This is a genomic window from Octadecabacter ascidiaceicola (assembly GCF_900185015.1).
Taxonomy (GTDB): domain Bacteria; phylum Pseudomonadota; class Alphaproteobacteria; order Rhodobacterales; family Rhodobacteraceae; genus Octadecabacter; species Octadecabacter ascidiaceicola.
The window spans coordinates 55,518-113,188 of sequence record NZ_FXYD01000006.1 but is presented as its reverse complement, the minus strand read 5'-3'; the positions used below and the strand labels follow the sequence as shown (position 1 = coordinate 113,188).

General features: G+C 52.8%; 49 protein-coding genes, 1 tRNA gene and 1 pseudogene (2 of these 51 cut by a window edge). 32 read left to right on the top strand and 19 right to left on the bottom strand.

Features of this window, described 5'->3' with window-relative positions:
• The 3 genes from OCA8868_RS15730 to OCA8868_RS15720 all read right to left on the bottom strand — a co-directional run.
• On the bottom strand, positions 1-1,037 hold the 5' portion of the coding sequence (locus tag OCA8868_RS15730; RefSeq protein WP_093997541.1) for a tripartite tricarboxylate transporter permease. Its footprint begins 481 nt before the window's first position; the window shows 1,037 of its 1,518 coding nt (coding positions 1-1,037); it begins with the start codon at positions 1,035-1,037; its stop codon lies beyond the left edge, outside the window.
• Between the two features lie 13 nt (positions 1,038-1,050).
• Positions 1,051-1,590, bottom strand: a complete 540-nt coding sequence (locus OCA8868_RS15725; RefSeq protein ID WP_093997540.1) for a tripartite tricarboxylate transporter TctB family protein — start codon at positions 1,588-1,590, stop codon at positions 1,051-1,053.
• A 65-nt stretch (positions 1,591-1,655) separates the two neighbouring features.
• Complete coding sequence (locus OCA8868_RS15720) at positions 1,656-2,600, bottom strand: tripartite tricarboxylate transporter substrate-binding protein (protein ID WP_093997539.1); 945 nt, start codon at positions 2,598-2,600, stop codon at positions 1,656-1,658.
• Between the two features lie 115 nt (positions 2,601-2,715).
• Here OCA8868_RS15720 and OCA8868_RS15715 point away from each other — a divergent pair, with 115 nt between their 5' ends.
• The 8 genes from OCA8868_RS15715 (at position 2,716) to OCA8868_RS15680 (ending at position 11,763) form a co-directional block, all read left to right on the top strand.
• On the top strand, positions 2,716-3,525 hold the full coding sequence (locus tag OCA8868_RS15715; protein WP_093997538.1) for an IclR family transcriptional regulator: 810 nt from the start codon (positions 2,716-2,718) through the stop codon (positions 3,523-3,525).
• Positions 3,522-4,877 (top strand): aspartate aminotransferase family protein, encoded by a 1,356-nt coding sequence (locus OCA8868_RS15710; RefSeq protein WP_093997537.1) that lies wholly within the window; start codon positions 3,522-3,524, stop codon positions 4,875-4,877. The genes OCA8868_RS15715 and OCA8868_RS15710 overlap by 4 nt, the downstream gene beginning before the upstream one ends.
• Positions 4,878-4,880: 3 nt before the next feature.
• On the top strand, positions 4,881-5,738 hold the full coding sequence (locus OCA8868_RS15705; protein WP_093997536.1) for an MBL fold metallo-hydrolase: 858 nt from the start codon (positions 4,881-4,883) through the stop codon (positions 5,736-5,738).
• Positions 5,735-7,018: an aspartate aminotransferase family protein gene (locus OCA8868_RS15700; RefSeq protein ID WP_093997535.1), complete on the top strand. Its 1,284-nt coding sequence runs from the start codon at positions 5,735-5,737 to the stop codon at positions 7,016-7,018. The genes OCA8868_RS15705 and OCA8868_RS15700 overlap by 4 nt, the downstream gene beginning before the upstream one ends.
• Entirely contained in the window at positions 7,015-7,956 is a 942-nt protein-coding gene (locus tag OCA8868_RS15695; protein WP_093997534.1) for a phosphotransferase enzyme family protein, read from the top strand. The genes OCA8868_RS15700 and OCA8868_RS15695 overlap by 4 nt, the downstream gene beginning before the upstream one ends.
• A gap of 34 nt (positions 7,957-7,990) precedes the next feature.
• Positions 7,991-9,925 carry an FAD-dependent monooxygenase gene (locus tag OCA8868_RS15690; RefSeq protein WP_093997533.1) on the top strand — a complete coding sequence of 645 codons (1,935 nt, stop codon included), beginning with the start codon at positions 7,991-7,993 and terminating at the stop codon, positions 9,923-9,925.
• A gap of 262 nt (positions 9,926-10,187) precedes the next feature.
• Positions 10,188-10,601: a universal stress protein gene (locus tag OCA8868_RS15685; RefSeq protein WP_093997532.1), complete on the top strand. Its 414-nt coding sequence runs from the start codon at positions 10,188-10,190 to the stop codon at positions 10,599-10,601.
• Between the two features lie 334 nt (positions 10,602-10,935).
• Positions 10,936-11,763, top strand: a complete 828-nt coding sequence (locus OCA8868_RS15680; protein ID WP_093997531.1) for a bifunctional allantoicase/(S)-ureidoglycine aminohydrolase — start codon at positions 10,936-10,938, stop codon at positions 11,761-11,763.
• Here OCA8868_RS15680 and bhcR read toward each other — a convergent pair whose 3' ends face one another.
• On the bottom strand, positions 11,764-12,612 hold the full coding sequence (bhcR, locus tag OCA8868_RS15675; RefSeq protein WP_093997530.1) for an HTH-type transcriptional regulator BhcR: 849 nt from the start codon (positions 12,610-12,612) through the stop codon (positions 11,764-11,766).
• A 250-nt stretch (positions 12,613-12,862) separates the two neighbouring features.
• On the opposite strand from bhcR, the gene bhcB reads away from it, so the two are divergent.
• The 4 genes from bhcB (at position 12,863) to uraH (ending at position 16,466) form a co-directional block, all read left to right on the top strand.
• Positions 12,863-13,813 carry a beta-hydroxyaspartate dehydratase BhcB gene (gene bhcB / locus OCA8868_RS15670; protein WP_093997529.1) on the top strand — a complete coding sequence of 317 codons (951 nt, stop codon included), beginning with the start codon at positions 12,863-12,865 and terminating at the stop codon, positions 13,811-13,813.
• Between the two features lie 12 nt (positions 13,814-13,825).
• Positions 13,826-14,992, top strand: coding sequence for a 3-hydroxy-D-aspartate aldolase BhcC (bhcC, locus tag OCA8868_RS15665; protein WP_093997528.1), 1,167 nt, complete (start codon positions 13,826-13,828; stop codon positions 14,990-14,992).
• Between the two features lie 89 nt (positions 14,993-15,081).
• A complete protein-coding gene (gene bhcD, locus OCA8868_RS15660) occupies positions 15,082-16,050 on the top strand; it encodes an iminosuccinate reductase BhcD (protein ID WP_093997527.1) in 969 nt (322 codons plus the stop codon).
• A gap of 62 nt (positions 16,051-16,112) precedes the next feature.
• Complete coding sequence (gene uraH / locus OCA8868_RS15655) at positions 16,113-16,466, top strand: hydroxyisourate hydrolase (RefSeq protein WP_093997526.1); 354 nt, start codon at positions 16,113-16,115, stop codon at positions 16,464-16,466.
• On the opposite strand, the gene OCA8868_RS15650 is transcribed toward uraH, so the two are convergent.
• Positions 16,451-17,383, bottom strand: coding sequence for a LysR family transcriptional regulator (locus OCA8868_RS15650; RefSeq protein WP_093997525.1), 933 nt, complete (start codon positions 17,381-17,383; stop codon positions 16,451-16,453). The two genes, uraH and OCA8868_RS15650, sit on opposite strands and share 16 nt — an antisense overlap.
• Positions 17,384-17,481: 98 nt before the next feature.
• Here OCA8868_RS15650 and OCA8868_RS15645 point away from each other — a divergent pair, with 98 nt between their 5' ends.
• Positions 17,482-18,723 carry a urate hydroxylase PuuD gene (locus OCA8868_RS15645; protein ID WP_093997524.1) on the top strand — a complete coding sequence of 414 codons (1,242 nt, stop codon included), beginning with the start codon at positions 17,482-17,484 and terminating at the stop codon, positions 18,721-18,723.
• A gap of 38 nt (positions 18,724-18,761) precedes the next feature.
• Here the strand turns inward: OCA8868_RS15645 and OCA8868_RS15640 are convergent, their stop codons facing one another.
• Entirely contained in the window at positions 18,762-19,976 is a 1,215-nt protein-coding gene (locus tag OCA8868_RS15640) for a 3-deoxy-D-manno-octulosonic acid transferase (protein WP_093997595.1), read from the bottom strand.
• A gap of 344 nt (positions 19,977-20,320) precedes the next feature.
• Between OCA8868_RS15640 and OCA8868_RS15635 the strand changes: the two genes are divergently transcribed.
• The 7 genes from OCA8868_RS15635 (at position 20,321) to OCA8868_RS15605 (ending at position 26,528) form a co-directional block, all read left to right on the top strand.
• A complete protein-coding gene (locus OCA8868_RS15635) occupies positions 20,321-20,992 on the top strand; it encodes a Crp/Fnr family transcriptional regulator (protein ID WP_093997523.1) in 672 nt (223 codons plus the stop codon).
• Positions 20,993-21,078: 86 nt separating this feature from the next.
• Positions 21,079-21,291, top strand: coding sequence for a YgaP family membrane protein (locus tag OCA8868_RS15630; RefSeq protein WP_093997594.1), 213 nt, complete (start codon positions 21,079-21,081; stop codon positions 21,289-21,291).
• Complete coding sequence (locus tag OCA8868_RS15625) at positions 21,288-21,722, top strand: YeeE/YedE family protein (RefSeq protein WP_093997522.1); 435 nt, start codon at positions 21,288-21,290, stop codon at positions 21,720-21,722. The genes OCA8868_RS15630 and OCA8868_RS15625 overlap by 4 nt, the downstream gene beginning before the upstream one ends.
• A gap of 3 nt (positions 21,723-21,725) precedes the next feature.
• Positions 21,726-22,163, top strand: a complete 438-nt coding sequence (locus OCA8868_RS15620; protein ID WP_093997521.1) for a DUF6691 family protein — start codon at positions 21,726-21,728, stop codon at positions 22,161-22,163.
• A gap of 18 nt (positions 22,164-22,181) precedes the next feature.
• A complete protein-coding gene (locus OCA8868_RS15615) occupies positions 22,182-23,063 on the top strand; it encodes an MBL fold metallo-hydrolase (RefSeq protein WP_093997520.1) in 882 nt (293 codons plus the stop codon).
• A gap of 14 nt (positions 23,064-23,077) precedes the next feature.
• Positions 23,078-24,751 carry a bifunctional protein tyrosine phosphatase family protein/NAD(P)/FAD-dependent oxidoreductase gene (locus tag OCA8868_RS15610; RefSeq protein WP_093997519.1) on the top strand — a complete coding sequence of 558 codons (1,674 nt, stop codon included), beginning with the start codon at positions 23,078-23,080 and terminating at the stop codon, positions 24,749-24,751.
• Positions 24,752-24,806: 55 nt separating this feature from the next.
• Complete coding sequence (locus OCA8868_RS15605; protein ID WP_093997518.1) at positions 24,807-26,528, top strand: SulP family inorganic anion transporter; 1,722 nt, start codon at positions 24,807-24,809, stop codon at positions 26,526-26,528.
• Between the two features lie 2 nt (positions 26,529-26,530).
• Here OCA8868_RS15605 and OCA8868_RS15600 read toward each other — a convergent pair whose 3' ends face one another.
• On the bottom strand, positions 26,531-27,910 hold the full coding sequence (locus tag OCA8868_RS15600; RefSeq protein ID WP_093997517.1) for a phosphomannomutase: 1,380 nt from the start codon (positions 27,908-27,910) through the stop codon (positions 26,531-26,533).
• A gap of 857 nt (positions 27,911-28,767) precedes the next feature.
• On the opposite strand from OCA8868_RS15600, the pseudogene OCA8868_RS15590 reads away from it, so the two are divergent.
• The 3 genes and pseudogenes from OCA8868_RS15590 to OCA8868_RS15580 all read left to right on the top strand — a co-directional run.
• A pseudogene (locus OCA8868_RS15590) lies at positions 28,768-28,989 on the top strand (recombinase family protein); the annotation flags it as partial.
• Positions 28,990-29,671: 682 nt separating this feature from the next.
• On the top strand, positions 29,672-30,109 hold the full coding sequence (locus OCA8868_RS15585; protein ID WP_093997515.1) for a plasmid mobilization protein: 438 nt from the start codon (positions 29,672-29,674) through the stop codon (positions 30,107-30,109).
• Positions 30,106-32,880, top strand: a complete 2,775-nt coding sequence (locus tag OCA8868_RS15580) for an AAA family ATPase (protein WP_093997514.1) — start codon at positions 30,106-30,108, stop codon at positions 32,878-32,880. Before OCA8868_RS15585 ends, OCA8868_RS15580 begins: the two co-directional genes overlap by 4 nt.
• Positions 32,881-33,009: 129 nt before the next feature.
• Here OCA8868_RS15580 and OCA8868_RS15575 read toward each other — a convergent pair whose 3' ends face one another.
• From OCA8868_RS15575 to OCA8868_RS15555, 5 genes are all read right to left on the bottom strand, one after another.
• Entirely contained in the window at positions 33,010-40,383 is a 7,374-nt protein-coding gene (locus OCA8868_RS15575) for an Ig-like domain-containing protein (RefSeq protein WP_093997513.1), read from the bottom strand.
• A complete protein-coding gene (locus OCA8868_RS15570; RefSeq protein ID WP_093997512.1) occupies positions 40,380-40,925 on the bottom strand; it encodes a hypothetical protein in 546 nt (181 codons plus the stop codon). The genes OCA8868_RS15575 and OCA8868_RS15570 overlap by 4 nt, the downstream gene beginning before the upstream one ends.
• 57 nt (positions 40,926-40,982) lie before the next feature.
• Positions 40,983-41,864 (bottom strand): hypothetical protein, encoded by an 882-nt coding sequence (locus OCA8868_RS15565; protein WP_143849665.1) that lies wholly within the window; start codon positions 41,862-41,864, stop codon positions 40,983-40,985.
• A 515-nt stretch (positions 41,865-42,379) separates the two neighbouring features.
• Positions 42,380-43,120, bottom strand: a complete 741-nt coding sequence (locus tag OCA8868_RS15560) for a hypothetical protein (RefSeq protein ID WP_093997510.1) — start codon at positions 43,118-43,120, stop codon at positions 42,380-42,382.
• Complete coding sequence (locus OCA8868_RS15555; protein WP_143849663.1) at positions 43,121-43,411, bottom strand: hypothetical protein; 291 nt, start codon at positions 43,409-43,411, stop codon at positions 43,121-43,123.
• Between the two features lie 257 nt (positions 43,412-43,668).
• Here OCA8868_RS15555 and OCA8868_RS15550 point away from each other — a divergent pair, with 257 nt between their 5' ends.
• Positions 43,669-44,205, top strand: a complete 537-nt coding sequence (locus tag OCA8868_RS15550) for a recombinase family protein (protein WP_093997508.1) — start codon at positions 43,669-43,671, stop codon at positions 44,203-44,205.
• Here the strand turns inward: OCA8868_RS15550 and OCA8868_RS15545 are convergent, their stop codons facing one another.
• The gene (locus OCA8868_RS15545) at positions 44,206-44,517 is read right to left on the bottom strand and encodes a hypothetical protein (protein WP_093997507.1); all 312 of its coding nucleotides are present in this window, start codon (positions 44,515-44,517) and stop codon (positions 44,206-44,208) included.
• On the bottom strand, positions 44,504-44,755 hold the full coding sequence (locus OCA8868_RS15540) for an antirestriction protein ArdA (RefSeq protein ID WP_093997506.1): 252 nt from the start codon (positions 44,753-44,755) through the stop codon (positions 44,504-44,506). The genes OCA8868_RS15545 and OCA8868_RS15540 overlap by 14 nt, the downstream gene beginning before the upstream one ends.
• 779 nt (positions 44,756-45,534) lie before the next feature.
• Between OCA8868_RS15540 and OCA8868_RS15535 the strand changes: the two genes are divergently transcribed.
• From OCA8868_RS15535 to OCA8868_RS15525, 3 genes are all read left to right on the top strand, one after another.
• Positions 45,535-45,744, top strand: a complete 210-nt coding sequence (locus OCA8868_RS15535) for a helix-turn-helix domain-containing protein (protein WP_093997505.1) — start codon at positions 45,535-45,537, stop codon at positions 45,742-45,744.
• Positions 45,745-45,750: 6 nt separating this feature from the next.
• Positions 45,751-46,176, top strand: coding sequence for a hypothetical protein (locus OCA8868_RS15530; protein WP_093997504.1), 426 nt, complete (start codon positions 45,751-45,753; stop codon positions 46,174-46,176).
• 236 nt (positions 46,177-46,412) lie between these two features.
• Complete coding sequence (locus OCA8868_RS15525; RefSeq protein ID WP_093997503.1) at positions 46,413-47,444, top strand: tyrosine-type recombinase/integrase; 1,032 nt, start codon at positions 46,413-46,415, stop codon at positions 47,442-47,444.
• Positions 47,445-47,547: 103 nt separating this feature from the next.
• Here OCA8868_RS15525 and OCA8868_RS15520 read toward each other — a convergent pair.
• The 4 genes from OCA8868_RS15520 to ychF all read right to left on the bottom strand — a co-directional run bounded on the left by OCA8868_RS15520 (position 47,548) and on the right by ychF (position 51,451).
• A tRNA-Ser gene (locus OCA8868_RS15520) sits at positions 47,548-47,637 on the bottom strand.
• A gap of 824 nt (positions 47,638-48,461) precedes the next feature.
• The gene (locus tag OCA8868_RS15510; RefSeq protein ID WP_093997501.1) at positions 48,462-48,821 is read right to left on the bottom strand and encodes an STAS-like domain-containing protein; all 360 of its coding nucleotides are present in this window, start codon (positions 48,819-48,821) and stop codon (positions 48,462-48,464) included.
• A 3-nt stretch (positions 48,822-48,824) separates the two neighbouring features.
• The gene (locus OCA8868_RS15505; RefSeq protein WP_143849661.1) at positions 48,825-50,027 is read right to left on the bottom strand and encodes a hypothetical protein; all 1,203 of its coding nucleotides are present in this window, start codon (positions 50,025-50,027) and stop codon (positions 48,825-48,827) included.
• Between the two features lie 326 nt (positions 50,028-50,353).
• Entirely contained in the window at positions 50,354-51,451 is a 1,098-nt protein-coding gene (gene ychF / locus OCA8868_RS15500) for a redox-regulated ATPase YchF (RefSeq protein ID WP_093997499.1), read from the bottom strand.
• Positions 51,452-51,576: 125 nt separating this feature from the next.
• Here ychF and trpA point away from each other — a divergent pair, with 125 nt between their 5' ends.
• The 3 genes from trpA to OCA8868_RS15485 all read left to right on the top strand — a co-directional run bounded on the left by trpA (position 51,577) and on the right by OCA8868_RS15485 (position 54,462).
• Positions 51,577-52,368 (top strand): tryptophan synthase subunit alpha, encoded by a 792-nt coding sequence (gene trpA / locus OCA8868_RS15495; RefSeq protein WP_093997498.1) that lies wholly within the window; start codon positions 51,577-51,579, stop codon positions 52,366-52,368.
• 130 nt (positions 52,369-52,498) lie between these two features.
• Entirely contained in the window at positions 52,499-53,662 is a 1,164-nt protein-coding gene (locus OCA8868_RS15490) for an alpha-hydroxy acid oxidase (RefSeq protein ID WP_093997497.1), read from the top strand.
• A 143-nt stretch (positions 53,663-53,805) separates the two neighbouring features.
• Positions 53,806-54,462: a 50S ribosomal protein L25/general stress protein Ctc gene (locus tag OCA8868_RS15485; protein ID WP_093997496.1), complete on the top strand. Its 657-nt coding sequence runs from the start codon at positions 53,806-53,808 to the stop codon at positions 54,460-54,462.
• A gap of 77 nt (positions 54,463-54,539) precedes the next feature.
• Here OCA8868_RS15485 and OCA8868_RS15480 read toward each other — a convergent pair whose 3' ends face one another.
• A complete protein-coding gene (locus OCA8868_RS15480) occupies positions 54,540-55,766 on the bottom strand; it encodes a sensor domain-containing phosphodiesterase (protein WP_093997495.1) in 1,227 nt (408 codons plus the stop codon).
• Positions 55,767-55,899: 133 nt separating this feature from the next.
• Between OCA8868_RS15480 and pth the strand changes: the two genes are divergently transcribed.
• Together pth and OCA8868_RS15470 are read left to right on the top strand one after the other, a co-directional pair.
• Positions 55,900-56,586: an aminoacyl-tRNA hydrolase gene (gene pth / locus OCA8868_RS15475; protein ID WP_093997593.1), complete on the top strand. Its 687-nt coding sequence runs from the start codon at positions 55,900-55,902 to the stop codon at positions 56,584-56,586.
• 51 nt (positions 56,587-56,637) lie between these two features.
• On the top strand, positions 56,638-57,671 hold the 5' portion of the coding sequence (locus OCA8868_RS15470) for a serine hydrolase domain-containing protein (RefSeq protein WP_093997494.1). Its footprint extends 148 nt past the window's final position; only the first 1,034 of its 1,182 coding nucleotides appear in the window; the start codon lies at positions 56,638-56,640; its stop codon lies beyond the right edge, outside the window.

Below are 57,671 nucleotides of genomic sequence, written 5' to 3'. Positions count from 1 at the left end.
TGAAACAACTGCGGACCCGGGATAACATTGTGTACGTAAAACACAGACAACATCATCGCCGTCAACGCTTCACCCGGGATGCCAAGTGCCAATAGTGGGATCATGGCTGCGGCTGGCACGGCATTGTTTGCGGCCTCTGATGCGATCAATCCTTCCGGAGAACCCTTGCCGAACTTTTCAGGGTCTTTGGATGTTTTCTGCGCGTAGGTATAGCTCATGAATTGGGCTGTGAATTCGCCCGTTCCAGGGATCATGCCGAGTATAACACCGAAACCGGATGCGACAGTTGCCACGCGCTTATGCTTCATCAATTCGCGCATTCCGACCGACATTCGCCCCTTAACGGGCTTTGCATCAGGGCTGTTGTCAGGGGCTGTCAGCAGAAAGAACGCTTGACTGAGCGCGAATAGGCCAAGCACAACGACGATCAGGTTCACCCCAGAACTCAGGAACGAATACCCAAACGTATAGCGCTGCGTGTAGGTCACAGCGTCCAACCCAATGGTCTGCAAGAAGATGCCAAACATTGCGAGCATGCCAGCCGCAAAAATCTGGCCACGGTGGGCGAGGATCACAAGGATGATGCCAAGCATCGCGGCTAGAAAAATTTCACGCGAGCCAAACATTGGCGCAATCAAAGCAAGGACGGGTGACAAAAGGATCAAGCAAAGAATTCCGAAGATGCCACCCCAGAACGATGCCGAATAGGCCAGCGACAATGCACGATGCCCTTCTCCGTTTTCTGTCATCGGATAGCCGTCATATGACGTCAGCGCATTCACCGCCGTACCTGGTGTGTTGATCAAAATCGCTGGGATCGCGCCGCCATACATAGACGACCCGTAGATCCCCAAAAGCATGGTTAACCCGACAATCGGATCAAGCGAGAAAGTTGCCGGCAGCAGGATCGCAATAGCCACCGCAGGGCCGACACCTGGAATAGCCCCAATGATTACGCCGCCGATTGACCCAACGAACAACGCCAACATGACATCCCATCGAGCCAGCATCTCTAGTCCAAGAAAAATGTTCTCCATTGAGCCGTTCCGATCAGAAATAAGTCAGCATGATTTGGCGCAATCCATCCGGTAGCGCCTCATAGATTTGTCCGGCGGGTAGATTCACTTTTAGCAAAGTCTTGAACAAAACAACGATCACAATCGAGCAAACCACAGAGGCGCCTACCATTTTGCCGCTGCGGTATCCGGCGCGAATTGTAAGGAGCACAGCAAAGATTACGGTTGTGGGCAAATAGCCCGCATAAGGAACAGCCGCAGCATAGGCGACAAACCAACCCGCGTACTCAACAGATTTAATCCAGTGCCAGACCTCCGCCCAACGGCCCTCAATGCGATCAGACAAAGCAGAGCCCAGAAGGTGAAATCCGGCAAATCCGGTCATAGAAATCAGCGATATCGCAGGCCAAAACCGAGGCTGCGCCGCAAGCTTTCCACGCGACTGAAAGGTGGTCTGGTCAAACAGCTGAGACAACAGAAAGATTGAAAACACGAGAAAAACCCAAGCGAAAACAATGTCCCCGGGGCGTCGATAGCGTTTGAACAAGGATTGTAACGTTTTGACGCGCGACATTGTCAGCCCCCACTTGGTTCAATCTGAATGGAGTCGGGCAACCGGAGCCGCCCGACCCAGCGAACTTACTCGGCGAGCATCGCCTCGATACCAGCAAGGGTTTCGATATCTTTGGTGATCTGCGCTGCGACTTCGCCGGCAGGCTGCCAATAGACGCTCGCACCCGTGTCCGCTGCCAATTGCTGTGCGCGATCAGACATCATCGTTTCCGCGGCAACAGCTGCGATTTTGTCCTGAACGTCTTGTGGCGTATCAGCGTGCACGAACAGGCCATTCCAAAGAGCAACGTCCAGAGACGGTGCAAGTTCAGCAACAGTCGGGGCATCAGGAGTGAGAGGAATACGCTCGGAACCGATAGACGCGAGGACTTTCACATCATCCAAACAAGGCAGGATCAACTGCAACGTGGTATTGATGACATCAACATCACCGGATGCCAGTGTGTTGCAATCCAGCGCATCGAATGCGGCGTCTGCGGCAAATGCAAAATCCATCTCTGAAGCAAGGCCGAAAGTCACCTGAGTTGGCACAAGTGGTGCACCGAAGTGACCCAAAACAACGTCGTTGTCTTGCGCATGTGCTGCGAGTTCTTCGACGCTTGAATATGGCGCATCACCAGAAGTCGCGATCACGAACGGATAGGTCAAAAAGTTGCCAATCGGCACGAAAGGATCAGGGCTCAACTCTGGAATTCCGATTTGCGGGCCAACAACTGGGATCGCGATAATAAACGAACCGATCGTGTAGCCATCAGCAGGTGCGTTTGCGACTTCGATCGCGCCCGGGAATGGGCCTCCGCCGCCGCCTGGCTTGTTCACAACGGCCGTTGGCACGCCATACGTTTCAGAAAAATCTTCAGCAATCATGCGTGTCAGCACGTCCTCTAGATCACCGGGAGGCCATGGCACAACAAACTCGACTGGTTTCTCTGGATATTCCGCCTGCGCGGATCCTGCGACGGCTGCCAGCGCAAGCGCCATGGCTGTCACGGATTTTGTAAACTTAGACATTTCGTTCTCCCTTTTGGTGGTTCATATATTGAACCATTGTTTTGCAAAAAAGGTTGCCTTGTTAATTATCCTGTGTCAAACTTTTTTTATCCCAAACTCGAAGGGCCCACCTCAAATGTCGTCCGTGACCAAAGCACTTGACCTTCTCAGCCATTTCTCAGCCGCGCGGGCCGAGATTGGGTTGTCACAGCTATGTCGCATCGCAAAACGCGATAAAGCCACGACCTATCGCCACCTTCAGGCTCTTGAAGTTGCAGGCTTTGTTGAGCAAAACCCTACGAGCAAACAGTATCGCCTTGGACCCGCCGTGTTGCAGCTTGCCCAGACACGTGAGGCAACTGTCCCCCGCAAAGCCAGCACAGAACGCCCGCTTTTCGACCTTACTGAAACAACGGGTGAAACCGCGCATGTCACGGTGCTGTCAGGCACGAAGATGTTCGGCTTAGCAGTCTGCGATTCGCCCCGTCATGGTACGCGTGCGATCATTGATATTGATGTGTTTCCACTCCATGCCACTGCTTCCGGCCTATGCGCACTTGCGTTTGGTCCCAAGGGTTTGATGGATGTGGCATTAGCCGACCTCACGTCATTCACAACAGAAACCGCGACGACGCCGAGTGCGCTATCCAACACCGTCGACGCGATCCGCCAAACTGGATTTGGGCGTGCGATGCGCAGCTATGAGACGGAAATCGAGGGCGTCTCGGCACCTTTGTTTGATCAGACTGGTCAATTTGCTGGCGCCGTGTCTGTCGCCAGTGTCGCGACACGGTTTACGCCCGCGCTGGAGCACACCATCAAAGAACACCTGATGATCGCCAGTCGCGACATCACGCATAACTGGGGTGGCACCATCCCAAGTCATATCGAAGGCCTTTGGGCCAAATCACTCACAACGCCGCATGCATTGGATTCCACATCATGAAAGACTCAAACTTCCTAAAAGAAAACAACGGCCGCTTGATGTGGCACCCGATGACATCGCCAAAGGACAGCATTGATAACCCTCCGAAAATCATCACGGCTTCAGAAGGCGTGACGATCACAGACATCGACGGGCATTCTGTTGTCGATGGCGTAGGGGGGCTGTGGAATGTGAACCTCGGCTATTCATGCCAACCCGTTAAGGATGCGATTGCCGCACAGCTGGACAAGCTGCCCTACTATTCAACCTTTCGCGGTACGTCCAACGACGCCGCGATTGAGTTGTCCTATGAACTGTCCAACTTTTTCGGGCCTGACGGCATGTCGCGCGCGTTCTTTACGTCTGGCGGCTCGGATTCAGTTGAAACAGCCTTACGCCTCGCGCGCCAGTACCACAAACTGCGCGGAGAGGAAGGCCGCACCAAGTTCCTCAGCCTCAAAAAGGGCTATCACGGCACCCACATCGGCGGAGCATCGGTGAATGGCAACGCAAACTTCCGCACCGCTTATGAGCCACTTTTGCCAGGATGCTTTCATATCCCCGCGCCGTACACCTACCGGAACCCGTTTAACGAAACGGACCCCGAAAAGCTCGCTCAGCTTTGCTTGCAGGCACTTGAGGATGAAATCGCGTTCCAAGGCGCGGGTACAATTGCCGCGATGATCATGGAACCAATCCTTGGTGCGGGCGGTGTGATCCCACCCCATGAATCCTTCGCGCCGATGGTGCAGGAAATTTGTAATCGTAACGGCATCCTTTTGATCACTGACGAGGTCATCACGGCCTATGGGCGTACAGGCGCATGGTCCGGAGCACGACTTTGGGGCATCCAGCCTGATATGATGTGCACCGCCAAAGCGATCACCAACGGCTACTTCCCGTTCGGCGCTCTGATGCTTGGGCATCGCATGGCTGAAGTTTTTGAGGACAATCCATCTGCCAAAATCGGCCATGGCTACACTTATTCCGGCCACCCAGTCGGGGCCGCCGCCGCACTTGCCTGCCTCAAGGAAACCCGCAAGCTGAACGTGATCGACAATGCCGCGGCCCGTGGCACGCAGCTTTATGATGGCGTGCAGGCGTTGATGGCAAAATATGACATCATCGGTGATGTGCGGGGTGGTCATGGCCTGATGACAGCGCTGGAAATGGTCAGTGACCGTGCAACCAAAGCCCCTATCGACGCCGCCCGCGCGGCCGCCGTGCAAGAGGTCGCCTATCAAAACGGCGCCATGGTGCGGGTCTCTGGCCCCAACCTGATCCTGTCTCCCCCCCTCGTGCTGACCGAAGCAGACGCCGCCATTATCCTGTCCGCACTTGACGCAGGCTTCGCCGCGGCCAGCAAAGGATAGATCATGAGCGAGAACTTTGTCGCCCTATTGGGCACCAAAGGCGGGCCATCGATCCGCCCGGGATCGTCGATGCCGACCTCAAACCTGTTTGTGATGAACGACCAACACATCGTCGTAGATTGCGCCCTAGGCGTGACGCGCGGGCTCGTCGATCAGGGGTTTATCCTCAAAAACCTGTCCACGATCTTGATCAGCCACCTGCACTCCGATCACTATCTTGAACTCGGTCCACTAATCCACACGGCATGGTGTTCAGGTCTTACTACGATGGTCGATATCTATGGCCCCGAAGGCATCCAAGACTATTGGGACGGTTTCGTGGCTTCAATGAAGGCCGATATCGATTTGCGGATCGTCGATGACGGGCGCGATGATTTGCGTGATTTCGTGCGTGTTCATGTTGTAGATGAAGGCGTTGTTCTCGACCGCGACGGGCTTTTGGCGACCGCGATCCGCACCGAACACCCGCCGCTTGTCGACTGCTTCGCTTTTTCGTTCAAAACGGCGGATCATCACGCTGTCTTTTCTGGCGACACTGCCCCGATAAAAGCGCTCGAAGATTTCGCCCGCGGCGCTGATCTGCTGATCCATGAGGCCATGCTGGAGTCCGCCCTACCTTCGTTGCTGGAACGCATCGGCAACGGCAGTGATAAGCTGATGCAACACTGGCTGCGTTCGCACACATTTGCCCACGATGCCGCGATCACGGCGGCCAATGCGGGCGTCAAACGCTTGGCCTTGTCGCACCTGATCCCGTCAGACGACCCATCATATGGGCCAAAGGACTGGCAAGAAGCCTGTGCAAGCCATTTCGACGGCGAGTTGATTGTGGGTCACGACGGACTCCGTATCGACCTATGACACGTTCGACAGCCCAGCTTTTGGCAGATCGGGCCCGCCTTATGGGGCCAAATGTGTCGACGTTCTACAACGACCCCGTACATTTTGTGCGCGGCGAAGGTGTTTGGCTTTGGGATGCTGACGGGCGCAAGTATCTAGATTGCTACAACAATGTCCCCCATGTGGGTCACTGCAACCCGCGCGTTGTCGACGCTATTTGCAAGCAAGCCAGTACGTTGAATACGCACACGCGCTACCTTCATGATGGCGTTCTGGACTACATAGAAACGCTGACCAGCACGATGGATGCATCTCTGGATACCGCAATCCTGACGTGCACCGGCTCAGAAGCCAACGACATCGCATTGCGTATGGCCGAGGCCGTGACCGGCAAGCGCGGCATCATTGCGACGGACGCGACATATCACGGCAACACATCATTGGTCAGTCAGCTTTCCAAATCCAATATCCCGTCAGTTGGTTTTGGTCTTGGCCAATATTTTCGTTTTGTGGATGCTCCCGACAGCTATCGCCATCCTGACCCAGACGGCACGATCTTTGCTGCGCAAGTTGCCGCAAAGATCGACGGTTTGATCAAAGACGGTACGGGCTTCGCTGCTCTTGTGGTCTGCCCTTACTTCCTGAACGAAGGCTTCCCCGACAACCCTGACGGTTGGTTGAAGCCCGTGGCAGACGTCGTGCGTAATGCGGGTGGGGTGCTGATTTGTGATGAAGTTCAGTCGGGCTTCGGACGGACGGGAACCCACCTTTGGGCGCATGAAAAGATGGGCGTTGTTCCTGACATCATAGTGCTGGGCAAACCGATGGCGAATGGTCACCCAGTTGGCGGTGTTGTGGCGGGGTGCGATATTGTCGCCGCTTTCCGCAAAGGGTACCGCTACTTCAACACCTTCGGCGGCAATCCGGTTTCCTGTGCCGCAGCGATGGCAGTTTTAGAAGAAATGGATGCACAAGGCTTGCAGGCCAACGCCAAGACCGTCGGGGACCATGCCCGCGCTCGATTGAATGCGCTGGCGGCCAAACATGATGTCATTGGCGATGTGCGCGGCTCGGGCCTAATTTTTGGGGCTGAACTGGTCAACGACCATGCTACGAAATCCCCCGCCAGCGACCTGACCGACGGGATCATCAATGCTATGCGCGCGCGCGGGATCATCCTTTCCAAACTGGGCCGCCACAAAAACACGCTCAAAATTCGCCCGCCTATGCCGTTCTCAATTAAGAACGCAGACCTGTTGTTTGACACCCTCGACGATGTGTTGACCGAGGTATCAAGGTGACCGGGGTTGTTGAAAAAGCCCTTACGCTCTGGGGCCTAACGGGCGCGCGCTACACCCTTGTCACAGCACGCGAGAATGCCGTTTATAAAATCTCATCACCATCCGGTACGTTTGCCTTGCGTCTTCATCGGCAAGACTATCGAACAGACACGGAACTAGGTTCCGAACTTCACTGGATGAAAGCGGTTCGCGATGGCGGCCTCAGCGTCCCCTCTCCGATCCCGTCAGTATCTGGCACGGATATGCACGTAATTGATGACATTCAGGTGGATGTTTTACAGTGGCTGGATGGCGAAACCCTTGAAACCTCGCTGTTCAAACCAAAGACCGAAACCCGCAGGTCATTGATGCAGACCCTTGGCCAAGAAATGGCCCGCCTGCATGGTGTCTGCGACGCTTGGCAGCCGCCCGCAGACTTTATCCGCTGCGCTTGGGACATTGACGGTTTAATCGGAGAAGAACCTCTTTGGGACCGGTTCTGGGACAACCCCACGCTGACGTCTCAAGAGCGCGTTCTGTTTAATGCCTTCCGTGAAAAAGCGCGTACAGACCTGACGGACCAAGGCAGCTCCCTCGACTATGGCTTGGTCCATGCCGATCTTGTACCGGCGAATGTCATGGTGGACGGTTCCAATATGCATTTCATTGATTTCGACGATGGCGGATTCGGATATCGAATATTCGACCTTGCCACCGCCCTCCTCAAACATATCGACGCGCCTGATTATCCTGACCTAAAACAGGCACTTCTAGATGGTTACATATCAGAACGCATAATCGACTACAGATCGCTTGACCTATTCATGGCATTGCGCGCGACCACCTATGTTGGATGGAACATAACGCGCACACATGAGAATAACGGAACCGAGCGCAATGCGCGGTTTATTACTACGGCGTTGACCCTCGTGAACGCCTACTTGGAACAAAAAAAGTGAAACCTTCGGAAAAATCATCGGAAAGAGGCCTATAATGCAATTTCATCTGAACGGGTTCAAACCAGGCAACTATCAAGTTCCTGACGCTGCACGAAAAGCTTACCCAATTCCGCCAATTGAAGATCTCCCCCGCGAGGTTGACGTGCTGATCATCGGCACTGGTCCCGCAGGGCTCACAATGGCCCGTCAGATGTCCGAGTTTGAAGACATAAGCACGTGCATAGTGGACATGGCAGAAGGTCCTTTGCTGTTTGGTCGCGCAGACGGCATTTCTTGCCGAACCATTGAGATTATGGAAGCCTTCAACAGCAGCGAGATGGTTGAAAAAGAGACCTATAAACTCAAGCAAAACACGTTCTGGGAACCAGACACTGAAAGCCCCAGCAACATCAAACGCACGCACAAGATCGCGGATGCACGCGCCGGTCTTTCCGAATTCACGCATGGCATTGTTAACCAAGCACGCCTGCACGAGTTGTTGTTAGATGGCATGGCAAATTCAATAACCAATCTGCGTCCGCACTACAGTCGCGAATTGGTTGATTTGGATATCGACGAAAGCATGACGCAAGATCTAGGTGCTTACCCGATCACAGCGACGTTCAAGCGAACTGATGACGCAGGCGCTGGCAAAGTCGAAACTGTCAAAGCACGTTTCGCTGTAGGTTGCGACGGCGGCAGAAGCCGCGTTCGCAAAAGTCTCGATATCGCGTTGGAAGGGGATTCCGCGGACAAAGCGTGGGGCGTTATGGACATCTTGCTCAACACCGATTTTCCGGACATCCGCGTTAAAAGCTTCATTCAGTCCAAAGACCACGGCGCGGTGATGACTATCCCGCGCGAAGGCGGATACCTCATCCGTTTTTATGTAGAACTTGACCAGATCAAGAAGGACACGCGGGCAACTGACATCAAGTTAACGGAACAAGACCTTATCGCGAAGGCACAACAGATTTTCCATCCCTATACATTGGACGTCAAAGAAGTGGCTTGGTGGTCAATCTATTCGGTCGGCCAACGCCTTGCCGATCGTTTCGACAACCGCCCCTTGAACAGCACCGATGAAGTCATTCCACGTGCGTTCGTGGCCGGCGATGCGTGCCACACACACAGCCCTAAGGGCGGCTGGGGTTTGAACACCTCATTGCCGGACACGTTCAACCTCGGTTGGAAAATGGCGGCAGTTTTGCAAGGTAAGAGCGATCCAAAATTGCTTGCCACCTACGGTACAGAACGGCGTAAAGTTGCAAACCAACTGATTAACGCAGATCGGGAACTGTCAAAGTTGGTCGCCACACGGCCAACAGCGGGCGACGGATCAGAGAAGGCCCAAGTAGACACAGCAAAGATTGAAGCCTTTATGAAACGTCAAAGCGGCTTTGTGAGCGGCACGTCGATCGAATACTTCCCCTCCTACATTTGCACAGGCCAAGAAAACCAAGGCCTCGCAACTGGATTCAATATCGGCCAACGTTTCCATTCAGCAGAAGCCACACGCGTGGCCGATGGCGCGAGCCAGCATTTGGGCCATTTGGTCAAAGCAGACGGTCGCTGGCGCATCTTTTTGTTCGGTGGGGCACAAGACCCAATACAGACGACATCTGATGCGCATCAGTTCATTGACTTCCTCGCGAATGACGCGGCCTCACCGGTATTGAAATATACGCCGAAGAGATCCGATTTCGACTCCGTTATTGATACCTACGCCGTCTTTCAGCAGTCGGATTTGTCCATGCACGACCTGCACGGCGCTCTGTGGCCAGCGAAAGGAAAATACGGGCTGCGGGATTATGAAAAAGTGTTTCACGCGCAAGAAGACAATGATGTTTACGACCTCAGAGGAATTGATCGGGATACAGGATGCATTGTGATCGTCAGGCCAGATCAGCATATCGCTTCAATCTTGCCAGTGACGGCTCACGATGACCTTGCACAATTCTTTGATGTTTTCATGATTGGGCAGAGCTAATACTTTTCCGCAGCCTTGAGGCCGGTTTTGAAGGTTAGAACAGTCTTTAACTGCGCAAACACGTCTGCACGAGACGGCCAACGCAAGAGCAAATCTCTTCGTGGTCGTTTTCGACGGTCGTTTTTTGTCATTCGACTGAAACGGAAAAGCGCGCTTGCGAATAGTGGGAAACCCTTCCAAGGTTCGCAAGCGGACGCTGTGACCACCCCAAAGATCGTCTGAACCTTTGGCCATCACCCCACAGCGCAGATCGGAGACCAACATGTTATATCGCAAGATCCTCGTCCCTATGGCGCTAGACCACGGCGTCTCAGAACACACACTCGAAGTTGCAGGTGCTATTTGCGTTGATGGCGGAGAGATCATCGGCCTGCACGTTTACGAAGCACCACCAGGCGTAGCAGCCTCGTACATGGACAAATCCTTTGTCGAAGAAGCAGTGGCATCCGCTAAAATCCAACTGGCCGAAAAAACCGAAGGTCTGCAAAATGTCTCGACGGACCTAGTTGTCGGTCACACGTATCGCTCCATTGTTGATTACGCGGTGAAACACGGTGTTGATTGCATCGTGATGGGGTCGCATCGACCGGGCCTAAGCGACTTTTTCCTTGGCTCGACCGCGGCCCGTGTCGTGCGCCATGCCCCTTGCGCCGTTCACGTTTATCGCGGCACCTAATTCCATCTACCGAATAGAAACACGCCTATTTGGCACCCACCAAATACCGGACCCAAAATTCAATAGACTGCTTAGATCACTCGGTTCACCTGAGCCCTTCTGATCGTCTGAACTATTCGCCGCTGGTCACTTGTATGACCCATAGGCTGCGCACAATTCGCAGCCCAAACACTAATTCTCGCTTGATGACACGCTTAATCAATGTTGACCGTGCTCATTGGCTAAACCCGTATAGATTATCAAGAAATGCCTATAGGTGTGTCGTGACATTTCGAGTGGCACTACGTGGCTGTCCCACGCATACTTGGAATAACCAAACGGATCGGGGATGCATATGTCTAGGAAATACTACGCGCCAACCGGTGGACACCCTGGTCAAGACCAGCTCCTGACGGATCGTGCCGTTTTCACGGATGCTTATGCAGTCATTCCCAAGGGAACGATGCGGGATATCGTGACCAGTTTTCTCCCGTTCTGGGACAAGACCCGCCTTTGGGTGCTGTCACGTCCTTTAAGCGGGTTTGCGGAAACGTTCTCTCAATACATCATGGAGGTTTCCCCCGGTGGCGGGTCCGACCGCCCGGAAATCGACCCCAATGCGCAGGGCGTGCTGTTCGTGGTTGAAGGAACGGTCACTATTACGGTGAATGGCGAAGATCATGCGCTTGAACAGGGCGGTTACGCGTATCTTCCAGCAGGTCAGCAATGGACTTTGCACAACGCGTCCAAAGAAATCACCCGCTTCCATTGGATCCGTAAATCCTATGACGCTGTTGACGGGCTGGACCGCCCCGATGTGATCATCACCAATGAAAATGACATTGCCCCGACAGTTATGCCGGACACGGACGGCAAATGGGCGACGACGCGCTTTGTCGACCCAACGGATTTGCGCCATGACATGCACGTTACCATCGTCACATTCGAACCGGGCGCAGTTATTCCATTTCTGGAAACACATGTGATGGAACATGGGTTGTATGTTCTTGAAGGCAAAGCGGCCTACAGGCTCAATCAAGATTGGGTAGAGGTTGAGGCTGGCGACTACATGTGGCTGCGCGCGTTTTGCCCGCAGGCGTGTTATGCAGGTGGGCCGGGCAAATTCCGGTATCTTCTCTACAAAGACGTAAATCGGCACATGGCCCTTCGTCCTTCGACATAGTTACTCCGCTCGCTGACGATCATCGCCCCCGATAGCTGCGGTTAATTCACGCGCCGCGGCGACCACAGCTTTGCTGAGCTCATCGATCTGATCCTCTCCAATACGGGACGTTGGTCCCGAAACCGATATGCCGGCAATCGCTTCGCCATGAATATCGAAAACAGGGCCCGCGATACATCGCATGCCGAGATTGCGTTCTTCGCCATCAATCGCATAGCCGCGTTCCCGTGAACGCGCGAGATCATCGTGTAGCGCCGTGCGGTCCGTTAACGTGTGTTCCGTAAACCGCTCAATCGGTTTCGCTCCAAGGAGTTTATCAGCGCGAGGTTTACTCATCTGCGCAAGTAGAACTTTACCAATACCAGACGCATGCAGACGCGACATTGTGCCAGGCGGAAAAAATGCGCGGATGGCTGCATTGGTTTCGACCTGGCTGACAAACAATACGTGGCCATTCTTTTCAATACCAAGGTTCGCGGTTTCGCCTGTGGCTTCCATCAGTCGCCTCATGATTGGGCGCGCACGTTCCACAAGACTTGTGCGCCGTAAAAAGCGCGACCCAATAACAAAGGCACGTGGACCGATCTCCCAAACCTGATTGATCTTGTCGAACTCAACCAGCCCATGCACTTCGAGCGTAATGAGGATCCGGTATAATGTGGCGGGCGACTGCTTGAGGTCCCGAGCCAAATTGGTCAAAGAGCGTCCCTGCCCTTCACTTAGATGCTCAAAAACAGTCATCGCACGGTCCAACGACTTAATCGTGTTCTGATCCGTCTTGTCGTCCCAATCGCGTGGGCGACCACGTGCCTTTTTCGCACGTCCGTCGTCATTTTTCTGAAGATTCATGTGTTCAGTCCACTAAATGTGAAAGGTCAATTCATATTATGAAAAATTTAAACCGCTGACAACAATGATGTTTTTAGATCACCCCTGTTCATCGAGCCGGAATCGAAAAAATTTCATTCATCAAAGTTCCGTCTTAAAGTCGCGCAAAATTCACCGAGGGCGCATTCGTGAGCTTTCGCAACACAGCTAGCCCCCCTGCGCCAAAGAACACGCCCCTCATCGCCGCGACCCTGAAACGAAGGACTAACCGATGTATATCCCAACCTTCCAAGACATGCTGGATGCGCACGAACGAATTAAGCCACACACCAAACGCACCCCAGTGCTGCAATCCGCCTACCTAAATGAGCTGGTGGGTGCTGAGCTATTTTTCAAATGCGAGAACTTTCAAACGCCCGGGGCGTTCAAAGTACGTGGCGCAACCAACGCAGTGTTTGGTTTGGATGAGGAGCAGGCCAAAGCAGGCGTCGCAACCCATTCATCAGGAAACCACGCATCCTGCCTGTCCTACGCCGCAATGCTGCGCGGTATTCCGTGTAACGTAGTTATGCCTAAAACGGCGCCACAAGCCAAGAAAGACACTGTCGCGCGATATGGCGGCAAGATCACCGAGTGCGAACCAAGCACGACATCTCGCGAAGAAACCTTCGCGAAGGTTCAGGCCGCAACAGGTGGTGACTTTGTACATCCTTACAACGATCCGCGGGTCATCGCAGGTCAAGGCACCTGCGCACGTGAGTTCATGGAACAAACTGACGGGCTGGATATGGTCGTAGCGCCGATCGGTGGTGGCGGGATGATTTCCGGCACCTGCCTAACGCTGTCCGACCAAGCGCCGGAGGTGCAGATCATCGCTGCCGAGCCTGAGCAGGCCGATGACGCGATGCGTAGCTTCAAGGCCGGATACATCATCGCTGATGACGCGCCGCAAACGATTGCTGATGGGCTTTTAGTTCCGCTGAAAGACCTGACTTGGCACTTTGTATCCAACAACGTCACGGACATCTTGACCGCGTCCGAGGACGAGATTGTCGATGCGATGAAATTGACGTGGAAACACCTGCGTATCGTAATGGAAGCGAGCAGTTCTGTCCCGCTCGCCACCATTCTTAAAAACAAAGACCGGTTCGCAGGTAAGCGCATCGGCATCATCATCACAGGCGGCAATGTCGATCTCGACAAGCTGCCATGGCTCACCTGAAGGGGTTTCACCATGAACACACATACAAATCTTGACGAATTCGAAGTCGGCTATGACATCCCTGCCAAGCCCGGAATGGATGAAGCGGATATCCAGACGCCTTGCCTAGTTCTCGACCTCGACGCGCTTGAACGTAACGTGAAAAAGATGGGCGACTACTCGAAAGACCACGGGATGCGCCATCGCGCCCACGGCAAAATGCACAAATCTGTCGACGTTCTGAAACTGCAACAGGATATGGGCGCTGCGATTGGTGTGTGCTGCCAAAAAGTTTCCGAGGCCGAGGTGTTCGCACGTGGCGGCATCAAGGACGTCATGGTTTCCAACCAAGTGACTGACCCCGCAAAAATCAAACGCTTGGCAGACATGCCGAAATTGGGCGCACGTATCCTTGTCTGTGTTGATGATCCTGAAAACGTCAAAGCGCTGTCCGAGGCCGCTGTTGCCGCGGGAACCGAGCTTGAAGCACTTGTCGAAATTGACTGTGGCGCGGGCCGTTGCGGTGTGAGCACAACGCAGGATGTTGTGAACATCGCAAAGCTGATCGACGCAGCGCCGAACCTAAAATTTGCGGGCATTCAGGCTTACCAAGGCGCAATGCAGCACATGGACTTGTATACAGATCGTAAAGAAAAGCTCGACATCGCGATCGCGCAGGTAGCTGATGCAGTTCAGGGCCTGATGTCCAACGGGCTTGAGTGTGACATCGTCGGCGGTGGTGGCACAGGGTCCTATTATTTCGAAACCGCATCTGGCGTTTACAACGAACTGCAGTGCGGCTCTTACGCGTTTATGGATGCGGACTATGGTCGTATCCTTGACGAGAACGGCAAGCGCATCGATGACGGCGAATGGGAGAACGCGTTGTTCATTCTAACAACCGTCATGAGCCACGCCAAAGCGGACAAAGCCATCGTCGACGCCGGCCTCAAAGCCCAGTCCGTCGATAGTGGTTTGCCAACAATTTATGGCCGCGATGATAAGGTTGAATACCTCAAATGTTCTGACGAACACGGTGTGGTGGCAGACCCTGACAGCGTGTTGAAGGTCAACGACAAGCTGAAGCTAGTTCCTGGTCACTGTGACCCAACCTGCAACGTCCACGACTGGTATGTCGGCGTGCGCAATGGCAAGGTCGAAACCGTTTGGCCCGTATCTGCACGCGGCAGAGCTTACTAAACAGCTTGGCCTTTGGGCCGGCCCAAATCGTCCGTGCGCCGCCTACCCTAGGTGCGCACGGACGCACGAATTCCCCGAGGAGAGACCATATGTATATCGTCCCAGAATCCGCCATTGCCGACATCCTAACGCGCGACGACGCCTTTACCGCTGTCGAACAAGTCTTCGCCGCGATGGCAGCAGGCGATGCTTATAACTTCCCCGTCATCCGCGAAGCAATTGGCCATGAAGAGGCACTCTATGGCTTTAAGGGCGGGTTTGACGGCAATGGCATGTCACTGGGTTTGAAGGCAGGTGGCTACTGGCCCCACAACCTCGAAAAACGCGGACTGATTAACCATCAATCAACGGTGTTCTTATTTGACCCCGACACGGGAAAAGTTACGGCGATGGTTGGTGGCAACTTGTTGACCGCGCTTCGCACTGCAGCGGCCTCTTCGGTTTCTATCAAGCATCTTGCACGCAAAGACAGCAAGGTCATGGGTATGATCGGCGCGGGTCATCAGGCGAAATTCCAACTGCGCGCCGCCTTGGAAACCCATCAGTTCGAAAAAATAATTGGCTGGAACTACCACCCGGAAATGCTGCCTAGCATCGCTGAGGTCGCCGCCGACTTTAACTTGCCATTTCAAGCACTGGACTCACTTGATGGCATGACCGAAGCCGATGTCGTGATCTCGATGACATCCTCGTTCAGCCCTGTATTCACGTCAGCACATATCAGCGATGGCGCGCACGTTGCGTGCATGGGCACGGACACCATCGGCAAACAAGAATGTGACGCGGACTTAATCGTTCGCGCGACCGTATTCACCGACGAAGTCGCTCAGTCCGTGACCTTGGGCGAAGCTCAGCACGCCGTCGGTGCTGGCCTTAAGAACCGCGAAGACATCTTTGAAGTCGGCGCCGTGATCAACGGGACCCATGCAGGGCGCACGTCCGACTCCGAAGTCACCTTGTTTGACGGCACGGGTGTCGGTCTCCAAGACCTCGCGGTCTCGGCTTCAATCGTTGAAATCGCGAAAGCCAAAGGCATTGGTATGGAAGTAGATTTCTAATTCAGCGTTTGCATCTGCAGCACTCAGTTGAGACACTTACACGAACAAAAGGAGCATTCTCTATGACCGGCTATCTCACCACTCACGTTCTCGATACAGCCCGCGGATGCCCCGCCGAAGGGATGCAGATCGACCTGTTTCGGACTTCCGGACAGGATCGCACCCTTCTTAAGACTGTCACAACAAACGATGATGGCCGCACCGATGCGCAGATCCTGCCGAGCGACGAATTCGAAATCGGCACCTACGAGTTGGTCTTTCACGCAGGCGAATATCTTGATCGCACAGGAACACCGCCGGAATCCCCGCGTTTCCTCGATATCATTCCAATTCGCTTCGGCATGTCAGAGGCCCAGCACTACCACGTGCCCCTGCTCATTTCCCCGTTCAGCTATTCGACCTATCGCGGAAGCTGATCAGGTAACCTCGTATCCTCAATGACTTGGCTAATTCGTTTGGAAACAAATTCCATGAACAGCCGCATTTTTGGATCCTGAAGCCTGCGGTGCGTAAACAGGCATGCCATTTGGATCGGCTCCGGTGGCGTGTTTTCCCCGACAACAACCAGCGTACCGGACGCTAAATGTTCAGCAACCTCGAACACTGGCTTGAGCGCAATGCCGTGCCCACTAAGCGCCCAATCAATCAGCACATCCCCGTCATCGCATTCGGAACGGCCCGTCGTGTTAAACCGTTTGGGGCCATCTTTGGTAATGAGCGGCCATTGAAATTCCTTCGCGCCAGGAAACCTCAGGTTCAAACACTCGTGCTTGTCTTTTACGATTTCCGCGCCGGATTTCGGATGGCCGCGTTTCGCAATGTAATTCGGGGACGCGCACAACACGCGCTGAACATCCGCGAGCTTTTTAATGCGTAGATTGCTGTCTTCCGGCTGCCCCAAAAAGTACGCGAGGTCCAAGCCTTCTGTCGTCAAATCGACCTTTCTATCCGTCAGCCTTAGCCGCACGTTGACGTTTGGGTATTCCTCCAGAAATGCGGGCACTTGCGGCGCGATCAACCGTCGCCCCACCCCTAACGGAGCGGCAACATATAATGATCCTCGCGGATTGTCGGTTATCTCAACGACTTGCGCCTCGGCCGCGGCCACCGATTCCAGAACCTGAGAGGCACCGCCGTAGTACGCTTTTCCCTGCTCAGTTGGTGCCAGACTCCGTGTCGTACGCTGAAACAAGCGCACGCCCAAACGTTGTTCAAGCTGTGAAATCCGCGACGACGTTACAGCAGGCGAAATGCGCAAATCCCGCCCTGCCGCCGACATGCTGCCAAGTTCATAAACACGTACGAAAGTTCTAATATTTTCTAGGTATGACATTCTCTTGCTTTTTTTGACACAGCTTGGGTATTTGGGCAGATAGCATGATAATTGCCTTTCGCATAGGCTAACAACAAATTCGAATCTAGGAGAGCGGCATGTTCGACGTAGCAATTTTATGGGACTGGATCGCGTTTTCCGTGCGATGGCTTCATGTGATTACGGCAATGGCGTGGATCGGCGCGTCGTTCTACTTTATTGCGTTAGATCTTATGCTTAAGCCTAGCGACACCCTCCCTGAGGGTGCGTCTGGCGAAGAATGGGAAGTCCACGGCGGCGGCTTTTATCACACCATCAAGTACATGGTGGCCCCGTCGCAGATGCCCGAACATTTGACCTGGCATAAATGGCAAAGCTATTCGACATGGCTGTCAGGCGCCGCGCTGATGATGATCATCTACTGGGTCGGTGGAGAGATATTTCTCCTTGATCCGACGAAGGCCGACCTGTCGTTGTGGCAGGGCATTCTGATCTCGGGTGGGTCTTTGACAATCGGTTGGCTTGCCTATGACCAGATGTGCAAATCCAAACTGAGCGAGCATCCGACGCTTCTGATGCTGTTGCTATTCATCATCCTTGTCACAATGTCTTGGGGCTATAACCAGATCTTCACGGGCCGTGCCGCACTGCTTCATCTTGGGGCCTTTACGGCGACCATTATGACGGCGAACGTGTTTTTCCAGATCATGCCAAACCAACGCATCGTCGTTGCTGACCTAATGGCAGGCCGCACACCCGATGCGAAGTACGGCAAGATTGCCAAGGTGCGTTCGACGCATAACAACTACCTAACACTGCCTGTCGTGTTCCTGATGCTCAGCAATCACTACCCGCTATCGTTTGGGACCGAATACGCTTGGATCATTGCAAGCCTGATCTTCCTGACAGGCGTCACAATCCGTCACTATTTCAACACCATGCACAAGACGGGCAAAGGCCCACATTGGACATGGGCCGTGACGGTGCTGCTGATGATTCTCATCGCGTGGCTATCCACCGCAAACACATGGGATGGGGACTACGACGCCTTAGAAGCGCGGGAGCTTACCGAGCACGAACAACAGTTCGCATCCGCTGCGGGTTTTGAAGAAGCGTACAATGTCGTTCTGGGAAACTGTTCCATGTGCCACACCCGCGAACCGGCTTTTAGCGAGACGATGTTCTGGGCACCCAAAAGCATCTACCTCGAGACAGAAGCGGATATAGCACGCAACGCACAACAGATTTACCTTCAAGCTGGCGCAAGCCATGCAATGCCTCCGCCGAACGCTATCTCAACGATGACAGACAAGAACCGCAGAACGATCATTGCGTGGTATCGGAACGCGACAGGCGGCTAAAAGCTGCTCCAATTACCCTTCAGGATATTCCAGCTTTTCTAACCTTCTAGTGCCTTGTCAATCGCGGCAAGCGTTCGCACGCTGGCCCCACCGTGCTCGACAAGAAACGCTTCTATTCGTTCAACGTCAGCCGCAGCAGGCTGTGAAAGCGCTGCAATCAGAGCCCCTTGATCAGGTAGACTAACAACAACACCTGCCGCTTCCGCCTCAGCAAACGGGTATTCAATTGTCCACGTTTTGGGGCCCGTTAGAACAGGCTTCCTCAGCATAAGCGGCTCGATGATGTTGTGTGAGCCATTCGGTGTAAAACCACCGCCCACAACGACGCGATCAGCCAGCGCCAGATAGAAAAACATCTCACCTAGACTATCGCCAACTAGAACCTCTGCGTTTTCGATCGAAGCAACTTGTTCCAACCTTGGATCAAGCACCTCACTTCGCCGCAAAACAGTCAGACCTGCTTGGGTCAAGCCTTCGGCAACGGCATCGAAACGTTCTGGCGCACGTGGCACATATACGATCAGCGGCGCGGTTTGATTTGCCGCATCCGCCTGCGCGACCAACTTTTTTGCGACTTCAGTGAAAAGCTGCTCCTCGCCCTCGACGCCGCTAGCAATCGCAATGACTTCACGGACAGCGGAAATGGCAGGCCGCAAACGCGCGGCAGCTTCCGTCAGCATGGGTGGAACAGGTTGGTCAAAACGCAACTCCCCTGTCACCGTGATGTTCTTCAGCCCGACGGAAGCAAAGCGTTCAGCCTGCACTGACGATTTTACAAATGCGCCCGAGAAACCGCTGATAATTCGCTGACGAAGACGCAATCCTTTGCTATCGCGTGCAAACGATCCTGACCCATAGATCGAGTTGCACATGTAAAGCGGAACACCGGCAGCCTTTGCCGCGAAGATCATTGCCGGCCAGATTTCCACCTCCAACGTAAGGCCAATTTTAGGGCGGCATGCACGGAAAAAACGCCGGTAACACCAGCGCATATCAAGCGGCACCCAGACCGCTGCCAATTGACCTGATGCGATCTCAGAGCTGAATTGTTGTTCAGACTCACGGCGTCCTGCAGGTGTGAAATGCGTAAGAACGACCTTGTCGCCACGCGCCAAGGCAAGCTTGATCAATCCCAACGCCGAGCGGGTTTCTCCAAGGCTCACTGCGTGAAACCAAATCGCATCCTGCGGAAGGGGCTCGCGATAGAACCCAAAACGCTCTGCTAAATTTCGCACGTAATCTGCATCGCGCATTCCCCTTCGCCAAAGGTAGATCAAGACGAGAGGCAGGAGCGGAATCCACAACAACCGGTAAAAAACTAGAAATAGGTTGAGGATCAAAATGCGTATCTCTTCATTCTGGCCGCGAAGCACGTTGCAATTTCAGACGTCATTTACGGGCACACGGATTGCATTCAATCCAGTTAACATTGGTAAAGTCGTGAAGTTTTCGCATGATCTTGATGTCTTTGCCAGTCTAAGACCGCTAAACTTCGATTGCTCCCAATTAAGCTCGATGGACATTTGCCGCGACAGTCCCCATTTGAATTAGCGTTTGAACGGTTACGCATAATCCAATTCGGCGATAGAAAGGCACTATGAATATTGAAACCGACTGGGTTGAGCGCTTTCCGGGGCTGTCTCGCCTTGAGCCCCCAATCAAAAAGCTGTTGTCGAGCAGAAGCGTCATCGTGAACGTGCCAAACGGGACGACCTTGTTTGGTCCGGGTAATTCGCCCGAGAACATGCTGTTCCTTTTGGACGGAACCGTGCGCGTGCAGCAAGTGTCCGAAACAGGCCACGAGATCGTACTGTACCGTATCCATGCAGGCCAAAGCTGCGTTCTGACGACGGCCTGTTTGCTTGCGTTTGAGGATTATGCCGCTGACGGTATCGCAGAAACCACCGTTCAGGCGGCCGCTGTACCACGCGATGTGTTTGATGATCTCGTTGCACAATCCAAATCGTTCCGTGACTTTGTATTTGCGGCGTTTTCCAAACGCATCACGGACCTGTTTCGCATGATCGACGAAGTTGCATTCCAACGGCTGGACGTGCGCCTTGCAGACAAACTTGTCAGCCTTGCTGACGACAAAAACGTTGTGAAAACCACGCACCAGAAGCTTTCTGTCGAACTCGGGACAGCGCGCGAAGTTGTGTCGCGTCAATTGCAGGAATTTCAACGTCGTGGCTGGATCGAACAGTCTCGCGGCAGTGTCAGCCTGCTTGATATGACCCAACTCAAGACCCTCGCAAAACATAATACCTGAGTAAATTCACGACTTGGTGACAATATCACCGTCGAAATCCCCCCTTCGCGCTATGTTTGATGAAATCATTCATAGGAGACGAAGAAATGACTGCAAATATTGGCTCAATTGACCGCATCATCCGAATCATTCTCGGCATTGTATTGCTCGTCGCGCCGTTCCTGAGCAGTATGGCACTGTTTGAATCCACGACTGCGACTGTAGTTTCCGTAATCGTTGGTATCGTAATGCTGGCGACGTCTTCCATGCGTTTCTGCCCGCTGTACCGCATCTTCGGCATCCGGACGTGCAAACTATGATCGAGACTGCATTTACACCTTATGCGTCACTCGGTGGCGGGGTCTTAATTGGCCTCGCTTCCGTCGCGTTGATGGCCGTCGCTGGCCGTATCATGGGGGCCACCGGTATTCTGGCTGGCTTCTTTCAACCCGCCAACTTGTCTGACTGGACATGGCGTGCCGTTATATTGGCCGGCATGATTGCTGGCCCGCTTGTTGTGTTGGTGTTCACCGGTGAAATGCCGGCTGTTCAAGTACCTATCTCGACGACAATGTTGATTGTTGGCGGCTTCATCGTCGGCGTCGGCGTCACCTTTGGTGGCGGCTGTACGTCTGGTCACGGCGTTTGTGGCATGGCGCGGCTTTCACCCCGATCAATCGTCGCAACAATTTCCTTCATGATTGCAACGGCCATCACGGTCTACGTGATCCGCCATGTTTTGGGAGCCTAAGACATGCGCCTTATTATCCTTTTCCTTATCGGCCTCGTTTTCGGTGTTGGCATCTCAATCTCAGGCATGGCAAACCCCGCCAAGGTACTGAACTTCTTTGACTTTGCCGGTGCTTGGGACCCTAGCCTGATCTTCGTAATGGGCGGCGCTGTTGTCGTTACCTTCATCGGTTACCGTTTCGTTCTGAAACGCCCTGCACCGATAATGGATGCCAAGTTCCATCTTCCGACACGCCGCGACCTTGACCTGCCGCTTATCGCTGGGTCTGCCGCTTTCGGTGTAGGCTGGGGCATCGCGGGTTTCTGCCCAGGTGGTGCTTTGCCTGCGTTGGGGACTGGCCGCTCAGAAGTATTCATCTTTGTTGCAGCGCTCCTTGCCGGCGTTTTTGTCGCCAAGTTCCTCAAATCCGCGCTCGCAAAACGTGCAACTGCACAAGCTTAATTAATGGGAGTTTTCCAAATGACATACCCAATCGATATGACCGTCACACCCGATGTATCCGCTCACTTTGATGAGATGACCAACACGATCACGTATATCGTGACAGACCCGAACAGTAACCACTGCGCAATTATTGATAGCGTTATGGACATCGATTACGCCGCTGGCCGCATTACCTACGAAGCCGCGGATCGACTGATCGCTGAGATCAAAGAACGTGGCCTTACGCTGGACTGGATCATCGAAACCCACGTTCACGCCGACCATCTCAGCGCGGCGCCTTACATTCAGGACCAACTGGGCGGCAAAATCGGCGTTGGTGAGAAAATCATGGTCGTTCAGGAAACCTTCGGGAAGGTTTTCAACGAAGGCACTGAATTCGAACGTGATGGGTCGCAGTTCGACGCGCTGTTTAAAGACGGCGACACCTACATGATCGGCGACATGCAAGCATTCGCTATGTACACACCAGGCCACACACCCGCATGCATGGTCCACGTTGTTGGCGATGCGGCCTTTGCTGGCGATACACTGTTCATGCCAGATGGTGGTTCTGCACGCGCTGACTTCCCCGGTGGCGACGCAGGTGAGCTTTACGACAGCATCATGAAGGTTCTTTCCTTGCCTGATGAGACACGTCTGTTCATGTGCCACGACTACGGCCCGAACGGCCGCGCTATTGAGTGGGAAACCACAGTCGCCGAGCAAAAAGCTGAAAACATTCACGTTGGCGGCGGCAAAACCCGTGAGGATTTCATCAAGTTTCGTACGGAACGTGACGCGCAACTGGCAATGCCAAAGCTGATCATCCCATCCCTGCAGGTCAACATGCGTGCTGGCGAAATCCCGACAGACAAAGACGGGAACCCAATGCTGAAAGTGCCCGTTAACGGCCTTTGATCCGGAGAAATACCATGGAAATTAGAACACTCACGGCGGGTCTATCCGTCAGCGAGCAGATTCAGCTGTCCGACCTAGAGGCAATCAGGAACGCAGGCTTTCGCGCTGTTGTTTGCAACCGGCCAGACGGTGAAGGCGCTGATCAGCCGACCTTTGAAGAAATCGCCAAAGCGGCGAAGAAGTTGGGCCTAGAGGCCGCGTATCAGCCAATCGTGTCGGGCAAGGTTTCTGACACAGATGCGACTGATTTCAACAGCACGCTCACCAACCTTCCCGGTCCTGTTCTGGCCTATTGCCGCACAGGAACCCGATCTGCGACGCTCTGGTCCCTTGGCCAAGCGGGGCAGCGAAGTCTTGCAGATATCCTCGCCGCGACTAAGGCGGCAGGATATGAAATGGGCGGTGTTGTGCGCCGCATTGTTAACGGTGGCAAAACGCCAACCGAGACCGGCGATGCAAGTTTTAGCGTTGTTATCGTTGGCGCTGGCGCTGGTGGCATCGCCGCAGCAGCTAGCCTTAAATCGCGCAAGCCAGAGCTCGATATCGCGATCATCGACCCGGCAGACATCCACTACTATCAACCCGGCTGGACGATGGTCGGCGGCGGCATTTTTGAGCCTGAGCAAACATCCCGCACGATGGGGTCTTTGATCCCGAAAGGCGTTCACTGGATCAAATCTGCGGTTGCTGCGTTCGAACCTGAAAACAATGCCGTGATCCTCGATGGCTGTCGCGTTGTGAAATATGACCGCCTGATTGTTTGCCCCGGTATCAAACTGGACTGGAACAAGATCGAAGGCCTCGTTGAAACGCTTGGCCAAAACGGTGTGACATCAAACTACCGTTATGATCTGGCCCTTTACACATGGCAGCTGGTCAACGGCATGATGGAAGGTCGCGCGATCTTTACGCAGCCGCCAATGCCGATCAAATGTGCAGGTGCGCCACAAAAGGCGATGTATCTGTCCGGTGACGCATGGCACCGTCGCGGTGTCCTGAAAGATGTCGACATCCAGTTTAACAATGCTGGCGGCGTGTTGTTCGGCATTAAGGACTACGTCCCTGCGCTGATGGATTACGTCAAAAAATACGACGCGAACCTGAATTTTTTCCACAATCTCGTGGCTGTTGATGGCCCTGCCAAGAAAGCATGGTTCGATGTGGCAAAGCCGGACACGCCGGTTGATCGGGTCGAGATGGAGTTCGACATGATGCACGTCTGCCCACCGCAGACCGCGCCTGACTTCATTCGTGTATCACCGCTCGCAGACGCCTCAGGCTGGGTCGACGTCGACCAAGCCACGCTGCGCCACAAGACATATGACAACATCTGGTCCTTGGGTGATGTGATGAACGCGCCGAATGCGAAAACCGCAGCTGCTGCACGTATCCAAGCACCGGTTGTTGCCGACAACATCATTGCTGACATTCATGGTGGGTCGTCCGTGGCGCAATACAATGGTTACGGCTCCTGCCCGTTGACCGTTGAGCGCGGCAAGATCGTTCTTGCTGAATTCGGCTATGGCGGCGCGTTGCTGCCAAGCTTCCCGAAGTTCGTCGTGGATGGCACGAAGCCGTCTCGCGCTGCATGGTTCCTGAAGGAAAAGATGCTGCCTCCGATCTATTGGAAGGGCATGCTGAAGGGCCGTGAGTGGATGGCGAGACCTGAAAAGATCATTGCGAAGTAAATAAACCATTGGCCCTTGCACCCTGTGCAGGGGCCCCTAATTCCTTGAGAACCCGATGAAATTTGACATGTCGCGCTACCTGTCCATTCTGACATGGGGGCGGGCCTACAACCGTTCTGCCCTGACCAATGACCTCGTGGCAGCGCTGATCGTAACGATCATGCTGATCCCGCAGTCACTGGCCTACGCGCTTTTGGCGGGCCTGCCGCCTGAGGCGGGTTTGTATGCGTCTATCGTTCCAATCATGCTTTACGCAGTGTTCGGCACCAGCCGCGCACTGGCCGTTGGTCCCGTCGCCGTCGTGTCTTTGATGACAGCCGCTGCGCTCAGCAACATCGTTGAGCAAGGCACAATGGGCTACGCGGTTGCGGCCCTTTCACTTGCGGGTTTGTCAGGCGCCATTCTATTGGCAATGGGGCTGTTCCGTCTTGGATTCATCGCCAATTTCCTGTCCCACCCAGTCATCGCGGGCTTCATCACCGCGTCCGGAATCATCATTGCGGCCAGTCAGCTAAAGCACATCCTTGGGATCGACGCACATGGCCACAATCTGTTGGAGCTGGTCATTTCATTGGCCTCACATCTAGGCGAGATTAACTGGATCACAGCTATCATCGGCGTCCTCGCGACAGGCTTTTTGTTCTGGGTTCGTAAGGGTCTGAAACCCCTACTGCAGAACCTTGGCCTTTCTTCTGGCCTGACCGGAGTACTGGTCAAAACCGGCCCTGTCGCCGTTGTTGTCCTTACCACCCTTGCCGTCTGGCTGTTCGGCCTGGCAGACAAAGGCGTTAAGATCGTTGGCGAAGTCCCACAAAGCCTTCCGCCGTTAACGCTGCCGTCCTTTTCACCTGACCTCCTCGGCCAGCTGCTCCTCCCTGCTTTCTTGATCTCAATCATTGGCTTCGTTGAATCCATCTCAGTCGCTCAAACCTTGGCTGCTAAGAAACGCCAACGTATTGACCCCGACCAAGAACTCATCGGGCTTGGTGCCGCCAATATCGGTGCATCTCTGACGGGTGGTTTTCCGGTGACAGGCGGTTTTTCCCGTTCAGTCGTGAACTTTGACGCGGGCGCTGAAACCCCTGCTGCTGGTGCGTTCACGGCGATTGGTCTGGCGATCGCCGCCCTCGCCCTCACGCCGCTGACTTACTTCCTTCCAAAGGCGACCTTGGCTGCGACTATTATCGTCGCCGTCCTCAGCCTCGTGGATTTCTCAATCCTGAAACGCAGCTGGACCTACTCCAAGGCTGACTTCACAGCAGTCTTTGCGACGATTTTGCTAACGCTAGCACTCGGTGTTGAAGCTGGCGTTTCTGCGGGTGTCGGCCTTTCAATCCTGCTGCATCTCTACAAATCATCCAAACCACATATTGCAGAAGTCGGCCAAGTTCCGGGGACTGAACACTTCCGCAATATCTTGCGCCACGATGTGCTCACTGACTCGAACATCGTCACCTTACGCGTCGATGAAAGCCTGTATTTTGCCAACGCGCGCTACCTTGAGGACAAGATCCACAACCGCGTCGCTGGCGACAAAAATATCCGCCACGTGATCTTGCAATGCTCTGCGATCAACGAAATTGACCTCAGCGCGTTGGAGTCTCTTGAGGCGATCAATGAACGTCTGCATGAAATGGACGTCTGCCTTCACCTATCTGAAGTAAAAGGCCCTGTTATGGACCGCCTGCAGCGCGAACACTTCCTGTCAGAGCTAACGGGTCAGGTCTTCTTGTCGCAATTTGATGCGGTCAAAACGCTTAAATCTGTAGCCGCGTAAACTTACGACAAACGCGCGCTAATCTTTTCCAAGAACATCGCCAACAGCGTATCAGCGCGCTGCTGGTTTTCGGCTTCGACGTAACAGCGAAGTTCGGGGGCGTTTCCAGAGTGGCGCAGATGCACGATTTCGCCGCCCTCAAACGTTACGCGTAACCCATCCGTCAGATCGACGCTTAGTTCAGCCGGCATGTCGTCGAAAAACGTGCCACGCACCGCTGCGTCGGTACTTAGGCGTTCAAGGAATGGCCTCGAAATATCGGTCTCAATTCCGGTCAAACGGTCTGTCGCGGTAAATCGCGACGGCAAACCAGCAACCAATTCAGCCAACCCGCATCCCGCCTTTCGCGCCATGTAAAGCGGCGCAAGGATCGGCAGCAAACAATCCCGCGTCATGAGAGGGGCCAACTGCCCAACTGGACCATCGGCCGTAAACCCGAGCAAGAACCCGCCATTTGCTTCATACCCGACGACGTTCCGGGCGCCGCCGGACTCCATCGCCGCAATCACAAACGGAGAGCCAATACGCGTACGCACGACCGCGCTAAACTCAGACATCTCATCCACCATCGTGTTTGATGAAACAGGCGTACAAATCCGCTCCGCCCCAAGCAGCCGCGCTGTCAGCGGCCCAAGCACATCACCTACCACAATCTTACCCGTCGCGTCCGCCACCATAGGCCGGTCCGCATCGCCGTCAGTCGAAATCAGCGCGTCAAGTTTGTGTTCATCACACCACTGCGCAAGCTGCACGCGTGTGATTGGATCAACGGCTTCGGTATCAACGGGAATGAACGTTTCAGACCACGCCAGCGGCACTGCCTCACCACCCAGCGCCTTCACCACGTCCACCATGATGTCCCGCGCAACTGAGCTGTGTTGGTACACCCCAATTCGCATACCTTTCAAAGCATCCGCACCGAAACCGTTCACATATCGAGCAACATAAGCAGTAATAACGTCACCCGTCGCGTCAACCTGTGCACCCTGACCGTCCAACGCCGCGCCAAGCTGGGCAATGATCGCGGCTTCGTCGTCTTTGGAAATCTCACCGCCTGTCGTGTAAAACTTTAGCCCATTGCGGTCGGCTGGGATATGGCTGCCCGTCACCATAATTGCGCTTTGCCCTCGATTGAGCGCCGCAAGCGCAAGCGCGGGCGTCGGCAATGCCCCATCCACAATCGCAGTTCGTCCCGCGGCAACGATCGCATCGATCACTGCTTTGGCTATATCTGGTGACGATGGACGCAAATCCCAACCAACACGCACGGCGCTACCAGTTTCACAAGCTTGTATAAATGCATGTGTGTACGACGTAACCAATTCCGAAGTCAGCTCAACAACGAGCCCGCGCAATCCACTGGTGCCAAATTTCGGTGCCACTCAGTTCACTCCCTCAAAGTTCTTTCAAAACACTATACGTCTTTTTGTAGCGCGCATGAACACCATCGCATAGAGGCACGATACAAAGCTCAGCGGATTGCATGCAAAGATGGCATTGCCAAACGTATCGCCGCCGGTGGCACTGTGGGGAACGTCAATGTCAAATCCCTCAAGAAACAAGCCTCGAAAGCAAAGAAGCTAAATGACAAACGGATAAAACAAGCTGTGCTTTCTGTTGTTGCGCATCAATCGTTGAAGACCAGAGGCAAACGAGCCTGTCTGAGAACCATTAGTTACATACTTGACCATCAGGGTGTCCGTACAGCCCAGTCGCTCTTCTATACACCTAAACGCCTGAGTCAGTTCAAGAAGCGAAATTCGATGGCCTGGAAGGTTGCTGAGACCCGCTACCAACATCGGATGCATCGAACGAAACAGATTATACTGTTCACCCAAATCGAGATTGAAAAGAAACGCAAATCGAAGCGGCGACGTGTACTGCTTGATGCACTCTCTTGAAATACAATATTAGCTGTTTGCACCTACGAGAATGGCGTTCACTGACGCCTTGGTACCTACTTCGATATACGACGCCAACCTTTGTTTAGGCTGGCTGTAGAGGCCACCAGGCGGCTATTGACTGAAAAGGGCCGCTAAGTTCGCGAGACAAGCGTTAAAGGCTGACTGGTGCGCTTTGAGAGGCATACATTTGACCATCTTCCGTCTGACATCGGCTAAATACAGTTGGAGGACGAAAATGGAAAACACCTTGCAAAGATATTCAGTCCGTAACCTGGACTCGCAATCGGTAGCAAAGATTAGAGGGCTATGCCCGCGTATCAACTTCAGATCAGACGATCTCTCATCAGCAGACCCAAGCTGAGGCCGCTGGATTCAAGATTGATCAAGTTGTGTCGGATGATGGCATCTCAGGAGTATCTACCAAGCTCTCGGAGCGTCCAGAGGGTAAAAGACTGTTTGATCTGCTGCGCAATGGTGACGTGTTGGTTGTTCGTTGGGTTGATCGCTTAGGTCGTAACTATCAGGACGTTACTGACACAATTCGCCTCTTTGCACGGTCTGCATTCCGATCCTTACCAAGTGGTGGGCGCTTTTTATTCACTCAACGCCACCCAATTAGAACAGCGAACCCAAAAGGTGCAGCATCGACAATCAGTCACCCAAACTGGAAAGTTAGCAACTACTTCGATCAAGGGAGACGAGACTACATCTGGTTGGATAGAAATGTACAATGCTACCACCGTTCTATCGAAGAGATCGTCTCCACCATTGTCAAAGTAGGTTTCTCAATCGTAGAGATCGCAGAACCTCGGCCAAGTTTCGTTGGATCAAGCGATCGGGTTAGTGAGAATCTAAATTCCCCTGCGGTGCTACTGGTCCATGTCGTCAAGTGACTAATCCAATTAGCGTGGCCGAGTGGTCGAAGGGGCTCCCCTGCTGAGGGGCTAAATAGGGATTCCCCTTCTTTATCAGCATAGGTGGCAAGCGTAGGTGGTAAGACCCCTGCAAGCATCTGAAAAATAACAAAATAAGGGTGGTGGCGGACAGAGCGAGTTCAAGTTCGAACTCTGATATGTCTGCGTTGTTTCAAGAATTAGAGCAATGGGAGGCTGTTCTCAAGTCTGAGCCTGAGGCTATCCACAAGCTTCGGGATTTTGCGAAAGCATCGCGCCCTGCAAGTGAGGACACGCCGCAGAAACAACGTCCCAAGCCGATATCTCGCATGCGTGGGCCTTCGTTATGACGGTCATTTCGCAGGATTTCCAACGCACTTCGCAACCGCAAAGTTCTGCCAAGGGCAAAACGCCACGCTACAAGACCACCCGTGATTGTCCGCGTGTGACGCTGCGCCTGTCTGTTGAAGACCACGAACGGCTGAAAGCGCTGGCCGATGGGATGGCACTCAGCACATTCATTCGTGCCAAGGCGCTTGGGGACACGATGCCCCGTCGCACACCGCGCTCGACAACCTCAATTGCGGATAAAGCAGCGTTGGCCCAAATTTTCGGGCTCTTGGGCCAATCTAGGATCGCAAACAACCTCAATCAACTTGCCTATCACGCCAATATTGGGGCGTTGCCAATCGATGATGTCACGCTTGGTCAAATTTCTGAGGCCTATGACAATGTGTTGGAAATGCGCACGGCTTTGATCGCGGCGCTTGGTCTTAAGCCATGATCCTCAAGGGCAATCAACGTGCCAATGGACAAGAACTTGCGCAGCATTTGCTGAACGCGATGGACAATGAACATGTCACACTTCACGAGCTACGCGGGTTCCTAGCGAGCGATCTGGCGGATGCCTTCAAAGAAAGTGAAGCAATCTCGCTCGGCACGAAATGCCAGCAATACCTGTTCTCCCTCAACCTTAACCCACCTCAGACAGCAAAGGTAACTGTCGCAGAATTTGAGGTCGCGATTGCCGATATCGAACGTCGCATGGGTCTGTCGGGTCAACCCCGGGCAATTGTCTTCCATGAAAAGAAGGGGCGTCGCCACGCGCATTGCGTTTGGTCTCGGATCGATACGGCAAAGATGCGGGCGATCAATCTGCCCCATTTCAAACGACGGTTGATGGATATCAGCCGCGAACTTTATCTGGAACATGGTTGGGAGATGCCTGCGGGGTTGCGTCGGGCTGAGGATCGCAGTCCAAATACATACACCCATGACGAGGCAGGTCAGGCAAAACGGGTAGAACGTGATCCTGAACAACTCAAAGCGATGTTCAGATCTTGCTGGGAGATGTCTGACTCTCGAAAGTCGTTCGAGGCAGCGCTATTGGAGCAAGGGTTTTGCCTTGCACGGGGTGGCCGGCGCGGCTTTGTCGCCGTCGATGTGCGCGGTGAGATTTATTCGCTGTCTCGTTGGTGCCGCGTCAAAACCAAAGAGCTGCGCAACCGTCTTGGTGATGGTGCTGACCTCCCCGATGTTGAAGCGGCACGCGCACTGTTGGACGAAGGTATTGACCCGTCATTCCAAAGCATACGGGAACAAAATGACTTCTCCGATGCCAAACAGGACGTATTTGCCCAAAAACTGACAGAGTTAGTTTCGCGTCAACGCAGGGAACGGCAAACTCTGGACGAGTCGCAGGACGCACGCCGGATCAAAGAACTGACAGCACGGCACTCTAAATTGCCGACTGGCTTGAGAGCTGCGTGGGCACGCCTGACGGGGCAATATCAGCGACTTTGTGATGACGCCGCTGCTCAAGCACAAGCTTGTGCTCTGCGCGATCAACTGGAGTGTCAGGCGCTTATTGATCGCCATTTGGCAGAACGCCGGACCCTTGAACGCGAAATATCCTTTTCTGATGCACAGCGCGCTTTAAGAGATGAATTTCTCGGCAATGCGACCAAGGAGCGTTCTACGCCTTATGCACTTGATCCGCGCCAGCCACTTATCCTGCCGCATGACATCTCGCCGTTCTCAGTCACGCAATTGAAAGTGCAGCCTGACCTGATCCTTGCCCACCTCAACGACAAACAAGCGCACTTCACGCGTACCGATATTCTACGGGGGTTAGCAGAGCATATCAGCGACCCATTCGATTTACGGATTGCCTCGGATCTGGCGCTGGCATCACCAGAGTTGGTACAGGTCAAGAACGACGAAGGGGCGGAATACACCACCCGCGACTTCTTGGAGGTGACGGAAGCTTTAACGACCTGCACATCAGAAATGGCTGGCTCAGGTGGGTTCAAAGTTAATACTTCTTACGTCGAACAAGCGATCAAACGCGAAAACACGCGTTTGCAGAAACAGATTGGGGCATCGCTCAGCGAAGAACAGGTCACTGCCATTCACCACATTCTTGACCCGCACCAAATGTCCGCAGTTGTGGGCCTTGCTGGGGCTGGGAAAAGCACAATGCTGTCCGTCGCGCGTGTTGCGTGGGAACGCCAAGGGTACCGCGTCCATGGCGCTGCCTTGGCCGGAAAAGCTGCCGACAGCCTGCAAAGCGCATCGGGCATTCCGTCGCGCACGTTGGCTTCAATGGAGGCAAGCTGGAAGAGTGGATACGAGCCTGTCGGGTGCGGTGATATCGTCGTCGTGGACGAAGCTGGTATGGTTGGCACACGGCAATTGTCCCGTGTCACAGAACAACTTCGCCAGCGTGGTTGCAAACTAGTATTAGTAGGCGATCCAGATCAGCTCCAACCCATTGAGGCAGGAACACCGTTTAAGGATGTGGTTGACGCAAATGGTGCTGCAACCCTCACAGAAATCCGCAGGCAAACATCGGATTGGCAACGTCGCGCGTCAGTGGATTTGGCAAATGGTCGCACGAGCGACGCCCTCCAAAGCTATGCTAGCCATGGTGCCGTTTGCAACACGCGCGACAGAGACCATGCAATTGCTGCACTGGTCGATGATTACGTCGCGGATTGGCATAAGAACGGAGATGCAAGTTCTAGACTGGCATTGGCGCATCGCCGCGTAGATGTGCACGCCATCAACCAAGGAATTAAAGCTGCGCGTGCAAACGACGACCAACCCCAAACCTTTTTCGAAACCGATCATGGGCCACGCGCATTCGCCGAGGGCGACCGCATCCTGTTCACCCGTAATGATGCAACACTCGGAGTGAGGAACGGAATGTTGGGAACAGTTGAGACAACTGGCGACGATAAATTGGCGATCCGTTTTGATGTTGATGACACAGGCAAACAACGACAGTTGAGGTTTTCGCCCTCCCAGTTCACAGCATTTGATCACGGTTTCGCTGTCAGTATTCACCGCTCGCAAGGTTGTACGGTGGATCGCAGCTTCGTGCTGTCCAGTCGGTCCTTGGATAAACACTTGGCCTACGTTGCGTTGACGCGGCACAGGGGTGAAACTGGTTTTTATACTGCGCCCGATATTCAGCATACGCGAGGTCAGGAAAGGCGGAATAGGCGTTCATCCAAAATGTTCAAAGCAAGGCCCCAAACACGGCCTCGATAGCGTGAACAGCGCAAACCGCTAAGGCGGTCTCAATATTTCAACATATCTCACCATCGGGGCTGCATTTTGAGAACGCTCGGGAGTTCGTGGCGTATGTGACCCAACAAGTGCCAGGTCACACGTTAATACTTAGACGAACGCGAAATCACTGTCAGTCAGATCGCTGACAGCTATAATACCATCCAGCGTGATGCTATCTACCCCATTACTCACAACCACTTTGCCACTGCTGTCATCCAATGAGAGGTCTGCGAGCGAGGTCGCACCCCATCCGCTGACGTCGAGAAGATCGCCTTCGCTAGCAGAGAAGTCCTTTACAGCGTTGGTTTTGCTTCCTGTTGCAAACACAAACGTATCAGCGCCGTCGCCACCGATCATGATATTGTGGCGGGCTCCTGCGACAATCGTATCATCACCATCGCCGCCGATCAATTTGTTAACCAGACTATCACCGATCAGGGTGTCATCATGAGACGACCCGACAATCTTTTCGATGTTGATGTAGGTGTCACCTGCGGCGATGCCTGTGTTACTGGCACCTGTACCATCGGTCAGATCAACCGTAACGCCCTGTGTTGCACCGCTGAAATCCACACCGTCATGATTGCTCGCGCCGCCATCGTAGTGATCAGCCCCCGCACCGGCATAGAACGTTTCAGTACCGTCGCCGCCAAAGACCATGTCGTCGCCAGCACCATCGTAGATCTTGTCGTTGCCAACGCCTGCATCAATCGTATCGCCATTGTCGGTGATGACATCACCTTCAGGATCGCCTGCGAAGTTTCCATCAATGATGTCATTGCCAGACGTGCCGGTGATTGTGCCATTCCCAGTCGGGCCGCTACCACCACCGGTTGCGAACACAAAGTCACTCGCTCCGAATGAATCGACATGTGTCTGATCGAGGCCATCCAATTGGATTCTCTCAGACAGATCACTCTTTAACTGAACCTCCAAGCGGCCACTATTCTCATAGATATTCAAGTCATCCAAACTCGTCGCGCCCCAAGCGGAGACATCGATGGTATCGACCCCAAGCTCAAAGTCATAAATCCGGTCATTGCCGCCATCAGCCCCAAACACAAACGTATCAGCGCCGTTGCCGCCACGAAGGTAGTTCGAGCCAGCAGCGTCCATTATGATGTCATTGCCGTCGCCGCCGTAAAGGTGGCGAACAATACCATCCCCGATGAGCACATCGTCGAAGTCAGAGCCAATGATGCGTTCGATCCCGACATAGCTGTCGCCTGTCGCGATACCTGTGCTGTTGCTGGTGTCAGTGAGATCAACCGTTAAGCCGACCGTGGATGTGGTGAAGTGGACGACGTCTTGATTGCTAGCACCACCGTCGTAATGGTCAGCCCCATCGCCCGCAAAGAAATCATCTTTGCCGTCGCCGCCAAAGACCGTGTCATCACCCGCACCATCGTAGATGTCGTCATTGCCATCGCCCGCATTGATCACTTGACCATCGTCAGTTACCGCGTCGCCCTCCGGATCACCGGAGAACGTTCCATCAATGAGGTCGTCGCCAGAAGTACCCGTGATCGTGCCATCGCCCGTTGAACCGGTGTCCTGTGCGAACACAAAGTCGGCATCGGTGAGATCAGCCACCGAAATGATGCCGTCCAACCTAAAGCTATCTGATCCGAAGCTCACGTAGACCTTGCCGCTGCTGTCATCCAGTGTGAGGTCAGCAAGGGAAGTCGCACCCCAACCGCTCACATCCAAGATATCCTCGCCGACACTGAAGTCCTTAACGACGTCTTCATTGCTTCCCACACCAAACACAAAAGTATCAGCGCCTGCGTTTCCTGCTAAGATGTTCTTAAGCGTTCCAGAAGTGATCACATCGTTGCCAGCACCACCATACAATTTAAAGATCGAAGCATCGCCAACAATAATATCGTCAAGCGACGAACCGGTGATCTCTTCGACGTTGGTGTATGTGTCTCCAGCTGCGATGCCGGAATTGTTGGACCCATCCGTTAAATCAACGGTCACCCCTTGCGATGCTAAGCTGTAATTTACAGCGTCATTGTTCGCCGCACCGCCATCATATTGATCGGCCCCAGCCCCGGCAAAGAACGTATCACGGCCATCACCACCAAAGACAACGTCGTCTCCTGCACCGTCGTAGATCTTGTCGGCACCAGCGCCTGCGTTGATCGTGTCGCCGTTGTCCGTAATGACATCACCCTCAGGATCATCCGCGAACGTTCCGTCGATAATGTCGTTGCCAACAGTGCCCGTGATCGTACCATCACCGGTTGGGCCAGTACTTGCAGTTTGCCAAGACGTAAGATCGATGCCGTTCAAAGTCAGGCTGTCTTGTGCACCAAAGTTGAGGACAGTGTCCGAGCCAATTTGAGTTGCTGTAACGCCCGTCGCGCCAACGGAAGGATCAAAATTCGCACCGTTGATTTCGATAGCGTCTTCGGCAATATCAAAATCTGTAATAATATCGTGGCCGCTTCCAGTAGCGACACGTACAAGATTATTGCCATTACCCAACGTATAAGTGTCGGCCCCACCTAACCCTTCAAAGGTATTGTCAGCGCCATCTCCTATCAGAATATTGTCGCCATTTGTTCCGATGATATTTTCGATCCCGGAAAACTGGTTGCTTTCTGCGCCAATTTCAAACTGGCCGCTTGTAAGGTCGACATTCAGCATCTGGTTGGACCCGGATAGATCAAGAGTGTCGCTTCCGTCCCCTCCATGGAATTCATTGGCCCCACCAAAGAGGGTATTCACGTTGAAACGGTCATCCCCATCGCCGCCGAAAAGCTGATCGCCACCTTCGCTCTGGTCGTAAAGAAGATCGTCTCCTGCGTCTCCATAAAGCGTGCTTGATCCACTACCTGTATAGAGGCTGTCATCGCCTCCACGACCGTGGATCAGATCATCGCCTGAGTTGCCCGCGAGAACGTTGTCGAATTCGTCACCTAGAAGCGTGTCATCCTGCCCGGTCCCCAAGACCGACTCAATTGAAACCAAAGTTTCTAACGGATAGATGGAACTCCAGCTTATCCAGCCAGCAGCGAGATCCACGGTCACTCCGCCTGAAAGGCCCGCGACATCGTCGTTGTAAAGTACGACTTGATCAAAGCCAGCCCCACCGTCGAAGCTATCTTGGCCGCTGCCACCAAAGAAAACATCATCGCCGTCGCCACCCAACAAAGTGTCGTCACCATCTCGACCCAGCAGACTGTCGTTTCCAGATCCGCCGTTTAGCGTGTCATCTCCATCGTTGCTGAACAATTGGTCATCGCCTTCCCCACCATACAGCAAATTCTCTCCTCCACCGAAGGCCGTGAGAAAATCGCCGCCAGCTCCGCCAATTGCAATATTGTCGCCGCCTGTGAAACTCAGTCGATCAACACCATCTTGGCCGATAACCACATCGTTTCCTTCGCCAGATCGAACGGTGTCGTTGCCTGCACCTGCTTGGATAACATCGTCGCCATCAGTGCCATTGATGAGTTCATCAGCGCTCGTTCCCACGGTCCGATTTGCAGCCGCATATTGCCAAGTATCCAGCGCCACGTCGCTCAAGATCACCGCATCATCACCACCATAGGTGATGAAAGTTTCACCATTAATTTCCTCAACAGAAAATCCGACCGGCACATCGTTCGGATCAATGTATTGTTCGTCGATGATGAGTACTGCTATAGAAACATCAAAATTCCCGATCCGCAGAGCTTCAGCGGCATCGGGATTGGTCTCGGTTATGAACACGTTGCGGTCCAAATGGATGTTGTTAGTTTCAGTATCCACACCGTCGATCACGAGCGTAGACGTTGCTTCACGCACAACATTTGTAGAATCCGTCGCAGTGTATGTCAGCACAGTGAAGACAGATTCGTTGGCATCCAGCCAAGCGTAAGCGCCACCCTGATCAAGGGTGAGGCTGCCGTCTGCTTCCACTGTGATAACCGCGCCGCTGGAAAGTCGAATATTCGCGCCGGGATCTGCCGCTACACCGTTAATTGTCTCCAACGTGATGGCATTTCCGTCAAACTCTAGGTCATTCGCCAAGAGGTCGAGTGTAACCGTCGCGCCTTCTTCGACACGAATGTAATCGTCGATCACAGCAAATTCCGTGATCAGACCTTGGGCGAGTTCCTGATAAGTCTTATTCGCATCTGAAAACTGAATGAATTCAATGTCATCGTAAATCGTGTAGCTGCCAGAACCACTCGCCTTGTTGATCTTCAACCCACCTTCGATGACCTCCAATGTGGAGTTGGTGAAGTCCCAGGTTACATGCGCGGTATCGACACCAGAACCGCCATAGAGGATCGCGTCGTCTCGGAAGTTGTAGGTCGCGCCGTATAGCTCGTCATCTCCCGCACCACCAATAAGCGTATCATCACCTCCGCCACCGTCGAGAATGTTATCTCCGGCGCCACCAATGATGAGATCATCTTCCCCGCCAGCTTTGATGCCCTCGACATCAATAAGACGAACGCTTTCACCTGTACCAACATACTCGGCTGTTCCAGCTCCCAGATCGACAATGATCGGACCGTTGAAGAAATGGACGGTATCCAACCCAGACCCACCATTCACAGTGTCATTGCCTGGCGTCCCTGGCGCGAAGATATTCGTGAAATTACTCAACTCAACGAGGTCATCGCCGTCTCCACCAAAAATGATATCGTTCCCACTTGACGACCGGATCGTATCGTTACCAGCGCCACCATACATCTCGACGTCAGAAACGAACAACACGTCGTCGTCATCTACGTATTCACTTGCAATGATCGTGTCGTCACCGTCCCCACCAACAAGTGTATCCTGTCCGCCAAGACCCCGAATTGTATCGTTACCCGCACGACCTACGATTAGGTTTGCACCGTCGTCTCCGTAGAGCCTGTCATCAAAGTCGCTGCCAGTAAGGTTTTCGAACCCTTCGAGGACATCGCCATCCGCATCACCAAAGGTATTTGTGATCGTCAACCGGTCCTCGTCCAGATAAACACCTACGCCTGAAGTTGCGGTATCGTAGCTGGCTGTATCGGTGCCTGAGCCCCCATAGAGAGTGTCTGCTCCGGCTCCACCGATGACGATGTCGCTTCCGCCGCCTGCGAACACTCGATCATTGCCGCCCCCCGCATTCACAATTTCCGATTCAGTGCTTGCATAGATATCATCGTCATCGTCGTCGCCATCAATAATTGTCTCTGCCTGCGCACGCTCAAACTCGAACGATCCGAGTGCTGCGAATGCATTGCTGCCGTTACCTGGATCATTGGAACCTGGATCATTGGAGCCGCCGCCGCCAGAACTGCCACCTCCAGTCGTTCCACCCGAACCTGCGCTTGACGCACCTACAGGTGGTTCTTCGTTCTCCGGCTCACCATGATCCGAATTGGTGAACGTATATTTATTTGTTGCCGGGTCCAACATCGACGTTGGCCAGTCAAGATATCCGTTTTCGAACTCGACCAAAAATGGGACAACCATTGATGCTTCGAAAGGAGACGTGTCCCCGACATAATATCCTTCAAACTGAAAGCCGGTGACCTGTTCGACTGTAATACTACTGCCTGTTGCATTAACGGTGATCTGGACAGAACCGACGGTGACATATTGATCGACTGTCAGAGCAAGATCGAAATCGTACCAGAAAAACGAGCCAAATTCGACGACTTGGGTTCCGATAAATGTCTTTTCATAGTCGTAAGTGACTGTAACATCGGCTCTGTTGATGCCTTCAAACCGGACCCGATCAACGCCTTTGCCGTCGCCCAAAATGAGGTCGTTTCCAAACGGATCATCAGCGGTTTCACTCAATACAATCGTAAGGTTGTCATCAAAAATAGACGTTCCCCGAACTTCTGGAGCGGTCATGTATATATCGTTTCCGGCCCCACCAGAGACAGTGTCGATACCCCCAGAATAATAGATGATGTCGGCGCCCGCACCACCATCAATGGAATCGTCACCTTCAGTATCATATGCGAGGACACGTCCCAGAAACTCTTGCGGAGCCTCACCGTCCTCTATGGGAGATGCTGAGCCATTGTCATAGATAAAATCTGCGCCATCACCGCCGAGGATCGTGTCGTTCCCAAGGCCACCATAAATGTCATCGTGACCAAGCCCGCCGTCTATGCTATCAGCCTCATCGCCCGCATAGATCTTGTTGCTGGTATCACTTCCTGTAATGGTGTCCGCGTATTTCGTCGCGATCACATCATCAAATTTGATCACATCTACTGCAAATCCGTTGGCTGCTATAGTTCCCGGATCGCCGCTCAACGCTCCCTGGAGCGCAATGGTTAGGTCGGATTCTAGGTTCGAACCATCAATAAGATCGCCCCTTTCCAAAGACAATCCAGAGTCAAAACCACCACTTCCCTCAATGTTAAGATCGAACATTTTTGGATCAAACTTGAGGGTGTCATCAAGCCGCGTTAAGGCAAGTTTTTCAAAGTTCCAAAAAAGGTCACGCCATTGCGAATTTTCACGGCTGTCCTCTGCATAAAAGACCGTTGGGCTATTAACCGTTGCTTCTTCCTCTACACCGACGATAATCCCATATGAAAGCGCTTCGTAGTTCAAGGTGTCAAAATCTACAGAGCGATCTTCGTTTTCGCCACCATCCAGTCTATCGTTTCCTTCAAACCCCAAAACAACGTCGTTGCCATCTTCTGCAAATGCGTAATCATCTCCGCGACCAGGGCTAATGATATCATTGCCTTTCCCAGCATAAATATAGTCGCTCCCGTCCCCAGACCTTATCGTATTGTCGACTGGGTCACCGTCGCGATCTCTATAAATAATCAGATCTCTAAGGTTAGTCGAATTGTTACTGGTGTTAATATTAAATCCGGGTCCGGTCGTAGTCGGATCGTCAGGAGGAGACCCTTTTGCCACATGAACGAGATCGACCTCATTGCCGAACGTCCAGTTAGACCTTTCTGTCAAATCCGAAAGTGGAGTAACACTTGAATAAGTGGTTCGGATTGATTCGTTGTCCGGGAACGCTTCAAGAATGATCGCGTTTTCTTTGTCGACAGTCGGCCCAGCATAGTTTGGGTCCGGTACGCTACCATCCAAAGGTTGAGTCGTGTCCGGTGTTCCTAGTGCTGCATGAGTGATCTCATGAGCAAGCAACCGCTCGATGGAAAGCTCTACTACGTCGCCATTTTGATCAACAAATCCAAACGAGAATTCTTCGCTGACGATTGCAATTCCGCGAATATCAATGCCGGGATACAGGTCACCCTCTGCTATGTCCGGCAATCTTGTATAGCCGATCCAAAGGGCGTTTTCTGGGCCAAAGTTTCCCAACAAATCTACAAATGTATCACTGGCCGTCAGCCTGTTTAGGCGAAAAATTTGCCTTTCTTGCCAGTCAATTAGCGATAAATCCATCGCATTCTGATCGATCTCCCATTCCGCGGGTGATGAGCCTTCATTTTGTGACCATTGATCTGCGTGAAAAAAGCGGATTGCTCCAATATCGATAAGTCCCTGAACACTCATTGGCGCTTTCCTCTTGTACAATTAAGAATAGTCATTTGATCATCACTGCCAGGCTGTTCATCAGGACATTCAACCAATGCCGGGTCGTGAATGTAGATGAGTTCTAAAAGCGACGTTGCACCATCTTCTATCGAACCCAGAAAAAAGCTGCAGTCACCATAAGAAACAGCGTCTTTCTCGGTTAGAATAACGCAAGTCGCCGGCAGGCCATCCACGACGGCGACAATATCGAGTGGAATTTCAATAACATTCCACTGCCAAAAGGACGCAACATGCGCCGTAAGCCCAACCGCATTATCGCGTCGCAGCTCTATCAGGCCCGATGGATGGACGATTGAGTGTTCGGCGAAGGCGCTCTGAAAACCCAACGGTCCTTGACCTTCGCCACCAATGGAGTCTGAGTGGGCGGCACCGGCATACGCGATAAAACATGTTACAAGCCGGATGCAGGTCACGTTCAGCTTCAATCTAAAATTGGGCAGAGCTAAATCCAGTATTTCTAGCAGTTTCCGCTGCATTTCTGTAAGTTGTAGCGTGGTCATGGTTTACTCCAAGTTATCCGAAAAGCTTAAAGCTGCTTCAAACATACGTTCACTGCATTAATGCTCGTTAAAGTTTTGAATTCGCACTATTGTAAACAGCTGCTCTAGTGTCGAAAGGATTTCAGGAACTGGGTCAAGAAGCCCATTTTTCAGATTGCATCGCGGCTCAGTACCCTCAGGACCGCAAACATACGAGTCCCCCAATCCGAGTCGCAACCAATTGATCGAAACATGAGCGGTCGCAGTATCGACAGATGATCCCAAGTTCACGGTACGGAAGTCGCATAACGTACCGCATACCGCTACGACGTGGCGATTATTCAATAGCGGCCTTTTTGACAGCAGTGTGAAACTTGGAATTACTAGTTTCGGGTGCATGCGCAAATCGAGCAGCCAGAAGTTTTGATCGAATGATGACTGCTCGCTAAAGGTCAATTCACCAATGGTCTGTGCTCCGGCAATATCAATAGAAGCGTGCTCCAAATATCTTTCCAGTCTATGACGGGTGCCACTGGGGTCACCACTCAACAAATACACGCGAGAGGACGGCATCCATCGCACATCAGGATCGTCGCCCAAAGCGGGGAAATCGTCCATCAGATCAAAGAACTCTAAAAGAGGTCCACAACAGTGTGAGAGCCTCAGCCGATCAGAATATCCAAACGAACGTGTCACGTCCCCATTTGAATTGATTTCCTCAAACCGTCCGTTCCGGACGCCGTAAGCCACTCTCCCTACTTTGTTAGCCAGCGTGTCATACAATGGAAAACTATAAAGTTCGGCTCCGATCGCCCAGGTTACATGACCGTCAGGAAATTGGCTGCAATCCTCAATTTCGCATAGCTCATTCCAAGTTGTCAGGTCTTTCAACCGTTCACTCATGGTCGTTGCAATATCTTGAGCAAATACCGACGTCGTTAGTGCAATATAGAACGACAATCCCTTCAATACGTGAGAGAGCAATAGCGACCTTGACCGTCTATTCTTTTGCAACGCGCTACCCCCAGTAAATCATACAAAACGTAGCGTCTACTCAACACTCACGTTATAGTTGTTCACGCAACTTGGAGTAACTAACATCTGGGTTCAAGCCTATTTCGATCTTTTTGCCCTTTGACGTTTTGATGCGCGACAGTGGTTATTCTAGTAGACCTTGAGCCCGAGTGCTGACCACGTTCACTATCGCCTAGAAATGGGCGAAAACGTGTCACACTAGACTGTGTGCTCATCTCGGGATTCAATAAATGGCTCAATTCCGTTGAAACCGAACACGTTAACAATCGGCAAAGTACGGGCATGGTGCTGATGCATCTAGCATTGAGCATTGAGCATTGAGCAACCAATCGACACCTGTTTGAGCCGCTAACACCTTACATGGCGCTTCAGACAATGCGTGTACATTGCGACCCTAAACGTTGAATGCACGCGATATACGTTGAAGACTGAATCCCCTTCTAAAATGGTGAGGGGGGCAAAATTGAGTTTTCGGCGATCAAGTTTGGAATTGGTTCCAAGGCTGTTGGCGCATTAAATTGTGACGTGGAGCCCGGCGTTGGCGCGTGTGCTTCAATACCCGCATAGCTACGGACTGCATCTGGCATCGCGTCCAGTAGGTCGGCATCCAGTGCTTCAAGATCAGCTTCAGAAATCTCGCCTTCTGCGATCTGATCGCGCGCGGCATCTAGTTGTTCTTGATAATCGAGAATTTCGGTGCGCTGGGTTTCCAATGCTCTTTGCTGTTCAATATCTGAGCTAAACATTTCCCAGGTTGGCAAAGATGAATCAATCATCTGTGGGTCGAGTTCCGTGGCACCAACCTCCGTGCCATGCTCGTCAAAGACCTGTTGGCCATCTTCGGTTCTGAACACACGACGTCCATCTTCCATGACATAAGCCTGATTTAACATCGCCTCGATCCGTGCATTTACCACGTCTAGCAATTCTTGGTTTTCCATGAGGGCGGTAACGGTGGCTTCATCGTAACTGTCGAGTTTAACCTCGAGGGCTGCAAGTTGCGCCTGTGTCGCCATGATAACTTCGGCGGCCAATGCCGCCAGGTCATCTTCCAATCGATCTTGAACTTTCTCGCGGCGCTCTGTGTCCTGACGCGCTTTGATGAACCAGCGCTGTTGGCGGGCCCATTCTGAATGGGTCCCACGATCTTTGCTCTCAAAATGTTCAGCTAGTTGAACCACTTACTCTCCACATTCTCGTTTAATCAAAACATACAATAAAGGCTCTACCTGCCTGTCTGGATGTCGCGCAAACCACGTTGCAATTTGGGGCCAGCTGTCTGTCTCTGCATCATGATACCAATCGTAGATACACGACATACCGGCCTGATCTGGCTGTTCCCGCAAGTACCGCGAGTAAGCCAATCCCCCGACGACGCCAGCGATGTAACTGTACCGCTGATCCGTTGTCATATTGTTCAACACATCATCGGCAGTCAGCGCCTGCGCTGCACCCGTGGATGACACAATCATCCCACCTGCCAGTATCATCGCAGATATTGATGAAGATTTGGTTAATTTCGCCTGTTTCACGCACCGCATAAACGATCATTTACGTGATATTTGAATGTCTTACCTCAAATCTGGTAGAATAGTAATACAAGGAAGGAAAACGGGGCGTTTGGCGGCTTTGCGACAGTAAACCCACCCTCCCCAGACCTTAACACAGGAAGGATCGTTTGTGTTGAGCGGTTATCAGCTCAACCTTTCCCGTTAAGGCATTGAAATACATGAGGATAGGCTACCTACGCGTCAGTACAGAAGATCAAAACATTGCGCGCCAAGCCGATGCGCTTAGGCCTATTTGTGACGAACTACATGTAGAAACCCTGTCCGCTGTCGCAAAATCACGCCCCATCTTTGAAAAGGTCGTGGCCGGTTTGACGGCTGGCGACACGCTCGTCGTTTGGGATTTGGATCGCGCGTTCCGCAACACAAAAGACGCGTTGATACATGCGGATCACTTGAAAGAGCGCGGGGTGAATTTCCAGATCGTCAGCCTTGGTGTTGATACGGCCACGGCAGATGGGCGGTTGGCGTTTACGGTTGTCGCGGCTGTGGCCGAGCATGAGCGCAACAAGCTTTCTGAACGGACCAAACAAGGGTTGGCAGTCGCCAAGCGAAACGGTGTGCGTCTTGGTCCACCGCCGAAGATGACAGATCGCAAGATACGTAATGCGATGCTGCGTCTCATGTCCACCAGCCTGAAAGATGTGGCAAAATACTACCATGTTCAAGAAATCCAAAAACTCTTCGAGGCCGAATAGTCAAAACAGGCTGAGTTGTCGCGACTCAAATTCCGCCTTTTTCCATTCTGTCGATTCCGCGTCATGATCCAGCCAAGCAATGACAAATTCCACAGGTGTTCCGATTTCTGCAAGCTGGTCGCGGTCGATGAAATGCGACTTATACCCAGTTTCGGTGATCGGCAGCGGCAAGCGCTCAAAGCTGATGACTTCGATATGTTCGATGCCGCAGGACGTTGACCAGTCAGGGCAATGGCGAACATTCAAAGCAATGCCCCGCCACGTTATCAAAGACTCAACATATCTGTCATCTCTGGGTTTAACGGCTGGCATAAGCGAACCGTTCCCCTGCGATAGTGATTTCAGAAAACTCGACCGCCAGATCGAGCGCGATGGCGTCATGATCAATGTAGAATCGTAGCCGCTCTGGAATGTCCCCAAACAGAGCTTCATCGACAAACTGCTCGGCAAGATCGCGCAAGCTTTCAACCTGATAAATATCGACTTCGAAATCGTCAGGCTTAGTGCTTGGCTCAAAAGTGTAACCACACTCGCCAACGGCAATTATCACACGCTGTTTCGTCCATCATTTGCGATGAATGCGACCAGTCCCATGATGCAAAGATTGCTTATGAGGGTTCGCAATATGGATATTACTGCCCTGATCTTGGCTTCATTTCGAAACCACGTTTCGAACTTATTGCAACGCAACCGAACCTAAGTGCATCCGTTGCGCAGATTGCAGACGCTCTAGCTTGTAAGAGACGCAAATCATCGCCCATAGACAAGGATACATGGCGCATTGGGGCCGTTGATAGCCCTGCAGGCGACGTTGTTCTGTACCTGCACCCAACCCTGCAAGACGCGCAGGATATAAGAGACCTGCGAACAGCTTTTGCAAGCGAAGTGAAATCCCCCTTTGGTGTGATCCTGACGTCCAAGGGCACATTATCTTTGCCCCCCTACGCTACTGCTCAACTGCAGGATGTCCTAAGCCTTGACCCTATTACCGGAAAACTCATCGTGATTGGTGATCTTCGATCAATTGCGGGCGTTCCAGAGCAACGCACTGGCGGGCGGCCCAATGACTACGAGACAGCGTTAAACGATCTTATAGCACTTAGGGCCAGCCAAGGTCGTGCTGTGCAGGGCCGCAACGAAGAAGCAAAGGCATTACGTGCGGAGTTTATGGCCAAATTTCCTAATGCAAAATGCCCGTCATTACCGACGGTTAAGCGATACGTTACCAAAACAAGAAGTGGATCATAACCGGATCATAACTCACGATCTGTTTTGATCCACCTTACGTCCGCCAAGGTTCATCCATCGTCAAATGATGGAGTATGAACGATGACACATTCGAAACAATCCGGCCACGCGACACCCCCTATCGCGGTATCACCCGACGAAGCTGCACGGCTTGCAGGTATTGGGCGGACAAGCCTTTACGCCGCCTTGGCCAAAGGTGATCTGAAAAGCATAAAGATCGGTTCGCGCCGTTTGATCAAGATCGAGGCCATCCACGAGTGGCTGGCGTCCTACCAAACAGGCACGGAGTAAAACGCCGTGCCCAAGCAAGCCCGTCTGAGCGGGATCAAGTCTTTTCGGTGTTACACAAAAGCGGAGGCGGCGGCACTTGTCGGCGTTTCCATCCGCACAATCGGGAACTGGACACGGGATGGTTTGCCTCTGTTGGACGCGACTTACCCGCCCCTCATTCGCGGCGATGACCTGCGTAATCACATCACCGCCCAGCGCGAAGGCCGGAAGGTCAAAACAGGCCTGTGCGAGTTCTATTGTCTGCGCTGCAGAAAGGGTCGCGCGCCTGCCGCCGAAATGGCGGACTGTAAAATTGAAGGCAATAAAGCCATGCTCATGGCCCTTTGCAACGTCTGCGAAGGTATCGTTTGTAAGCCCATATCTCTAGCCCGCCTTCCCGAAGTTCGCTCAAGACTCGACCTCACAATAAAGCGGGTGGAAGCGACATTATAATGGTGGACATAAGCCCCCCTGTATTTCCCATTGGGCCACTACCCCGTGTTGCGGTCAAAATTCGCCCGCCCCGCACAGTTTTGAACTTTCTATTGAGAACCCCAACCCAAGTGCGGGTGATGCAGGAATGGCGGATGTTCTCTGATTACCAAAAACTAGGAATTGTAATGCCGGATACCGTGCTGGCCCACCAAAATTCCCCATCCCAAAATTGCCCCCAAGCTTAGGAGCCTATCATGAGCAAACGACCCAATGAGAAGAACGAACGCCTGAAACGCCGCTTTCTGGAATATCGCAAGTTCGCGCGCCAGCTTTCGGAAAAAACGCTAGATCGGGAGATCGCAGCCCTTGAACGCTTTGACGTCTGGAACGGGCGCAAGGACTTTGCCCGTTTTCATATTGAGCAGGCTATGGGGTTCCGTACCCACTTGGAGCAAAGCAAGACAAAGGCCGGACAGCCCTTGGGCAAATCGACAATGCGGTCTTTATTGGCCACCTTGCGGGAATTTGTGCTGTGGCTTTCTCAGCAAGATGGGTTTCGAAGCCGTATCAAAGCAGCGGATGCGGATTACTTCAATCTATCCCGACGCGATGAAGCAGAAGCCCGCGCGGCCCCGCCCCGCCCAGCACCCAGTATGAACCAAGCCAAACGCGCTCTTGCGCTTATGCCCAGCGCGACACCGCACCAAAAGCGCGACAAGGCAGTCTTTGCCCTGCTTTGCCTGACAGGCGTTCGTGTTGCCGCGTTAGTGTCGCTCAAGATCAAACACGTTGATTTGCAGGAACAATCTGTCACCCAAAACCCACGCGAGGTCGACACCAAATTTGGCAGGCCAATTGATACCTTCTTTGCCAAAGGATTTGAGGATGCAGAAACCGCCCTTGCGGACTGGATGACCTATTGCGACGAAGTGGCGCTTTACGGTCCAGATGATCCTTTGTTCTCAGCAACCGCGATAGCTGCAAAGTCAAATTCAGGTTTTGCAGCAAACGGATTCACGCGCCAACATTGGAAAACCACCGAACCCGTGCGCAAGATTGTTCGTACAGCGTATGAGGCTGCAGGCGTTCCCAACTACGGCCCCCACGCCTTTCGCCATATGCTGGCGCGCCATGCGGCCAAAAACGCGACGTCTGTGGCTGAACTGGTGGCCGCTTCACAGAACCTTGGCCACACAGATGTTTTGACGACGTTGCGCAGCTACGGCCAAATCAGCCGCGAGGATCAACGTAAGCTGGTTACTGGCAAAACGTCTGATGAAGACTGAAACAGGGCAATTTAAGCGACAATGTGATGTGGGAACAAGTGTGGGAACGACTTGCGGTAATTGTAAAATTTACCAATAAAATCAATAAGTTAATGAGGCGCGGTGGCGGAGACGAAGGGATTCGAACCCTCGAGACGGGTTACCGCCTACTCCCTTAGCAGGGGAGCGCCTTCGACCACTCGGCCACGTCTCCGCTGGCGGTTCTATGAGCTAACCATCGGAGAAACAAGCATTTTAAACTGCTAATTTTGCAAAACACGCAACCTTTTGTTTTCATTGGTTTTCGTTGGTTTTCATCGGAGGCCTTGGCTTTTTGGCAGAAAATAAGCTGTTTTGCGACTTTCTGAATTGTGGATTGGCACGAAATTGACACAAGGATCCGGCCACTTCGCAGAATTTGCAAAAGGATTCATATTCTTATGTAAATGAGGGCGCTCCCTTTCCAAGGGAGCGCCCTCAAAATTTGAGAAAAAGGAGCAGGAACATTGAACTGCTAATAGCACTAAGAATGTTGCTTACGAGGAGCTTTCCTGCTCAAAAACATCGATCGGTAAATCGCGCGTAAGCTATATTGCTCTCGACGCGCTGTCCGCAGGTTTTGAATAATATCCCAAGCAATATGTTGAGAGTCCACTGCAGTAGCCTCCGACAAGTCACGGTTCAGGCTGTCAAAATCTCCTCCTAGGCCTACCTTGAGCAGTTTCAACTGATGCATTTGGTATTGGCGAAAACGCTCAGTGCCCAGCGTCAACTCAGCTACGCCGTAAAATGACGGAATCGAGGTGTATAGCGCCCTTACCTTTGCTATCTCACTCTTATGTTCACTCACATCCGTGTCTGCGAATGACGTTGTCCAATGAATGCGGAGGGCGTCCGCGAGCCGTTCCATATCCGCAATGTGGTCACTAATTAAGTTGGCATTCTCTGCAACACGGAATCTATGCCATGATAACACCCAGCCAATTGCCGCTCCAACCAGAGCAATTATCAACCTATCAGACATTACCTACGTCAACTCTAGGCAGTTTGTGTCTTGGCATCTGCCAAATACTCTAGAATGGCGTCTCTATAGATCTGTAGATGCGGTTTAGCAGAACGAATACTCAAGATTTCTAAAGCTTCCGCAAACGGAAATGAGGGCAGACGGGACAACCCCCCGAATGCCTCTTCTAGAAAAGATGATCCAAAGGAACGACAGCCGTCTATGTCCACGACCACTTTTTGATTTTCGCCACGGTCCAGAGCTTTTAGCAGCACAGGAGCCAATAACTCATTTCGAAAACGCTCTCCGTTGTCAGGTCCATCGGCTTCGACACGCCCCGATGGGTGACGGGAGAATTGAGCAGCTATATCAATGGTCATTACATCTGTATCCATTTGCTATAATTCTATCTTCCATTCGACCAAAGTTCCGCCGATAGAACAGGGATAAGAACCGGAAGTTACTTTTCCGTTACTTGCCCGTGCGCACCATCCACCGCGACTTAGAACCATAAGTTCACCACCACCAAGAGTACCCAAAAGCTGGATCATCTGTGGAAACCCTTTACCCCGATAATCCAAATCTGTTCGCGACCCGCCGTAACGGAGTGCAGCCCTGATATAGGTGCCATCATCTTCATAGTCAAATTTGGGCGCCCGCCTCAGTACTCGTTCGAGGAACCGGGTTACGCGCTTCGTCCTGTCCAGAATTGGATAGGTAACAGGTATCGTGGCACCTTGATCGTACAACACAATCCGTAGTGTTTTCTCTGCTCGGTTCGCCTCTGCGGAAACCCAAAAACTGCTTAGGTGATTGTATGTGAAATCGACTTCGTTCCTATACGCATGTTGCGTTACATTTGCCATTACTTCGCTTACAATTGATAGCGTATGCGTAACCTTCTCGTCGATTGCACTTTCGTCATCAGAAACAAATGCACCGAGCTCCATTAGCGCATCATCGACTTGGCTCAGATTTGCGCTATTCACTGACCTCAAGATCCGCATCAATAGGAAGTCACCATCTTGGATTAGCAAGTTTTCATCGGGTTGGTGCCCCAAAATATTGAAAAAACCCATCTGGTTAAGTTTCGTAACAACAACCGGGTTCCATCTCCTCAAATTAATCGTCGGAGGCACTTCATTGAGAAAATGCTTCAACCTTTCATAATCAGCAGCGAGGACCACTGCAGACGCCATCGAAATCTTCTCGATTTTTGAGAAATCAAAATAGCCAGAAATCTTGGGTATTGAATTTGCGGTACGCCGATATACGAACCCACCCTTTTTCTTACTTATCGATCTACTGAAGCTCTTTCGAATTTTGTCAAAGAAACTAATGGTCTCAACTCTGTTCGTCTTGAAGCAAAGGTTTTCCGGTGCGGCCCGAGGTTGCTGCCTGCATACTGCGGTTTCCTCCACACCTCCCTGCCAAATGCTTACAATGCTGTTATGATAGTTTCCACGCCGCCTCTGCTCAACGGCACCATTCGGCATGCGTTCCTGAGGTTCAGATTGACCATTTTTTCGCGTCACTCTCTTTATCTGGTTTGTTGCTCGAAGCTCAAACCAGCGGCGACGTTTTAGTCCACACTTCTTCAAAACATACCCTCAAACTTGCAATTGCGGATACTGATATTTCAACATCCGCAGAGAGTAAACGGCAGCCATCGATTCAACTTAAGGTGTTATTCATGGGCATAAACCAAAAAATCGATCAGTTGGCTTATTGAGAAAAAGTGGTCAATAGTTGCGGCACGAAAGTGACACATGCTTAGATAGAAGCTGCATAAGCGCTTGTTATGTAAGGTAAATTAAAGGTGAAAATTTGCCTTAGCAGGGGAGCGCCTTCGACCACTCGGCCACGTCTCCGCTGACCGCAATAGCGGTCTGGCAATTGAGGGGCAAGGGTGAATTCACCCAAAATTTTAGGTGTTGAACAAGAAGTGCAGGACATCGCCGTCTTTGACGACATAACCTTTACCTTCAGCACGCATTTTACCGGCTTCTTTTGCAGCCTGTTCACCGCCCAAAGTTACGAAGTCTTCATAGGCGATCGTCTCGGCGCGGATGAAGCCTTTTTCGAAGTCACCGTGGATCACGCCAGCCGCTTGCGGGGCTTTGGTTTCGGCCGGAACCGTCCACGCGCGGGCCTCTTTTGGGCCTACGGTGAAATAGGTTTCGAGGTGCAGTAGCGCGTAGCCTGCTTTGATAAGACGGTCCAAACCAGCCTCATGCAGGCCCATCTCCTCAAGGAACATGGCGGCTTCGTCATCTTCAAGCTGGCTGATTTCTTCTTCGATCTGGGCGGAAATGATGACGTGGCTATTGCCCTGATTGGCGGCCATTTCGGCAACGGCGGCAGAATGGGAGTTGCCGTCAGAGGCTTCAGATTCGCCTACGTTACACACATACAAAACGGGCTTCGTCGTCAAAAGTTGCAGCATATTCCATGCCTTAAGGTCATCATCATCGACCTCGATTGTGCGTGCAGGCTTGCCGTTTTCAAGCGCGGCTTTGGCTTCTTCGAGCAAACGCACCTGCTGAACAGCGTCTTTGTCGCCGCCCTTCACCTTGCGCACAAGGTTTTGCAGCCGCTTTTCGATGCTTTCCAGATCGGCCAGCATCAGTTCTGTTTCAATCGTTTCTGCGTCCGCAACGGGGTCAACGCGACCGTCGACATGGGTTACATCCCCATCTTCGAAACAACGCAACACATGGGCGATTGCGTCGGTTTCGCGGATGTTGGCAAGGAATTGGTTGCCCAGACCTTCGCCCTTGGACGCGCCTTTTACGAGGCCCGCAATATCCACAAACGTCATGCGCGTCGGGATAATGGACTTTGAACTCGCAATCTCGGCCAGCTTATCAAGGCGCGCGTCCGGCACAGCGACCTCACCCACATTGGGTTCAATCGTACAAAACGGAAAGTTTGCAGCCTGTGCAGCGGCAGTCCGCGTCAACGCGTTAAACAACGTGGATTTACCCACGTTTGGCATGCCTACGATACCCATTTTAAAACCCATGACGGCGCTCCTGCTTAATGTTTGTTGGCTTCTAGGCCGCAAGAGGCCCGCCCGCAAGCATTTGAGGCATTGATTTTCGCCCGCGCCTGCGCCAAACCGCATAGACCGCTGAAAAGGACACTCCGATGACACGTATTGACGCCAAATTCGCAGAGCTTCGCGCCGCCAAAAAAAAGGCGTTCGTTGCCTATGTTATGGCGGGTGATCCGGACTATGCGAAATCGCTGGAAATCGTCAAAGGGTTGCCTGGCGCCGGTGTCGACATCATCGAACTTGGCCTTCCCTTTACGGACCCAATGGCAGATGGCGCAACCATTCAACTGGCAGGCCAGCGCGCCCTTGATGGTGGCATGACCCTCGATCAAACGCTTTCGATCGCTGCCGAGCTTCGCAAAACTGACGACACGACCCCGATTGTTCTTATGGGCTACTACAACCCGATCTATTCCCGTGGCGTCGATAAATTCTTGGAACAAGCAAAGGCAGCAGGCATCGACGGGCTGATCATCGTTGATCTGCCACCTGAGGAAGACGAAGAGCTCTGCATTCCAGCCCAAGCTGCTGGCCTTAATTTCATTCGCCTTGCAACGCCGACAACGGATGAAAAGCGCCTGCCAAAGGTTCTCCAGAACACGTCCGGCTTTGTCTATTACGTTTCCGTAACGGGAACGACAGGCGCTGCTGCGGCACAGGCCAGCGACGTCGCACCAGAAGTCGCGCGTATCAAAGCATCAACCGACCTGCCCGTAATTGTTGGGTTCGGGGTGCGCACACCGGACACAGCCAAAGACATCGCCGGTGTCGCTGATGGCACTGTCGTCGGGTCGGCCATCGTTGAAAAAATAGCTGCGGATGAGTCCGTGGAAGATGTGCTGGCCTTCGTGAAAACACTTTCAGACGGCGCACACTCGGCCTAACAGGGCGCCAAACTCTTATTAAGAGTTTGCGACAATTCATTTGAAATGAATTGTGTCCGTCGCGCTAGGCTTGTGCCCAAATCGACAAATTGGTAAGAGAACCTAACCAATACAGCCGAAAGTTCGCGATATGCCTGTTATCACCACCATTGACGACCTGAAACGCATCCACAAACGTCGCACGCCCAAGATGTTTTATGACTACGCTGAAAGCGGATCATGGACAGAACAGACATTCCGCGAAAACACGTCCGACTTTGACAAAATCCGCCTGCGCCAACGGGTTGCCATGGATATGACCGATCGCACCACGGCTAGCCAAATGATCGGCCAAGACGTTTCAATGCCTGTCGCCCTCGCCCCTGTCGGACTAACAGGAATGCAATGTGCTGACGGCGAGATAAAGGCCGCAAAAGCCGCTGAAAAATTCGGCGTGCCATTCACCCTGTCGACCATGTCGATCTGTTCCATCGAAGATGTCGCCGAAAACACAGACAAACCGTTCTGGTTTCAGGTTTATACGATCAAGGACGACGACTTTATGAAGCGTCTCTTTGAGCGCGCGAAGGCGGCTAAATGTTCTGCCATTGTGATCACCCTAGACCTTCAAATCCTCGGGCAACGACACAAAGACCTTAAGAACGGGCTGACCGCGCCGCCGAAGTTCACAATTCCGACGATGCTCGACCTCGCGACGAAATGGACGTGGGGGCTGCAAATGCTGCAAACCAAACGCCGTTTTTTCGGCAATATCGTGGGTCACGCAAAAGGCGTCACTGATCCGTCCTCGCTGTCGGAATGGACCGCTCAGGCGTTTGACCAGTCGCTGGATTGGAACCGCGTCGCCGAATTGATGAAAATGTGGGATGGGCCTGTCATCCTGAAGGGCATTCTTGACGTCGAAGACGCGAAAAAGGCCGCCGATTTGGGTGCTGATGCGATTATCGTGTCTAACCACGGCGGACGCCAGTTGGACGGCGCACTGTCATCGATCCGTATGCTGGAACAGATCGTAGACGCTGTCGGGGATCGTATTGACGTGCATTTCGACAGCGGCATTCGATCCGGTCAGGACGTGCTTAAAGCTATCGCGCTTGGCGCAAAGGGCACATACATCGGCCGCGCTTTCGTCAATGGTTTGGGCGCGATGGGTGAGGCCGGCGTAACCAAGGCCCTAGAAGTCATCCACAAGGAATTGGACCTTACCATGGCGCTATGTGGCCACCGCGACATTTCAGAAGTCGACAAAGATATTTTGCTGATCCCCGAAGATTTCTCAGGGAAGTGGGCCTAACAGGACCACACTGCAAAAACGTCTTTCCAAAAAGGGATTCGTGCCCTATACGCGCGACTTCACTGGGAGCCATTGCGGTTCCTGACATGGAAAAGTGGGTCGTCAACAGAATTAGGCGACGCGCGAATTGAAAGGATACTAACATGGCTGGCCAAGTTCCAGATTTTGAAGCAACACTCCGCACTGACACAGGTAAAGGCGCTGCGCGCCAAGCACGCCGTGACGGTCTTGTACCGGGCGTTGTTTACGGTGGCGGTGAAGACCCAATCGCGATCAACGTTCCATTCAACGTTCTGTTCAAAAAGCTGAAAGCTGGCCGTTTCTTGTCCACGCTTTTCAACCTGAAAGTTGAAGGCCACGACGACGTCCGCGTTATCTGCCGTAATGTTCAGCGCCACGTTGTCAAAGATTTGCCAACGCACCTCGACTTCATGCGCCTTAAGCGCACATCGAAGATCAACCTGTTCATCGGTGTTGAATTCATTAACGAAGACGAATGCCCTGCGATCAAGCAAGGCGGCATCTTGGTACCAGTTCGTAACGAAGTCGAACTGATCGTTACTGCGGGTGATATTCCTGAAACACTGACAGTTGATCTGGCAGGTCTCGAAATCGGCGACACCATCACGATTTCAAACATCACGCTGCCTGCTGGCTCCAAGCCAACAATTGACCGTGACTTCGTTATTGCGAACCTGCAGGCACCTGCAGCTCTGACATCTGCTGATGATGAAGACGAAGCCGGCGAAGACGTTGCAGCGGACGAAGTTCCAGCGACTACAGAAGCATCCGAAGAATAAGCCTTCGATCTTAATTAATTTGAAGGGCGTGCCATTTGGCGCGCCCTTTTTGTTTGGGTGATCACGTTAGACAAAACCTAAGCGGACCGAACGAGTTTCAACACATCTGACGATAGCGTAGGGCGCCCAAGGTGAAACCCCTGCCCCATCTCGACACCAAGGTTTTTGAGCGTCCGCATCTCTGCTTCGGTTTCGATTCCTTCGGCAACAACGTGTGCATTTGTATCCCGCGCGAACTGAACCATCGCAGACGCGAGCGCCCGCCGCGCCAGATCCTTGTCGACATCATGGGTGAGCGACATATCCAGCTTAATTACGTCTGGACGCAATCGAATGATTTGCTGTAGCCCCGAATACCCTGCACCGGCATCATCCACGGCGATACGAGCACCGTGTTCGCGCAGCTTGTCAATTTCCATCAGCAAAACGTCGATATCTTCAATTGCAGCGTGCTCTGTGATCTCAACAACGACCCGGCTTCCGCCTGCCGCTTCGATAAGCGCGGACAGTTTTCCCGTGGCCAAGGTCGCGGGCGATGTATTCACAGCCAAGTAACAAGACGCCGGCAACTGCGGCAGGACTTTTAGCGCCACTTCGATCACGAACAATTCCAACGCCACCTGCAATCCAACCTCGGCGGCATCATCAAACCACTGGTCAGGCGGTCGATAGGGTTGCGGTGAGAACCTGCACAACGCCTCATATCCAGCCGTCCCCTGATCTTTTAAGCGGAGAATGGGTTGCAAAGCGATCTCAAACAGCTCTGCCTCTAAGACGTCCCTGATTGTGTTCAGTTTTTGAAGCGCCGTAGATGCAAATTTCAACCTCGCATTCACCTGATCCCCAGCAAGCGAGGCAAACGCGCGCGCAACTTCAAGATCACGATTGTTCAGCGTGGGTCGGGCAACTTTGCCAAAACTGCAAAACATTCCGTAAACCGAACCGTCATCACGCAAAATCGGGACGCCAACATAGCTGCCCACCGGAAACGTATGTGTAACCTCAAGACCTGCGGTGAACGGATGCAACTTCGTGTCTGGTATCAATTCTGGCAGCTGGCCACTAACGACATAGTTGCAATAGGTTTCAGCAAGTGGCTGTCTCCCCCCAACTTTAATACTGTTTTCGTATCCGGGCGCACAAACATCCCTAAAGATAACATCGTCGCCGACGAACTCAGAAACATACGCAACATCCATCTCAAGATGGCTCCGCATAAACGATAAAGAATGCATGATAATGTCATCAACCCCGGGAACCAGGCTGGGGGCCAAAACGGAGGCATTGGGAGGATTGTTGAACATTGGATACCTTCTTTTCGGGTATTTTTTGCAAAAAACTCTTAAACAATACGTTACCGAGCACATTTCAATTTAGAACAATTTTATGGACCGTGGCGGGCTAGGACTGGCGCGCAATGGCCGATATAGAGAACGCATGAAACTCTTTGTTGGCCTTGGAAATCCCGGCGCGAAATATGCGCAAAATCGTCATAACATTGGCTTTATGGCGCTGGATCAGATTGGATCTGATCATGGATTTGCGCCATGGCGATCCAAGTTTCAGGGTCAAATCACCGAAGGTCGCCTAGGGCGGGAAAAAGTTCTGCTTCTGAAACCGGAAACTTTTATGAACTTGTCGGGGCAATCCGTTGGTGAAGCCATGCGGTTTTACAAACTCGACAGCACAGATGTCGTTGTGTTCCACGATGAACTCGATCTCGCGCCTGCCAAGGTCCGGCTAAAGTCTGGCGGTGGGCATGCGGGCCACAATGGGCTGCGCTCCATCCATCAACACATCAGTCCCCATTATGACCGCGTTCGCCTTGGCGTCGGACATCCGGGCCATAAAGACCGTGTTTCCGGATATGTACTAAGCGACTTTGCCAAGGCAGATCAAAACTGGCTCGACGATGTGTTGCGGGGCATTTCTGATGGAGCCGCACATCTGGCGGACGACGAAGGGCCGAAATTTCTCAATGCCGTGGCACTGCGCGTAAATCCTCCCCGCCCGTCAACAGGTACCAAGCGAAAGCCAGACCAAAAACAGGTTGAGCCAGCACCAGAGAAGCCTGCTGAAGACACGCGCAGCGCGCTGCAAAAACTCGCTGACAAATTCAGGTAACTTACCCGTTTCGAAACCCCCAAGACCCCCGCTAACAATCGAAAGCTAGATATGAGAACCTTTCTAAAATGGCTACTGCGCGGGATCCTGTTGAGTGCCGTGCTCATCGCAATCATCGCCGCTTCCCAGCGTGAAAAACTTGGGCGTCTGATGGCTGTGAATTCTTTGTTCAGCGAAGATCGCATCGTCGAGAATTTCACGCAGATGGACACGATGTTTGAAACCGTGGCAGTTCCGGCCGAAGGCACAACATCTAACGAGCTGGCACCTGGCGCGACCATGGAGATGCCTGCAGGCTACACCACTTGGGCAGATGACCGCGCGGTCACTGGCATTGTCGTGCTGCAAAACGGCGTCATTCGGTATGAGGACTATCCGCTAACCGCGGTGGGCGAAGATGACCCCGCCTCGTCACGCCGCATCAGTTGGTCGGTCGCCAAGTCGTTCCTTTCTGTACTTATGGGTATCCTGCACGAAGACGGCACAATCCCAGATCTGGACGCGCCGGTCACACAGTACGCGCCGACGCTTGCGGGTACAGCCTACGACGGCGCAACCATCCGCAATGTCTTGCAGATGTCGTCTGGCGTGGAATTTGACGAAGACTATTTAGATTTCTGGAGCGACATCAACAAAATGGGCCGCGTCTTGGCGCTTGGCCAATCAATGGACGGTTTTGCCGAAGGGTTAGACGCAACCTTTGCCCCTGCCGGTGAGACATGGCAGTACGTCTCCATCGACACCCACATCATCGGCATGGTGATCCGCGGCGCAACGGGACGCAGCATTCCTGATCTGCTCAGTGAGAAGGTCATCACTCCACTTCGCCCAACGGCCACGCCCTACTACCTCACGGATGGGTACGGCATCGCGTTTGTTCTTGGTGGGCTGAACCTTACGACCCATGACTACGCGCTGTTCGGCCATATGATCGCCAATGGCGGCATTTCTTTTGGCACGCGCATCGTGTCTGAAGACTGGATCATCGAAAGCACAGCGCCCAGCGCCAATACAACGCCCGACCAATACGGTTACGGTTATCAATGGTGGGTTCCTATCGGCGCCACGGAAGGTCAATTCATGGC

Excerpts from the sequence above, each read along its gene's own strand:
- OCA8868_RS15725 (WP_093997540.1), bottom strand. The coding sequence starts at position 1,590 with ATGTCGCGCGTCAAAACGTTACAATCCTTGTTCAAACGCTATCGACGC.
- OCA8868_RS15720 (WP_093997539.1), bottom strand. The coding sequence starts at position 2,600 with ATGTCTAAGTTTACAAAATCCGTGACAGCCATGGCGCTTGCGCTGGCA.
- OCA8868_RS15715 (WP_093997538.1), top strand. The coding sequence starts at position 2,716 with ATGTCGTCCGTGACCAAAGCACTTGACCTTCTCAGCCATTTCTCAGCC.
- OCA8868_RS15710 (WP_093997537.1), top strand. The coding sequence starts at position 3,522 with ATGAAAGACTCAAACTTCCTAAAAGAAAACAACGGCCGCTTGATGTGG.
- OCA8868_RS15705 (WP_093997536.1), top strand. The coding sequence starts at position 4,881 with ATGAGCGAGAACTTTGTCGCCCTATTGGGCACCAAAGGCGGGCCATCG.
- OCA8868_RS15700 (WP_093997535.1), top strand. The coding sequence starts at position 5,735 with ATGACACGTTCGACAGCCCAGCTTTTGGCAGATCGGGCCCGCCTTATG.
- OCA8868_RS15690 (WP_093997533.1), top strand. The coding sequence starts at position 7,991 with ATGCAATTTCATCTGAACGGGTTCAAACCAGGCAACTATCAAGTTCCT.
- OCA8868_RS15685 (WP_093997532.1), top strand. The coding sequence starts at position 10,188 with ATGTTATATCGCAAGATCCTCGTCCCTATGGCGCTAGACCACGGCGTC.
- OCA8868_RS15680 (WP_093997531.1), top strand. The coding sequence starts at position 10,936 with ATGTCTAGGAAATACTACGCGCCAACCGGTGGACACCCTGGTCAAGAC.
- bhcR (WP_093997530.1), bottom strand. The coding sequence starts at position 12,612 with ATGAATCTTCAGAAAAATGACGACGGACGTGCGAAAAAGGCACGTGGT.
- bhcB (WP_093997529.1), top strand. The coding sequence starts at position 12,863 with ATGTATATCCCAACCTTCCAAGACATGCTGGATGCGCACGAACGAATT.
- bhcC (WP_093997528.1), top strand. The coding sequence starts at position 13,826 with ATGAACACACATACAAATCTTGACGAATTCGAAGTCGGCTATGACATC.
- bhcD (WP_093997527.1), top strand. The coding sequence starts at position 15,082 with ATGTATATCGTCCCAGAATCCGCCATTGCCGACATCCTAACGCGCGAC.
- uraH (WP_093997526.1), top strand. The coding sequence starts at position 16,113 with ATGACCGGCTATCTCACCACTCACGTTCTCGATACAGCCCGCGGATGC.
- OCA8868_RS15650 (WP_093997525.1), bottom strand. The coding sequence starts at position 17,383 with ATGTCATACCTAGAAAATATTAGAACTTTCGTACGTGTTTATGAACTT.
- OCA8868_RS15645 (WP_093997524.1), top strand. The coding sequence starts at position 17,482 with ATGTTCGACGTAGCAATTTTATGGGACTGGATCGCGTTTTCCGTGCGA.
- OCA8868_RS15640 (WP_093997595.1), bottom strand. The coding sequence starts at position 19,976 with ATGCGCGATGCAGATTACGTGCGAAATTTAGCAGAGCGTTTTGGGTTC.
- OCA8868_RS15635 (WP_093997523.1), top strand. The coding sequence starts at position 20,321 with ATGAATATTGAAACCGACTGGGTTGAGCGCTTTCCGGGGCTGTCTCGC.
- OCA8868_RS15630 (WP_093997594.1), top strand. The coding sequence starts at position 21,079 with ATGACTGCAAATATTGGCTCAATTGACCGCATCATCCGAATCATTCTC.
- OCA8868_RS15625 (WP_093997522.1), top strand. The coding sequence starts at position 21,288 with ATGATCGAGACTGCATTTACACCTTATGCGTCACTCGGTGGCGGGGTC.
- OCA8868_RS15620 (WP_093997521.1), top strand. The coding sequence starts at position 21,726 with ATGCGCCTTATTATCCTTTTCCTTATCGGCCTCGTTTTCGGTGTTGGC.
- OCA8868_RS15615 (WP_093997520.1), top strand. The coding sequence starts at position 22,182 with ATGACATACCCAATCGATATGACCGTCACACCCGATGTATCCGCTCAC.
- OCA8868_RS15610 (WP_093997519.1), top strand. The coding sequence starts at position 23,078 with ATGGAAATTAGAACACTCACGGCGGGTCTATCCGTCAGCGAGCAGATT.
- OCA8868_RS15605 (WP_093997518.1), top strand. The coding sequence starts at position 24,807 with ATGAAATTTGACATGTCGCGCTACCTGTCCATTCTGACATGGGGGCGG.
- OCA8868_RS15585 (WP_093997515.1), top strand. The coding sequence starts at position 29,672 with ATGACGGTCATTTCGCAGGATTTCCAACGCACTTCGCAACCGCAAAGT.
- OCA8868_RS15580 (WP_093997514.1), top strand. The coding sequence starts at position 30,106 with ATGATCCTCAAGGGCAATCAACGTGCCAATGGACAAGAACTTGCGCAG.
- OCA8868_RS15575 (WP_093997513.1), bottom strand. The coding sequence starts at position 40,383 with ATGAGTGTTCAGGGACTTATCGATATTGGAGCAATCCGCTTTTTTCAC.
- OCA8868_RS15570 (WP_093997512.1), bottom strand. The coding sequence starts at position 40,925 with ATGACCACGCTACAACTTACAGAAATGCAGCGGAAACTGCTAGAAATA.
- OCA8868_RS15555 (WP_143849663.1), bottom strand. The coding sequence starts at position 43,411 with ATGATTGTGTCATCCACGGGTGCAGCGCAGGCGCTGACTGCCGATGAT.
- OCA8868_RS15550 (WP_093997508.1), top strand. The coding sequence starts at position 43,669 with ATGAGGATAGGCTACCTACGCGTCAGTACAGAAGATCAAAACATTGCG.
- OCA8868_RS15545 (WP_093997507.1), bottom strand. The coding sequence starts at position 44,517 with ATGCCAGCCGTTAAACCCAGAGATGACAGATATGTTGAGTCTTTGATA.
- OCA8868_RS15535 (WP_093997505.1), top strand. The coding sequence starts at position 45,535 with ATGACACATTCGAAACAATCCGGCCACGCGACACCCCCTATCGCGGTA.
- OCA8868_RS15525 (WP_093997503.1), top strand. The coding sequence starts at position 46,413 with ATGAGCAAACGACCCAATGAGAAGAACGAACGCCTGAAACGCCGCTTT.
- OCA8868_RS15510 (WP_093997501.1), bottom strand. The coding sequence starts at position 48,821 with ATGGATACAGATGTAATGACCATTGATATAGCTGCTCAATTCTCCCGT.
- ychF (WP_093997499.1), bottom strand. The coding sequence starts at position 51,451 with ATGGGTTTTAAAATGGGTATCGTAGGCATGCCAAACGTGGGTAAATCC.
- trpA (WP_093997498.1), top strand. The coding sequence starts at position 51,577 with ATGACACGTATTGACGCCAAATTCGCAGAGCTTCGCGCCGCCAAAAAA.
- OCA8868_RS15490 (WP_093997497.1), top strand. The coding sequence starts at position 52,499 with ATGCCTGTTATCACCACCATTGACGACCTGAAACGCATCCACAAACGT.
- OCA8868_RS15485 (WP_093997496.1), top strand. The coding sequence starts at position 53,806 with ATGGCTGGCCAAGTTCCAGATTTTGAAGCAACACTCCGCACTGACACA.
- OCA8868_RS15480 (WP_093997495.1), bottom strand. The coding sequence starts at position 55,766 with ATGTTCAACAATCCTCCCAATGCCTCCGTTTTGGCCCCCAGCCTGGTT.
- pth (WP_093997593.1), top strand. The coding sequence starts at position 55,900 with ATGAAACTCTTTGTTGGCCTTGGAAATCCCGGCGCGAAATATGCGCAA.